Annotated in this window: 41 protein-coding genes, 1 rRNA gene and 1 pseudogene (2 of these 43 running past the window's edge); 19 read left to right on the top strand and 24 right to left on the bottom strand. The window is 54.3% G+C overall.

What is annotated here, in order from left to right; genetic code table 11:
* The 8 genes from J4864_RS05470 to J4864_RS05505 form a co-directional block, all read right to left on the bottom strand.
* Positions 1-123, bottom strand: partial view of an OmpH family outer membrane protein gene (locus tag J4864_RS05470; protein WP_211814628.1) — the 5' portion only. Its footprint begins 393 nt before the window's first position; the window shows 123 of its 516 coding nt (coding positions 1-123); the start codon lies at positions 121-123; its stop codon lies beyond the left edge, outside the window.
* Between the two features lie 215 nt (positions 124-338).
* The gene (locus tag J4864_RS05475; RefSeq protein WP_004353940.1) at positions 339-842 is read right to left on the bottom strand and encodes an OmpH/Skp family outer membrane protein; all 504 of its coding nucleotides are present in this window, start codon (positions 840-842) and stop codon (positions 339-341) included.
* 124 nt (positions 843-966) lie between these two features.
* The gene (locus J4864_RS05480; protein WP_211814010.1) at positions 967-1515 is read right to left on the bottom strand and encodes an OmpH/Skp family outer membrane protein; all 549 of its coding nucleotides are present in this window, start codon (positions 1513-1515) and stop codon (positions 967-969) included.
* A 100-nt stretch (positions 1516-1615) separates the two neighbouring features.
* Positions 1616-4231 carry a BamA/OMP85 family outer membrane protein gene (locus J4864_RS05485; protein WP_007367782.1) on the bottom strand — a complete coding sequence of 872 codons (2616 nt, stop codon included), beginning with the start codon at positions 4229-4231 and terminating at the stop codon, positions 1616-1618.
* 12 nt (positions 4232-4243) lie between these two features.
* Positions 4244-4996 carry an isoprenyl transferase gene (locus J4864_RS05490; protein ID WP_004354129.1) on the bottom strand — a complete coding sequence of 251 codons (753 nt, stop codon included), beginning with the start codon at positions 4994-4996 and terminating at the stop codon, positions 4244-4246.
* A 1-nt stretch (position 4997) separates the two neighbouring features.
* Complete coding sequence (gene porG, locus J4864_RS05495; RefSeq protein ID WP_211814629.1) at positions 4998-5690, bottom strand: type IX secretion system protein PorG; 693 nt, start codon at positions 5688-5690, stop codon at positions 4998-5000.
* An 11-nt stretch (positions 5691-5701) separates the two neighbouring features.
* A complete protein-coding gene (locus tag J4864_RS05500) occupies positions 5702-7063 on the bottom strand; it encodes a DUF6242 domain-containing protein (RefSeq protein WP_211814011.1) in 1362 nt (453 codons plus the stop codon).
* Positions 7064-7371: 308 nt separating this feature from the next.
* The gene (locus tag J4864_RS05505) at positions 7372-9081 is read right to left on the bottom strand and encodes a Na/Pi cotransporter family protein (RefSeq protein ID WP_211814012.1); all 1710 of its coding nucleotides are present in this window, start codon (positions 9079-9081) and stop codon (positions 7372-7374) included.
* Between the two features lie 112 nt (positions 9082-9193).
* Here J4864_RS05505 and J4864_RS05510 point away from each other — a divergent pair.
* The 4 genes and pseudogenes from J4864_RS05510 (at position 9194) to J4864_RS05525 (ending at position 15667) form a co-directional block, all read left to right on the top strand.
* A pseudogene (locus tag J4864_RS05510) lies at positions 9194-10860 on the top strand (nucleoside kinase).
* 266 nt (positions 10861-11126) lie between these two features.
* Positions 11127-13598, top strand: a complete 2472-nt coding sequence (locus J4864_RS05515) for a glycoside hydrolase family 2 TIM barrel-domain containing protein (protein ID WP_211814014.1) — start codon at positions 11127-11129, stop codon at positions 13596-13598.
* A gap of 127 nt (positions 13599-13725) precedes the next feature.
* Positions 13726-14541 carry a hypothetical protein gene (locus tag J4864_RS05520; RefSeq protein WP_211814015.1) on the top strand — a complete coding sequence of 272 codons (816 nt, stop codon included), beginning with the start codon at positions 13726-13728 and terminating at the stop codon, positions 14539-14541.
* Positions 14542-14659: 118 nt separating this feature from the next.
* Positions 14660-15667, top strand: coding sequence for a C1 family peptidase (locus J4864_RS05525; RefSeq protein ID WP_211814016.1), 1008 nt, complete (start codon positions 14660-14662; stop codon positions 15665-15667).
* Between the two features lie 268 nt (positions 15668-15935).
* On the opposite strand, the gene J4864_RS05530 is transcribed toward J4864_RS05525, so the two are convergent.
* From J4864_RS05530 to J4864_RS05540, 3 genes are all read right to left on the bottom strand, one after another.
* Complete coding sequence (locus J4864_RS05530) at positions 15936-16511, bottom strand: RNA methyltransferase (RefSeq protein WP_007367795.1); 576 nt, start codon at positions 16509-16511, stop codon at positions 15936-15938.
* A gap of 146 nt (positions 16512-16657) precedes the next feature.
* Positions 16658-17074, bottom strand: coding sequence for a SufE family protein (locus J4864_RS05535; RefSeq protein ID WP_007367796.1), 417 nt, complete (start codon positions 17072-17074; stop codon positions 16658-16660).
* 123 nt (positions 17075-17197) lie between these two features.
* Positions 17198-18442 (bottom strand): peptidase U32 family protein, encoded by a 1245-nt coding sequence (locus J4864_RS05540; protein WP_211814017.1) that lies wholly within the window; start codon positions 18440-18442, stop codon positions 17198-17200.
* Between the two features lie 327 nt (positions 18443-18769).
* Between J4864_RS05540 and miaB the strand changes: the two genes are divergently transcribed.
* The 4 genes from miaB (at position 18770) to J4864_RS05560 (ending at position 25036) form a co-directional block, all read left to right on the top strand.
* Positions 18770-20098 carry a tRNA (N6-isopentenyl adenosine(37)-C2)-methylthiotransferase MiaB gene (gene miaB, locus J4864_RS05545; RefSeq protein WP_007367798.1) on the top strand — a complete coding sequence of 443 codons (1329 nt, stop codon included), beginning with the start codon at positions 18770-18772 and terminating at the stop codon, positions 20096-20098.
* Positions 20099-20187: 89 nt separating this feature from the next.
* Positions 20188-22047 carry an ABC transporter ATP-binding protein gene (locus J4864_RS05550; protein ID WP_211814018.1) on the top strand — a complete coding sequence of 620 codons (1860 nt, stop codon included), beginning with the start codon at positions 20188-20190 and terminating at the stop codon, positions 22045-22047.
* Positions 22048-22070: 23 nt separating this feature from the next.
* Entirely contained in the window at positions 22071-24080 is a 2010-nt protein-coding gene (locus J4864_RS05555) for an LTA synthase family protein (RefSeq protein WP_211814019.1), read from the top strand.
* Positions 24080-25036, top strand: a complete 957-nt coding sequence (locus tag J4864_RS05560; protein ID WP_211814020.1) for a lysophospholipid acyltransferase family protein — start codon at positions 24080-24082, stop codon at positions 25034-25036. The genes J4864_RS05555 and J4864_RS05560 overlap by 1 nt, the downstream gene beginning before the upstream one ends.
* A gap of 690 nt (positions 25037-25726) precedes the next feature.
* Here J4864_RS05560 and J4864_RS05565 read toward each other — a convergent pair.
* Genes J4864_RS05565 through J4864_RS05575 form a run of 3 tightly spaced genes read right to left on the bottom strand, consistent with a single transcriptional unit; the run spans position 25727 to position 29938 of the window.
* Complete coding sequence (locus J4864_RS05565) at positions 25727-27700, bottom strand: LTA synthase family protein (RefSeq protein ID WP_211814021.1); 1974 nt, start codon at positions 27698-27700, stop codon at positions 25727-25729.
* A gap of 13 nt (positions 27701-27713) precedes the next feature.
* Complete coding sequence (locus J4864_RS05570; RefSeq protein ID WP_211814022.1) at positions 27714-29063, bottom strand: glycosyltransferase; 1350 nt, start codon at positions 29061-29063, stop codon at positions 27714-27716.
* Positions 29064-29065: 2 nt separating this feature from the next.
* Positions 29066-29938, bottom strand: a complete 873-nt coding sequence (locus tag J4864_RS05575; RefSeq protein WP_211814023.1) for a glycosyltransferase family 2 protein — start codon at positions 29936-29938, stop codon at positions 29066-29068.
* 172 nt (positions 29939-30110) lie between these two features.
* Here J4864_RS05575 and J4864_RS05580 point away from each other — a divergent pair, with 172 nt between their 5' ends.
* From J4864_RS05580 to J4864_RS05590, 3 genes are all read left to right on the top strand, one after another.
* The gene (locus J4864_RS05580) at positions 30111-31271 is read left to right on the top strand and encodes a glycosyltransferase (protein WP_211814024.1); all 1161 of its coding nucleotides are present in this window, start codon (positions 30111-30113) and stop codon (positions 31269-31271) included.
* A gap of 117 nt (positions 31272-31388) precedes the next feature.
* Positions 31389-32588: a glycosyltransferase family 87 protein gene (locus J4864_RS05585; protein ID WP_040554938.1), complete on the top strand. Its 1200-nt coding sequence runs from the start codon at positions 31389-31391 to the stop codon at positions 32586-32588.
* Complete coding sequence (locus J4864_RS05590) at positions 32563-33705, top strand: glycosyltransferase family 4 protein (protein ID WP_211814025.1); 1143 nt, start codon at positions 32563-32565, stop codon at positions 33703-33705. Before J4864_RS05585 ends, J4864_RS05590 begins: the two co-directional genes overlap by 26 nt.
* Positions 33706-34043: 338 nt before the next feature.
* Here J4864_RS05590 and J4864_RS05595 read toward each other — a convergent pair whose 3' ends face one another.
* The 4 genes from J4864_RS05595 to J4864_RS05610 all read right to left on the bottom strand — a co-directional run bounded on the left by J4864_RS05595 (position 34044) and on the right by J4864_RS05610 (position 37778).
* A complete protein-coding gene (locus tag J4864_RS05595; RefSeq protein WP_007367811.1) occupies positions 34044-34451 on the bottom strand; it encodes a GtrA family protein in 408 nt (135 codons plus the stop codon).
* Between the two features lie 14 nt (positions 34452-34465).
* Positions 34466-35410 carry a glycosyltransferase family 2 protein gene (locus J4864_RS05600; RefSeq protein ID WP_211814026.1) on the bottom strand — a complete coding sequence of 315 codons (945 nt, stop codon included), beginning with the start codon at positions 35408-35410 and terminating at the stop codon, positions 34466-34468.
* Between the two features lie 16 nt (positions 35411-35426).
* Positions 35427-36266, bottom strand: coding sequence for a polysaccharide deacetylase family protein (locus tag J4864_RS05605; protein ID WP_211814027.1), 840 nt, complete (start codon positions 36264-36266; stop codon positions 35427-35429).
* A gap of 324 nt (positions 36267-36590) precedes the next feature.
* Positions 36591-37778 (bottom strand): transposase, encoded by a 1188-nt coding sequence (locus tag J4864_RS05610; protein WP_246479386.1) that lies wholly within the window; start codon positions 37776-37778, stop codon positions 36591-36593.
* Between the two features lie 844 nt (positions 37779-38622).
* Between J4864_RS05610 and J4864_RS05615 the strand changes: the two genes are divergently transcribed.
* Positions 38623-40797 (top strand): outer membrane beta-barrel family protein, encoded by a 2175-nt coding sequence (locus J4864_RS05615; RefSeq protein ID WP_211814630.1) that lies wholly within the window; start codon positions 38623-38625, stop codon positions 40795-40797.
* Positions 40798-41093: 296 nt separating this feature from the next.
* Here the strand turns inward: J4864_RS05615 and pckA are convergent, their stop codons facing one another.
* Positions 41094-42707, bottom strand: coding sequence for a phosphoenolpyruvate carboxykinase (ATP) (gene pckA / locus J4864_RS05620; RefSeq protein WP_211814029.1), 1614 nt, complete (start codon positions 42705-42707; stop codon positions 41094-41096).
* A 278-nt stretch (positions 42708-42985) separates the two neighbouring features.
* Between pckA and upp the strand changes: the two genes are divergently transcribed.
* A complete protein-coding gene (upp, locus tag J4864_RS05625) occupies positions 42986-43645 on the top strand; it encodes a uracil phosphoribosyltransferase (protein WP_211814030.1) in 660 nt (219 codons plus the stop codon).
* A gap of 140 nt (positions 43646-43785) precedes the next feature.
* Here upp and J4864_RS05630 read toward each other — a convergent pair whose 3' ends face one another.
* The 5 genes from J4864_RS05630 to J4864_RS05650 all read right to left on the bottom strand — a co-directional run bounded on the left by J4864_RS05630 (position 43786) and on the right by J4864_RS05650 (position 50393).
* On the bottom strand, positions 43786-44427 hold the full coding sequence (locus J4864_RS05630) for a hypothetical protein (protein ID WP_211814031.1): 642 nt from the start codon (positions 44425-44427) through the stop codon (positions 43786-43788).
* A 651-nt stretch (positions 44428-45078) separates the two neighbouring features.
* Positions 45079-45912 (bottom strand): LytTR family DNA-binding domain-containing protein, encoded by an 834-nt coding sequence (locus tag J4864_RS05635; RefSeq protein ID WP_211814032.1) that lies wholly within the window; start codon positions 45910-45912, stop codon positions 45079-45081.
* Between the two features lie 408 nt (positions 45913-46320).
* A complete protein-coding gene (locus J4864_RS05640) occupies positions 46321-47328 on the bottom strand; it encodes a 2-oxoacid:ferredoxin oxidoreductase subunit beta (protein ID WP_211814033.1) in 1008 nt (335 codons plus the stop codon).
* A gap of 128 nt (positions 47329-47456) precedes the next feature.
* A complete protein-coding gene (locus tag J4864_RS05645) occupies positions 47457-49355 on the bottom strand; it encodes a 2-oxoacid:acceptor oxidoreductase subunit alpha (RefSeq protein ID WP_007367815.1) in 1899 nt (632 codons plus the stop codon).
* A 48-nt stretch (positions 49356-49403) separates the two neighbouring features.
* A complete protein-coding gene (locus J4864_RS05650) occupies positions 49404-50393 on the bottom strand; it encodes a glycoside hydrolase family 16 protein (protein WP_211814034.1) in 990 nt (329 codons plus the stop codon).
* 1158 nt (positions 50394-51551) lie between these two features.
* On the opposite strand from J4864_RS05650, the gene J4864_RS05655 reads away from it, so the two are divergent.
* The 6 genes from J4864_RS05655 to J4864_RS05680 form a co-directional block, all read left to right on the top strand.
* The gene (locus tag J4864_RS05655; protein WP_246479386.1) at positions 51552-52739 is read left to right on the top strand and encodes a transposase; all 1188 of its coding nucleotides are present in this window, start codon (positions 51552-51554) and stop codon (positions 52737-52739) included.
* A 626-nt stretch (positions 52740-53365) separates the two neighbouring features.
* Positions 53366-53842, top strand: a complete 477-nt coding sequence (locus J4864_RS05660) for an arginine repressor (protein WP_004353991.1) — start codon at positions 53366-53368, stop codon at positions 53840-53842.
* A 51-nt stretch (positions 53843-53893) separates the two neighbouring features.
* Complete coding sequence (locus tag J4864_RS05665; RefSeq protein ID WP_007367823.1) at positions 53894-54094, top strand: PspC domain-containing protein; 201 nt, start codon at positions 53894-53896, stop codon at positions 54092-54094.
* Between the two features lie 275 nt (positions 54095-54369).
* Complete coding sequence (locus J4864_RS05670) at positions 54370-54924, top strand: helix-turn-helix domain-containing protein (RefSeq protein WP_007367824.1); 555 nt, start codon at positions 54370-54372, stop codon at positions 54922-54924.
* Between the two features lie 146 nt (positions 54925-55070).
* Positions 55071-56744 (top strand): AMP-binding protein, encoded by a 1674-nt coding sequence (locus J4864_RS05675; RefSeq protein WP_211814035.1) that lies wholly within the window; start codon positions 55071-55073, stop codon positions 56742-56744.
* Positions 56745-57297: 553 nt separating this feature from the next.
* A 16S ribosomal RNA gene (locus J4864_RS05680) occupies positions 57298-57671 on the top strand; it runs 1159 nt beyond the window's last position.

Consider the following 57671-nt stretch of genomic DNA (forward strand, 5'->3'; position numbering starts at 1 on the left):
GGCCATGGCATGGAGCACCTTTTCGTAGCTGAAGTAAGCGAACTTGAAGACGGGTGTGCTCTGCTGGGCAGCTGCCAGTAACGGCAGCAGCAGCATGGCGAGGGAGAAGAACAGCTTTTTCATCATGTGTGCGATTGTCTTTTCTGTTGTTTGAATACGGGGAATGAAGTCGTGGCACGAGCAGAACGGTTACTGTCTCTGCCATTCATAGAATATGTGAATACGAAAAATGAGGTCATCGCAAGAATGGAAATCCGTGCGGTGACCTCACCCTTTTCCTCGCAGGCAGTGCCTGTCTGCGAGGAGCGACAACGGGGCAAAGGCTCCCGTACCTGTTTTTACTTCATCTTGGCAAGCTGGGCCTTTACCTCTGCGGTAACGTCCTTGCTGAGTGCCTCGTTGATGTACAGAGGCTGGCCGGCAGCCTTCTCCATGATGTAGACATAGTTTCCGGCCTTGGCAACTGCTGCGATGGCATTGCGTACTTTCTCAAGAACCGGGCCGAGCTGCTTCTGCTGCTCCTCGTTGAAAGCCTTCTGGTTGTCCTGTGCTGTCTGCTGGATCTTGTTGTACATATCCTGCAGGTTCTTCTCTGTCTCAGCCTGTTTGGTGGCATTCATCGTGCTCTTTGTCTTGTCGTAAGCCTGTGCCTGACGCTGCAGTTCAGCCTGCATGTCTTCCAACTGCTTCTGGTATTCCTTGCCCTTGGCTTCCAGTTTGCTCTGGACGGCTGTAGCCTCCGGAAGCGACTGGAGGAGTGCCTGTGAGTCAAGGTGACCGAACTTCTGTGCGAACAATGTCATCGGCGCACAGAGCATCAACATCAAAAATAACTTTTTCATTTCTTCTTTATTGTTTAGTTGTTTGTTGTTCTTTTGCTTGGTTATCTGAAAGGGCTTGCCTTTCCGGCTTTCTAACCTTTATAGCTTTCCTAGTCTTTGCTGGCCTTGCTGTCTTCCCCACCCTTTACTGGTAGGAATAGCCCAGTTTCTGCAGCACCTCATTGCTGATATCTATTTTCGGCGAACCGTAGATGATTCCTGTGGCATTGCTCGAACGGTCGATGACAAGACTGTAGCCGCGCTGGTCGGATATGTCTTTGACGGCATTGTAAATCTCGTCCTGGATGGGAGTGATCAGGCTTGTACGCTTCTTGAAAAGCTCGCCTTCCGGACCGAAGTACTTGCGTTTGAGGTCGGATGCCTGCTTTTCCTTGGCCATGATGGCTTCCTGCCGTTTCTTCTTCTGGTCCTGGGATAGGAAGACAACCTCGTTCTGATAGTTCTTGTACATCGTGGATGCCTCTGTATTGAGTGCTTCAACTTCCGCCTGCCATTTCTTGCTGACCTGGTTCAGCTGTTCATTCGCACGCTCGTAAGCCGGTACATTCTTGAGGATATACTCCATGTCGATGAGTGCAAACTTCTGTGCAGAAGCGGTTAAAGGCAAAAGCGTGAAAAGGTAAAGAGGCAGAACAAACCTCAATACGGTCTTCAATATCTTCTTCTTGTTCATCTTTCTTTTTATGTTTACTTTAAAATCCAAAGTTCATAATTATTGTTATTCCTCATTCAAAGTCCAAACCTCAAATCTCAAACCTCAAACCTCAAACCAATCAGAATTCCTGTCCGAGGATAAAGTGGAACTGGCTGCCGCCCTTTGTTCCGAACACCTTGTCGAAGCCGTAAGCCCAGTCGATGCCCATCAGGCCCACCATCGGCAGGAAGATGCGGACACCCAGTCCGGCTGAACGTTTCATGTCGAACGGATTGAACTTGCTTGTCTCTGTCCACGCATTTCCGGCTTCGACAAACCCAAGCCCATAGATGGTGGTGTTGCCGAGAAGGAACGGATAGCGGAGTTCGAGTGAGAGGCGGTCGTAGGCATAGCCCTCGGCACCGTAGGGAGTGAGCGATCCGTTCTCGTAACCACGAAGACCGATGGTCTCTTCGGCATATCCTGTGGAGTAACCGCTCATGCCGTCTCCACCCATATAATAGGTTTCGAACGGACTCTTCTTGTTCTTGTTGTAACTGCCCAGCAGACCTAGCTCGACACGCGTCATGAGGACAAAGCACTTCTGTCCGCTGGTGAGCGCCGTGAAGGTACGTGCCTTGAACTTCCACTTGTGGTACTCCACCCAGCGGTATTTCTCCTGCTGTTCCTGTGAGTAGGTTGGAGAGTTGCGGTCGGTTGCCAGGTGAGCATAGTCCTTTCCGTCCCATTTCGACCAGGGCGGAGTGATGGTCAGCGACACCGTGAAGTCCGAACCGCGGCGCGGGAAGAGCTGGTTGTCGGTTGATGTACGGTTGAGCGAGATGTTGAGGTTCAAGTTGTTCGCCGAACCGTTCGACATGATGAAGTAACGCCAGTTGCGCAGCATATAACGCTGGTACTGTAGCTGGAGCGACAAGGTGAAGTAGTCGTCAGGCCAGTTCAGACGTTTTCCCCAGCCCACGTAGAATCCCAGGAGTTTCACATACTTGCCGGGGTCATAATAATTCTCGTAGCTGTTGTAATTATAGTTGCCGTAACCGTAACGGTAGTTGTTGTAGTTGTTCAGGTAACCACTGTTGTAATAGTTGCTCGACACATCCGTCTGCTTTGAGAAAGACACACCCACATTGAACTGGATAGGACGCTTGCCTCCGAGCCAGTTGGTGGAGTACTGTGCATTGTACGACTGATAGTAAGTACCATTCGTCTGTGCGCCCAGCGAGAGTGTCTCGCCGTCTCCGATAGGCATGATGCCCCGGTGTTCACGGTTCTTGCGGAAGAGGTTGGCCATCGAGAAGTTGGTCAGTTTCAGACCGACACGGCCGATGACACCTGTCTGACCCCAGCCCAGTGATAGCTCCACCTGGTCGTTTGACTTCTGCTTGAGGTTGTAGTTGATGTCCACCGTACCGTCCTCATAGTTCGGTTCCGGTACCGGATTGATGGCTTCCGGGTCGAAGTGCCCCATGGAAGCCAGCTCACGTGCCGAACGCTGGAGGGCCTCCTTTGAGAAGAGATCGCCCGGCTTTGTACGCAGCTCACGGCGGACGACATTCTCATAGAGACGGTCGTTGCCGTTGATTTTCACACGGTTGATGTGTGCCTGCTGCCCTTCATAGATGCGCATCTCAAGGTCGATGGAGTCGCCGACAATGTTGACCTCCGTCGGCTGGAGATTATAGAAGAGGTAACCGTTGTTCCAGTAGGCGTTGCCCACAGCGTCCTCATCCTGCGAAAGGCGTTTGTTCATGTAGGTCTGGTTGTACACGTCCCCTTTCTTCATGTCGAGCAGGCGGGACAGGTAATCGGTCGAATAGACCGTATTGCCCACCCAGGTGATGTTTCGGATGTAATACTTCTTGCCCTCATCCACTTTGATATAGATGTCGACGTGCTTCGGGTCAACGTTCCATACACTGTCCTTCAGGATGGTCGCATCACGGAAACCATATTCGTTGTACTTCGTGATGAGCTTCTTCTTGTCTTCCGCCCAGCGTTCGGGAGTGAACTTCTTCGACTTCAGGAAGCTGGACAGTTTGCCGGCTTCATGCGTCTTGCTGAATGCCCCCTTTGTGAACAGCGAACCCTTGATTTTCTTGTCGCCCAGCTGGTTGTCTCCGTCAATGGTTATCTTGCGAACCTTCAGTTTCTCCTTCTTGTCCACGTCAATATCCAGGATTACCTGGTTCTTGGCAGCGACATCGTCACGCTGACGGATATTGATTTCGGCATTCTTGTAGCCTTTCTCATCAAAGTACTTCTTGGCGAGAACCCTGGCCCGGTCGATCATGTTAGGCGTGATCTGTCCGCCCTTCAGCAGTCCGAGCTTCTTCTCCATGTCCTCTCGTTCCGTCTTCTTCAGTCCGTTGTAGTTGATGGTGGAGATACGCGGCCGTGGTGCAAGATGTATCTTCAGATAGATGTTGTCGCCCACGATGGAGTCTGCCGTGATGGAAACGTCGGAGAATAATCCATGCTTCCAGTAGCGTTTCACGGCATCCGTGACAGCCGTCCCCGGTACCTCCAGCTCCTGTCCGATGCTGAGCCCGGATATGCCTGTGAGGACATAATCCTCATAGCCCTCGATACCGGTAACGGCCAGTCCTGCGAGTTTGTAGGTCTTAGGCGTACCGGAATAAGTGATGTCTGGGTTTACGATTTTCTCCTGTGCGCCTGCCGCAAGTGTTATTCCGGAGAGGGCAAGGAGCAGCAACACCTTATTTATATTCGTCATCTGTCGCGTAACTTATTTGTTTTCGTTTTCTTCTACTTGTTTCTCTGTCTTTCCGAACCGTCGCTGCCTGCTCTGGAAGCTCGTGATGGCTTTCTGCAGGTCGTGTTCGCTGAAGTCGGGCCAGTAGGTATCACAGAAGTAAAGTTCTGAATAGGCTATCTGCCAGAGCAGGTAATTGGAGATACGCAGCTCTCCGCCTGTCCTGATCAGGAGGTCGGGATCGGGCATGAAGTTCGTCTGCATATGTCTGTCCAGCAGCTCTTCGGTTATCATTTCGGGACGAAGCGGGACGGCATTCTCCTGCTGATGTTCCGTGACAATCTCCTTCATCGCCTGTGTTATCTCCCATCGTGCGCTGTAGCTCAGGGCTACGACCATCGTCATGGCGGCGTTCTTCTCCGTGTGCTGTTCGGTCTCACGAAGTTTCTCCTGCACTTCTTCCGGCAGCCTTTCCCGGTCGCCGATGACACGGAAGCGTACGTTGTTCTTCATGAAGATCTCGTCTTCCAGGGAAGTCAGCACGAGGCCCATCAGTGCGGCGATTTCATCCGTCGGACGGTTCCAGTTCTCCGTGGAGAAGGTGTAGAGTGTGAGGTACTTCACACCCAGCCGCACGCATTCCGATGTGATGCGGCGCACGGTCTCCACTCCTGCCTGGTGTCCGTAGGAGCGCGGTTTGTTGCGTTCTGTTGCCCACCGGCCGTTGCCGTCCATGATGATGGCGATGTGCCGGGGTATTCGTGTCATGTCCAATTCTTCTACCATATTACTCGTCCTCGTTATGACAGGTCCTGCACTTTGCCATGAAGCTGTAGGAGAGCGTCAGCTGGAGCGTTGAATAGCAGTCGGTGTTCTTGAACAGTCCGCTGCTTTTGATTCCATAGGGGTCTTTCTGCCCGTCGAGTTCGTCACTGAGCGAGAAGTGCATGGCCCATTCCAGCCCGACATTCGTCCGGTCGCCTATCTTGTATTTCACGCCTATGCCTATGGGGAGGCTGGCGGATAAGGCAGACTTGCGGTCGCCGTTTTTTATGCTGACATAGGTGGCTCCCAGTCCTATCGTCGTATAGGGCGACAGCCGCTGTGCCCCCCGGTAGTCGCGGCCGGTACCGTAGGGCAGGAAATTATACTCGTATGCGATGCCTACATCGACCAGTGAATTGCTGAATGAATAAGGAGCAGAGGCAAAGCGGGGGTAATAGGTCTTTACGTCAGCCGACGACCCTTTCATCTTTCCGAATGAAACGTTCATCTTCAGTCCCATGTACGGACTGAGGTTGTATCGGGCAAGTACAGTCCCCATGGGCTGCAGATCATTTGTCAGCGAGCTGTTGAAATCGCCCAGATAGCCCATCATGCCCACACCGGCACCCGCCTCCATCCTGTATTCCGGATCCGACTGCGCCCACATGGACACAGCAGCGAGGAGAAAGAGCAGACCGGTGACAGTACGTTTCATCATATTCTTCTTTATTCTGTCATGCGGTCCAGGTTCAGCTTCCAGCCTACCCTGTTGAGTCTGCCGCGCCATACTTTCGTACTGCTGACAATCCAGATGTATCCGTCATTGTCGGCTGCGGCGGTAAAGGTCGCCGCCGGCTGAGCTTCCTTGGGATAGGAGAAGCTCTTGTCGCTTTTCCAGGTGATGCCGCCGTCGCGTGAGAGCAGCATCGGTCCGAAGCTCCCGCCGGCCTTTGTGCCCAGTGCGAGAGCGGCATCGTCGTAGCCTACGACGGTCAGGTTGCCGTAGAGCGGCAGCAGATACTTGTCTGCGCTGCTTTCTACATAGGACCATTTCGCCCCCTGCCGGTACGACAGTTTCGTCCAGGAAACGTTCTTCTTCCCGTCTGCGGTCGTGCCTACAAGCAGTACCCGGTTCACGCCGTTGGAAGCGTCCGATACCGTATAGCTGACGTTGCCGGCCGGGAGGAGCGATGCGTCGCTGTCCAGTGTCTCGTCCGTCCATGTTACCCCTTTGTCCTTTGAGGCCATGAGGCTGCCCGCCACGTTCAGTGCGAACAGCTCTGCCGGCGATGCTGCCACCAGCTGCTTCAGGCTGCTGTTCGTCGCGACGGCCGTCCATGTGTTGCCGTCGGCCGAGCTGTACACCGTCCCGTTGTCGATGACGAAGAGGCTGCCGTCCTGTACGGCGATGCTCTTGTACGCATCCGCCGTGAAGGAACGTCCCAGTCCTGTCCAGCTGTTTCCGTCAGCTTTCGACGTGACGTAGCCCGTGGTCTGCGTGCCGTCCGTACCGAACACGAATATCCTGTCGCCGGTGCTGACGGCCTTCATAGCCGTGAAGGAGGCGAAGCCGCTGTTGTCCTGCATTGTCTTCCAGCTGAAGACGTTGCCCCTCTGCTTATGTACATTGACTGAGATCTTGTATTCACGGTACGCATAGCCGCCGTTCGCATAGACACGGAAGGTACGCGGCTGTGTGAAATCGATGGAGTCGTTGCTTCTGTAATAAGAGAGCGATGCGTCCTTGACAGACTGGATGGCAACCGTTCCGGCGTTCTTCGCCGTGATCTTCGCCAGCACGTGAGCGGCATCCGTCCCGTAGGGCAGCGAGTCGGGGTTGTAGATCAGTCCCTGCATCTGGTCGATGTAGAACTTCACCTTTCCCGCATCGTATTTCGCCTTGTACGTACTGTCTTTCCCGGCTTTCGTCACCGTGTCGCGCACCTGCTTCAGCTGTCCGAGGGAGAAGCCGGTAATGGCGGTGTCCTTGTAACTTGCACGCTCGTTCCCGTCGTTGTCATTCAGGCAGGAAGTCATTGCGAACGTAGCCGTAAGCAGGGCTGCGAGGGTATATATCTTATTACGCATCAGATACTAACAATTGAATTTAGCTGCAAATTTAATCAGAAATCTTCAGAATCAGCGTCTTTTAAGAGGTTAATTATGTAAAATATGGAAATTATCCGTGTTTTTTAGGTTTGTTTACCAATGAGGGCAAGGCTGTCCCCCGTCCGTTCCCTGCGTGTCTGATTCCATGTGGATTGTGTTTCTGACCTGAAGGACCCATCATGTCATCCGTTCCGTCCGTGAACATACGGAAAGCCCCCGTCCTCCTGAAGGAAGACGAGGGCTTCTGTTTTGCATGATGTGTCATTAGATGAATCGCAGTCGCCTGCTCATGCTTCCTGCTGGCGTACTCCCATACGGGCCTCGACGACGTTGACGACGTAGTCGCCCAGCTTCTCACACTCCTGGATGATGTCCATGTACATCGTGCCGATGGCGTATGTGTATTTGTGGTCGTTGACATCGTTGATGTTCTGCGAGCGCAGCTGGTTGCGGTAGTTGTTGATTTCGTTCTCGATGTTGAACGATCGGTTCACGTCGTTGTCCTGCCGGTGACCGACAAGGATCCGGTTCATCTGCGTCAGGGCATCGTCCGTCAGTTCGAACATCTGGTGCATGTGGTCATACTGCTCCTCGGTGAAGTCTTCCTTGCCGCGGATGCGCCGGCTCTCGGTCCGGGCAATGTTGTAGCAGGCGTCGCCGATGCTCTCCAGCTCGGAGATCTCACGGAGCATGGAGCGTACCTTGTCCTTCGTTTCGTCGCTCAGATGGGCATTGGAGACCTGGTCGAGGTACTTCGCGATCTCAATCTCCATGTTGTCCGAGATGCCCTCGTATTTCTCTATGCGGGTGAAGATCTTGTTGAACTTGTCCGTGTCGGCCTCACCGAGCAGCTCACGCACCATGCCGAACATACGCTGGATGCGTTCTGCGAAGGACTTGATCTCCTTGGAAGCCTCCAGCACAGACAGCTCCGGAGTCTTCATGATGCCCGCCTGTATGAAGTGCAGACGGAATTCGTCCTCGTCTTTGTTGGCCTTCGGCTTGATGATCTTGCAGACGAGCTTCTCCAGGTACTTGATCGGCCCGACGAGGACGAGCGTGTTCGTGACATTGAACGTCGTATGGAAGGCAGCCAGCACGAAGCTCAGCTTGGCGGCGTTGGCGGCAAAGCCGGCGGCGGTCTTCGGCATATCGACATCGTAGCCTACCCAGCTGCAGACCATGTTGATGAAAGGATGGAAGACGCACAGCACCCAGATGACGCCGAAGACGTTGAACACCATGTGCGCCATTGCCGCCCGCCGCGCCTGCGTGTTGGCGGTCAGTGCGGCGAGGTTCGACGTGACGGTCGTACCGATGTTCTCGCCCAGCACCAGTGCGATGCCCTGGTAAATCGGCAGTACGCCGGTGGAACAGAGGATCATCGTGATGGCCATGATGGCGGCGGAACTCTGCACGCACATCGTCAGTACGCTGCCGATGAGCAGGAACACGATGGTCGTGAAGAAGCTCCTGGGGTCGAACTGGCTGAAGAAGTCGAGCACGGCCTGGTTGTGGGCCAGGTCCATGTCGATGCCTGCCTGGCGCAGTGTTCCCAGTCCGAGGAACATGAACGACACGCCGAAGAGGAAGTCGCCGATGAGCTTGCGCTTCTTGGAGTAGATCAGGACAATGCCGATGAAGAAGGCCGGCCACACGAAGTCGGTGATGTTGAACGAGAAGCCGGCCGACATGATCCATGCCGTGAGTGTCGTGCCGATGTTGGCACCCATGATGACCGAGATGGCCTGCACCAGTGTCAGCAGGCCGGCATTCACGAAGCTGACGGTCATCACCGTCGTCGCCGTCGACGACTGCACGGCGGCCGTGATGAACGTTCCCGTAAGGATTCCTGTAAAGCGGTTAGTAGTCATTGCACCAAGGACGTGGCGCAGCTGTGGACCTGCCATTTTCTGCAGGCTCTCGCTCATTGCCTTCATACCGAACATCAGCAGTGCCAATGCGCCAATGAGCTTAAAAAAAATCCAAATCGACATATAATTTTTTAATTTGTGACGTCTATTCTTTGGAAATCTGCAAAACTTTGGCTAATTTTACCCTCCGTTTACAAAACGGACCTTTTGTCCACCGACAACCGTTCAATCAATCATGATGATGAAACAAGTACTGCAAATCCGCTGCAAAAATAACAAAAAAGTCTGAAAGTCCCAATCGGAAGTACACTTTCTGACATTTACAAGGAAAATAATCTCCAGATGACTTACGGTCCCGTGAGCGCCAAGGTAAATAACAAGGTGGAGGGACTGCACTACCGTGTCTACCACAACAAGGATGTGGAATACCTCGACCTGCACGCGCCCTCGGGCATCCGCACTTACACCCGTTCGCTGTTTCTCGTGCTGTGCAAGGCCGTCCACGATCTCTATCCGGGCAGCAGCGTAGTCATCGACATCCCCGTCTCGAACGGCTACTACTGCAATCTGAAGCTCGGACACGCCGTTGCGCCCGACGACGTGCGCCGCATCCGCACCCGTATGCAGGAAATCATCGCCGCCCGCCTGCCCATACAGCGTTTTGAGACCACGACGGAAGAAGCCGTCGAAATGTTCAACCGTCTCGGCGACGGGCAGAAGGCAAAGCTCCTGCGCAGCAGCGGCACGCTCTATTCGGTCTATTACGTGCTCGACGATTACAAGGACTATTACTACGGTTCGATGCTCACTGACACCGGACAGATCCACCTCTTCGGGCTGGAACCCTACTTCGACGGTGTCCTCCTGCGCATCCCTTCCGCACAGGATCCCTCCCGGCTGGGCGAACTGATACGCCAGGACAAGATGTTCGAGGTGTTCAAGGAACATCACCGCTGGCAGGGCATCCTCGGCATCAAGACCGTAGGCGACTTCAACGAAGCCGTGAAGAACGGATTTTCCACCGACCTCATCAACGTCAGCGAGGCGTTGCAGGAGAAGAAAATATCGCAGATCGCCGACACGATTGCCTCCAGGAAAGAGATCAGGGTCGTCCTCATCGCAGGACCTTCCTCCAGCGGCAAGACGACCTTCTGCAAGCGGCTCTCCGTGCAGCTGCTCGCCAGCGGCGTGAAGCCCGTGCAGATTTCGCTGGACGACTACTTCGTACACCGGGAAGACACACCGAAGGACGAGAACGGAGAACTCGACTACGAGAGCATCCATGCACTGAACATCCCGCTCATCAACGAGCAGTTCAACGCCCTCTTCCGGGGCGAGGAGGTGGAACTGCCGAAGTATAACTTCCAGACAGGAATGAGCGAGAAGAGCGGGAAGAAGCTGCATCTGGACGAGAACAACGTGCTCGTCGTGGAGGGCATCCACGGCCTGAACCCCCTGCTGACAGCACAGATTCCCGACGAAAAGAAGTTCAAAATCTATGCTTCAGCCCTCACCACCATCCTCCTGGACGACCATAATTATATCCCGACAACCGACAACCGCCTCCTGCGGCGCATCGTACGCGACTACAAATACCGTGGCTGTTCGGCGCAGGAGACCATCCACCGGTGGCCCAGCGTGCGTGCCGGAGAGGGCAGATGGATATTCCCTTATCAGGAACAGGCCGATGTAATGTTCAATACCGCCATGCTCTTCGAGCTGGCCGTCATCAAGCCGCAGGCCGAGGAGGTGCTGGAACAGGTGCCCGAGAACTGCGAGGAGTATGCCGAAGCCTACCGGCTGCGCAAGTTCCTCCGGTATTTCTCTCCCCTTCCCTTCCGTGCCCTTCCGCCTACCTCGCTGCTGAGGGAGTTCCTCGGAGGCAGCTCGTTCAAGTATTAGAGACACGTTTTCTGCCGCCGCTCATATTTGAAAACAAGACGGAAGGCAGCCGTCCCCCGGCATGGACCGTCCGGTCCGGAACATGAAACCGTACGGGAACACGGTTCCCGGCCGTCGGGAACAGGATTCCCAAGCGTCGGGAATACGATTCCCAACCGGTTGGGAACAGGATTCCCACCGGCCGGGGAGAGAATGTCCGGCGGCTGGGAGTACCGGGACAGACGGCCGGTAAAAAAGAAAACAGCAAATCATCACATTATCTTACAATGAAAACAAGAATACTCTTTACCTTATCTTTCATCGTCTTCCATGTCGTATCCGGTCTCGCACAGGTGCGCGTCATCAATCTGAAGACCTGGAACTTCTCACGTGACAGCCTCCACTGGCAGACCGTGGACATACCCCACGACTGGGCCATCAGCGGTCCTTTCGACAAGAAGTGGGACCTGCAGCGTGTCGCCATAACCCAGAACGGCGAGAAGCAGGCGACGGAGAAGTCGGGACGCAGCGGTGCGCTGCCCTGGATCGGCGAGGGGTGGTACAGCTTCCGGCTGCCGCTCGCCGACCGGAGGAGCTTTTCCCACGCCTATCTCTGCTTCGACGGCGCCATGTCGGAGCCTGTCGTCTATGTCAACGGAAAGGAGGCCGGCCGCTGGGCGTACGGCTACAACGCCTTCCGCATCGATGCCACACGCTATCTGAAGGAGGGGGAGAACACCATCGTCGTCCACCTCAACAACCGCGAGGAAAGTTCGCGCTGGTATCCCGGGGCAGGCCTCTACCGTCCGGTGAAACTCGTCCTTGCCTCGGAGCTGCGCATTGACCCGTGGAATGTCTATCTGCGTACGACCCGCCTCGATGCCGGCGGCGCTGCGCTTTCCGTTGACGCGAAGGTCGACGGATGGGACGGGAGGAAAAAGCTGGTGGCGGTCGCCGGCGGCGGCACCTCCGCCCGTCTGGAGAAGATACCCCTTTCCGTCGACCCGCAGACGGGCATGGCGCATGGCGAGCTGAACTGGAAGAAAGGGAAGTACACCGCATGGACACCGGAGCATCCTGTCCTCATTCCGTTCACGATCTATGCTGTTGACGGCGATGTGCTGACGGCTCTTTACACGACGAAGACGGCCGTCCGCACGGTTTCCGTCTCTCGGGAAAAGGGCTTCCAGCTGAACGGCGTGACGCGGAAGATCAAGGGGGTCTGCCTCCACCACGACCTCGGACCGCTCGGTGTGGCGGAGAACAGGACGGCCCTGATACGCCGGATCAGGCGCATGAAGGACATGGGGGCGGATGCCATCCGCACGTCGCACAATATGCCTTCGGAGCTCCTGATGCAGCTCTGCGACTCGCTGGGGATGATGGTCATGGCGGAGAGCTTCGACATGTGGATCTATCCCAAGTGCAGGAACGGCTATGCACGGTTCTTCAACGAATGGGCCGACAAGGACATGGAGTCCCTTGTGAGGCATCATCGCAACCACCCAAGCATCATCATGTGGAGCATCGGCAATGAGATTCCGGAGCAGTGGAGCGAGGAGGGACGGCAGATCGCTGGACGGCTGCAGGCTGTCTGCCACCGGCTGGACCCGTCGCGCCCTGTCACCCAGGGGATGGACAGGGCAGAGGATGCCCTGAAGTCGGGTTTTGCACAGGTGATGGACGTGCCGGGCTTTAACTACCGTGTCTACAAATACAACCGGAACGTGGCACAGCTGCCCGGGGGATTCCTCCTGGGTTCGGAGACGGCCTCGACGGTATCGAGCCGCGGGGTGTACAAGCTGCCGGTCCGATGGGGAGTGGCCGAGGCCGACAGCGACGGGCAGGTGTCAAGCTACGACACGCAATGGTGTCCGTGGAGCAACCTGCCGGAGGAGGACTTCATCGCCATGGAGGACCTGCCCTATACCATCGGGCAGTTCGTATGGACGGGAGAGGACTATCTCGGCGAACCGACGCCGTATGATGAGTACTGGCCCAGCCGCAGCAGTTACTTCGGCACCTGCGACCTGGCCGGTCTGCCCAAGGACCGTTATTACCTCTACCGGTCGGTATGGAACACGAAGGAACCGACGCTGCACCTCCTGCCGCACTGGACGTGGAACGGACGTGAGGGGCAGACGGTGCCTGTCTTCTGCTATACCAGCTACCCTGAAGCCGAGCTGTTCGTCAACGGCAGGTCGCAGGGACGCCGCCGCAAGGCGGGGAAGGCTGTGCAGGGTGCCGCCGCTGCCGGACACGCCACCACACCGGACAAGGCCCGGCAGCGTGCCGGCCGCTACCGGCTGATGTGGGACGACGTGGTCTATGAGCCGGGCGAACTGAAGGTCGTGGCATACGACGGACAGGGTCACAAGGTCGGTTCGACGGCGGTCTATACCGCCGGGAAGGCGGAGCAGCTGCTCCTCACCTGTGACAATGCGGCGGAGGGCTTTCCCGGAGGCGACCTCGCCTACATCACGGTGACGATGCTCGACGGGAAGGGAATCCCCGTACCGGATGCTGATGACGAGCTCTTCTTCACCGTGTCCGGCGCCGGCCGGTTCAAGGCTGCCTGCAATGGCGACCCGACCTCGCTGGAACCGTTCACGGAACCGCACATGAGACTCTTTCACGGGAAGCTCGTTGTCATCGTGGAAAGGACGGCCGGGACAGGCGGCATCACACTGACCGTGCAGAACGGAGCCCGTACGGTCAGCAGGCAGATAACCGTCGGCGATGCCGGTGACCGGCCGTAGGGAAAAGAATGGATCCGCCTCTGACGGTGGAATGCCGGAGACGGATCTACGGGGCGGCACGCTTCCGTGCCGGCCATCATGATGCCGGACGGAGCGGGGCGCTTGCCCGGAGAAATCAGGAGGTATTATGCGACAAACAAGACTTTTTTCATTGCTTCTGTCGGCTGTTCTTGTCCTTCCGCTGCATGCACAGGAACGGCGTTATACCCGGCTGAAAGGCTATTACCGGGTATATCAGGCTACGAACTCCCTGCTCAGCTACTTTGTGGACGGGATGATGGAGTTCTATGTCCCTGTACCCGACTCTACGGCGGAGGATGCGGGCGAGAAGAGAGGGGCGGTCTTCGTGGACAGGAAGATCCTTGGTGAACGGCGGCGGAAAGATCCGGAGGCGAACGGTGACGATACCTTCATCCGGATCTCGCTGCCAGGTCTGGAACGGCAGACCCTCCTCGAAAGCATCAGCGGTGAGGAGTACTCCACCCGCAACAACGGGGATGTGTACCGGTGGGCGGACAAGTGCGGGAAGATAACCCGCGGGAAACGGAAACTGAACGGGAAGACCGAGACCGTGACGACCGTCGAGATAGACAACCTTACAGGGCAGCCCGGGCACGAAATCGACATGGGACAGCTGCGGATGTATGGTATCGTGGCACGTATGACACAGGCCTGTGAGAGCGAGAGCTATGTTTCCGGCAACGTGCTCCTTTCCGCTCTGAAACGGCAGACGTTCTTCGCCCACTACCGGGGCGAGGACGATGACGACCGCATCGACGTGTGGAGTGAGTTCTATGTGTCTGACAGCATGACGATAACCGAGACAGAACTCAAGCGCATCAGGAAGGAGAAGAACCGCATATGGACCTTCTCCGTCCCGGCTTCTGTACCGCCGCTGGACAAGGAGGTGGCTGCGGGATGGGCGAAGATGGTGGAGTATTGAGGGTGCTGCCGGGAGGTGTGCCGGATGCGCCGGAAGGTGCGGTCAGGAGTCGAGGGGGCATCGTGAGTGAAGTTGAACAGGGACATGGAACAGAGAAATGTCCGAACGAGATGTATAGATGAAGAAAGACATTGTATTATTCTTGTTTCTTCTGCTGTTGGCAGGCTGCGGAAGACGGCATGGGCAAGGGGACGTCCCGGAAGAGAGATTCACCGTTGACCTTCGCCTTCCCGTAACGCCTGTGAAGGACCAGGGGACAAGTCCGCTCTGCTGGGTCTATGCCATGCTTGCGACAATAGAGACCGAACATATCATGCAGGGCGATTCCGTGAACCTCAGCCCCGACTATGTCGCCCGGATGTATCTGCGCGAACAGGCGGAACGCCGGCGGCTGCTGCCCGGGAGGATGGTGCGGAACGAGCCGCCTGTCAGCCTGTGCGGCATGAGTACGATGCTCATCGACCTTATCCAGACCTACGGCCTGCAGCATTACGATGCCTATCACCGTAGGCCGGACGTGGACTATGATGTCCTCTGCCGGAAGATCGTCCGGGGCGGAGATGCTGACAGGCTGCTGGATGAGAGCATAGGGACATTGCCCCGGCAGGTCTTCTGGCTGGGTGCGGTCTACACCCCGCTGGAGTTTGCCCACAGTGTCTGCACCGACGACGAGTACACGGCACTGACCAGCTTCACGCATCATCCATACGGCCGGCGGTTCCCCTTGGAAGTCCCCGACAACCATTTCCATGACACTTTCCTCAATGTTCCGCTCGACACGCTGATGCACTGTATCGTGCGAAGCCTCCGTTCCGGCCATCCTGTCTGCTGGGAAGGAGACGTGTCGGAGCTGGGGTTCCGGTCTGAACAGGGGTTCGCCGTGTTGCAGGACGAAGACAGGAAGGTGACGGCGACGCGCCGGCAGGCTGACTTCGAGGCACACCGGACGACGGATGACCACTGCATGGAGATCGTCGGGCTGGCGCACGACCGGCATGGACGGCGTTTCTTCCTCTGCAAGAACAGCTGGGGAACCGGCGGCCGTTACCGGGGATTCATGTTCCTGAGCGAACCTTACGTGCGGATGAAGACCATTGCCGTAGTGCTGAAAAACGGCAGTTTCTGAAGACCGCCCTTTGTCCTTTCAGTAAACAGGCCGTACGGAAAGCATCCCGGTATTTGCCGTCTTTCACATTGAAAAATAGCCCTTATATGCCTGTCAGCATATAAGGGCTATCTGTTGTTTTGAAGTTTGAAGGCAGCACTTTTGTCGGTTCCTCCTCCGTCATGTCCGGCAATGGCTTTGAAAGGATTTCTCTCAGCCGGCTGTGCGGCCGTATGCAGAAGGACCGGCAAGACAGCCGGCAAGCGGAGCCGGTCGGACCGGCAGATGCTCACCTCAGCAGCAGCCGGCGTGCGAACTCCCAGATGACGATGCCTGCCGTGACACTGACATTGAGCGAATGTTTAGTGCCGAACTGCGGTATCTCCAGACAGCCGTCGCTCATGTCCACGACGGTCTGCTTCACTCCTTTCACCTCGTTGCCCAGGATGAGCGCATAGTGACGGTCGCCGGCGGGGCTGTTCTCTCCCTCTTCTCGAGAGACAGCCGGGAGGCGGGGGGTGAGGTCCTGTAGCTTCGTAGAACCTTCCACCTGTTCTACGCTATAGACAAACACCCCCCGGCGGTGCAGCTCTTCGACGGCCTCCTCCGTATGTGCGAAATACCGCCAGGCGACGGAATCCTCGCCGCCGAGTGCCGTCTTGTGTATCTCGGCATTGGGCGGCGTGGCGGTGATGCCGCACAGATAGATCGCCTCTACACGGAAAGCATCCGCCGACCGGAAGACGCTTCCCACGTTATACAATGACCGCACATCGTCGAGGACGACGGTGAGTGGCAGCTTGTCGGCTTCCTTGAATTCCTCAATGGAGAGCCTGTTCATCTCAATGGTACGTAGTTTCCGCATAAAAGAAGTTGCCTCCGGCACCCCGGGAAAGGAGAGGAAACAGGAGGGATGAGTTGAAAAGGGTAGTATCTGACAAGTGCAGACCCGCCTTCCTCTCCCGTGCAGGAGAGGGACAGGGTGCGGCGGAAGACAGGGACTGTCTCTGCTTACTTCATGTTGAAGACCAGTGCATATGCCTTGATTCTCTTCACCATGGAAAGCAGGCCGTTGCTGCGTGTCGGTGATAGATGCTGGCGCAGTCCGATCCTGTCGATGAAATACAGGTCGGTATCGAGAATCTCCTGCGGTGTGTGATGGTTCAGGACACGGATCAGCAGGGCGATGATGCCCTTGGTGATCAGTGCGTCGGAGTCGGCTGTAAAGGCGAGCTTTCCGTCTATGTTGTCGCATTGCAGCCATACACGGCTCTGACATCCGTCAATGAGGTTCTGCTCGTTCTTGTACTTTTCGTCCAGCGGTTGCAGTTCGTTTCCCAAGTCGATGAGCATCTGGTATTTGTCCATCCAGTCGGTGAAGTCTTCAAACTCTTCGATTACCGCGTCTTGTGCTTCGTTTATTGTCATTGTTCTTCTATTTTATAAGGAGCCGGGGGGAGGAGGGAGAAGCCAGAACCCATGGCGGGATACCTGAATGGTTCCCAGGGATGCGTTTGTCTTCACTCCGTTTCCCTCGGGTCTCTTCCCATCTCAGTTTCTGACCAGCTTGAACAGTTTGTCGTTCGGCCGCACCTTGTCAGGTACGGGAATCGACACCCGCCATCCCTGTTCGGCCCTCTCGACCGGCTTGAGATCGTAACGGATTTCGTCGGCATGGAGGAACATGGCCCCCGTGGTGTTGCCGGTGACGAGGAGCTTGTCGCCCTTGGCGAAGGTGTTGGCCTCTACGGCGATCTCGGCAACGCCCAGACGGGAGAAATACTTCATCACTTTACCGATGAGCACCTTCTTCTCCGTGGCTTTGTTGCCGTATTCCCGGGTCCATTCGCCCATCTTCTTTCCTTGATAGTATCCGTCCCAGAAACCGCGGTTGAAGACGGTGGAGAGCCGTTCGTCCCACAGGTCTTTCTTCGCTTCTGTGAACGTTCCGTCGAGCACGCTCTCGATGGCTTCACGGTAGCAGGTGACGACGGTATGGACGTATTCCGGTCCGCGGGCCCGTCCTTCGATCTTGAATACCCGTACGCCGGCATCCATCATCCGGTCGATGAACCGGACGGTCTTCAGGTCTTTCGGGCTCATGATGTACTTGTTGTCAATCTCCAGCTGGTTGCCGGTCTCGTTGTCGGTCACGGTGTAGCTGCGGCGGCAGATCTGCACGCATTCGCCCCGGTTGGCAGAGCGGTTGGCATCGTGCAGGCTCATGTAACACTTGCCCGATATGGCCATGCAGAGTGCGCCGTGGCAGAACATCTCGATGCGGACGGGCTGCCCCATCGGCCCGCAGATGTTCCGTGCCAGGATCTGTCCGTGTATCTCCTTTACCTGCTCCATGTTCAGTTCGCGCGCCAGGACGGCGACGTCTGCAAACTGTGCATAGAACTTCAGGGCATCGATGTTCGAGATGTTCAGCTGCGTGGAGAGGTGTACCTCTACGCCCGCCTGCCGGCAATACATCATCACCGCCACGTCGCTGGCGATGACGGCGGTGATGCCGGCGGCCTTGGCGGCATCGATGATGCCGTGCATCGTCTCGATATCTTCGCCGTAGATGACGGTATTCACCGTCAGATAGGTCTTGATGCCCTGTGCCTTGCACGTCCCGGCAATCTCCTTGAGGTCGTCGACGGTGAAGTGGTTGGCAGAGTGGGAACGCATATTCAGCTTCCCGATGCCGAAGTACACGGAGTCGGCTCCGGCATGGATGGCGGCTGCCAGCGACTCGCGGGAGCCGACAGGTGCCATTATCTCGAATTCGTTTCTGTTCTTGTTCATTGTCTTGTTATAAGGCTGCAAAGTTACTTAAAATATCCGACAAAGCACACAGGCAGTGGGGATGAATGTCCTGCCCGGCGGCTTCTTTTTGATCGGGCGGCTGTCGGGAAGAGGGCTGCATACAAGTCCTCCAAGGGGCTCTTGAAGTAGGGATGATGGCGGCAGGGCGTGTCCCTGTCCTGCCGCCTCCGCCGGTGTGCCGGTGCCCATGCAGATCCCTCCGGCGTGTGCGGTCCTCGTGCCAACGGTCGAATAGTCAGGCGGTTCTTCGGCGGTCTGCAATATTTTCCGTACCTTTGCGCCGGTCATTTGCAAGATAACACAAGAATGAAGAAACTATATATTGAGACCTACGGCTGCCAGATGAACGTGGCAGACTCCGAGGTCGTGGCCTCCGTCATGAAGATGGCCGGCTACGACGTATGCGAAAATGAGGAGGAGGCTGATGCCATCTTCCTCAACACCTGTTCTGTACGCGAGAATGCGGAGAACAAGATCTACCACCGGCTGGAAGCCCTGCATGCCGAGCAGAAGAAAGGGCGCGGGCTGATCCTGGGCGTGCTGGGGTGCATGGCAGAGCGTGTGCGGGACGACCTTATCCAGAACCACCATGCCAACCTGGTATGCGGCCCTGACTCCTACCTCAACCTGCCCGACATGATCGCACAGTGCGAGAACGGCATGAATGCGATGGACATCGAGCTGTCGACCACCGAGACCTACCGTGATGTCGTACCGCAGCGCATCGGCGGCAACAGGGTGTCCGGCTTCGTGAGCATCATGCGCGGCTGCAACAACTTCTGCCATTATTGCATTGTGCCCTTCACCCGTGGCCGTGAACGTTCGCGCGATGTGGAAAGCATCCTGAAGGAGGTACACGACCTGCACGACAAGGGCTTCAAGGAGGTTACGCTGCTGGGACAGAACGTCAACTCCTACGGTCTGCTGCCGAACGGCAGACGGCCGGAGAACGGGACGTCGTTCGCCGAACTGCTCCGCAAGGTGGCGCAGAGCGTGCCCGATATGCGTGTGCGGTTCACCACATCGAATCCGGAAGACATGACGGAGGACATCGTCGAGGCCGTCGCTGCCGAGCCGAACCTCTGCCACCATATCCATTTCCCGGCGCAGAGCGGCAGCAACAACGTTCTGAAGCTGATGAACCGCAAGTACACCCGCGAAGATTATCTGGCGAAGGTGGCCGCCATCCGCCGCCTTGTCCCGGACTGTGGCCTGACGACCGACATCTTCATCGGCTATCACAACGAGACGGAAGAAGACTTCCAGCAGACACTCTCGCTGATGCGTGAGGTGGGATTCGACTCTGCCTTCATGTTCAAATACTCCGAGCGGCCGGGGACTTACGCAGCCAGGCACCTGCCCGACAATGTGCCCGAGGAAGAGAAGATACGCCGTCTGAACGAGTTGATACGTCTCCAGACGGAGATCTCGGCCGAGCAGAACAGGAAGGACGAGGGCAGGGAGTTTGACATTCTCATCGAACGCTTCGGCAAACGGAGCCGTGAACAGCTCATGGGACGTACGCCGCAGAACAAGGCGGTGGTCATTGCCCGCGGCAGCCATCACATCGGCGAGACGGTCCGGGTACGCATCACAGGGTCTACCAGTGCCACGCTTTTTGGTGAAGAAGTGTAAACATTGCTTATATATAAGGATAAAAGCACGGAACTATTTTGCGGTTTTACTTTTAATAACTACTTTTGCACAGGCTAATTCAAGTACCTATGAGGGAATTTTTACACGTATTGCGTAGGTTCGTACCGCCTTACAAGAAGTACCTTGCACTGTCAATCGTCTTCAATATATTGTCGGCATTGCTCAACATCTTCTCCTTTGCAACGCTCATACCTCTGCTGCAGATACTCTTCAAGGTGGATGCCGGAACCGGTGCGACACGCATCATGGCATGGAGCGAGGGTTCCTTCAAAGAGGTGCTGTCGAACAATGCCGACTATTACACGCAGATATACATTACAAGCTGGGGGCCGACAACGGTGCTGCTGGGCATCGGACTGCTGCTTGCCTTCATGACATTCCTGAAGACAGGAGCCTACTTCCTGTCATCGGCCTCCATCATCCCCATCCGGACCGGCGTGGTACGAGACATCCGCAACCAGCTCTACGAGAAGATCACGTCCCTTTCACTGGGATTCTTCAGCGAGGAGAGAAAGGGAGACATCATCGCCCGCATGAGCGGTGACGTACAGGAGATCGACGGTTCCATCATGTCTTCCATCGACATGCTCTTCAAGAACCCCGTCCTCATCGTCATTTACTTCACCACCCTGCTGATCATCTCCTGGCAGCTGACGCTCTTCACCCTCATCTTCGTACCCGTCTTCGGCTGGTTCATGGGATTCGTCGGCAGGAAGCTGAAGCAGAACAGCATCACGGCGCAGACACTGTGGAGCGACACGATGAGCCAGGTGGAAGAGACCCTGGGAGGACTGAGGGTCATCAAGGCGTTCTGTGCGGAAGAACTGATGAACGAACGTTTTGACAAGGTCAACTCGCAGTACCGCAACGACATCATGCGGGTGAACATCCGCCAGCAGCTGGCACATCCGATGAGCGAGTTCCTCGGAACGGTGATGATCGTCGTCGTGCTCTGGTTCGGCGGTACGCTCGTCCTGGGAGAGTATCCGATCATCAGCGGGCCGACCTTCATCTACTATCTTGTCATCCTGTACAGCATCCTCAATCCGCTCAAGGAGTTCTCCCGTGCGGGCTACAACATCCCCAAGGGACTCGCTTCCATGGAGCGTGTGGACAAGATACTCAAGGCGGAAGTGGCGATACAGGATCCCGAAAGCCCCATACACATCAAGTCGTTCCAGCATGAGATCGAGTTCCGCCACGTCAGCTTCGCCTATGCCGACGGAAAGGACGGTGACGGCAATCCGGTGCTTCAATGGGTACTGAAGGACATCAACCTCGTCATTCCAAAGGGAAAGACGGTCGCACTGGTCGGGCAGAGCGGCAGCGGGAAGTCGACGCTGGTCGACCTTATCCCGCGTTACTATGATGTGCAGAAAGGCGAAATACTCATCGACGGCATCAACATCAAGGACCTGGGTGTACACGACCTGCGGCAGCTCATCGGCAACGTGAACCAGGAGGCCATCCTCTTCAACGACAGCTTCAAGAACAACATCTCCTTCGGTGTCAATGCCACGGACGAGGCCATCGTCGAAGCGGCGAAGATTGCCAACGCCCACGAATTTATCCTTCACAGCGAGAAAGGATACGACACCAACATCGGCGACCGTGGCGGACGCCTCTCCGGCGGACAGCGCCAGCGTGTCAGCATCGCCCGTGCCATTCTCAAGAACCCGCCTATTCTCATCCTGGACGAAGCCACGTCGGCCCTCGATACCGAGAGCGAACGGCTTGTGCAGGATGCGCTCTACAAGCTCATGAAGACCCGGACCACCATCGCCGTGGCTCACCGCCTGTCCACCATCAAGAATGCAGACGAGATATGCGTGATGCAGGAAGGCAAGATCGTGGAGCGCGGGACACACGACGAACTGATGGCGCTGGACGGCTATTACAAGAAACTGCACGATATGCAGGAAATATAATACAAGGAACAGGAAGATTGCAAATGAAACGTTTACTGAAGTCTACATACGGTTCGCCGATAGCGTTGGTGCTTAACCTGCTGCTGGCCTACTGTATTTTTTTTGTGGCGCGGCTGGTTTATTTCGTTGTCAACTACGGTTACTTCGTTGAAGGTCTGTCGGCTTCTTCGCTCTGGACGTGGGTGCGTGGAAGCCTTCTTTTCGATACGACAGCCATCTTCTACACCCATATCCTCTACATTGTCCTGATGCTTTTCCCGCTTTGGAGAAAGGAAACCCCGGTCTACCACAGGATCTGCAAATGGGTGTTCATGGTTGTCAATGGCCTGTCGCTCGCCATCAACCTTGCCGATTCGGTGTATTTCCCTTTCACCCTGCGCCGCACCACGACCAGCGTGTTCCGTGAGTTCGACAACGAAAACAACATCGCCGGCATCCTGTTCCACAATGCTGTCACCCACTGGTACCTCATCCTGATTTTCATCTTCGTTCTATGGCTTGCCAGTAAGTTATATGTCATGCCGCATACTGACCACAGCAGCTATAAAAGCCTGCGCCAGCGGTCGGCCTATGCGGCGCAATTGTTTGTGTGCCTTGCCGTTGCCGCTGTCGCCACCGTAGCCGGTTGCCGGGGCGGCCTGCAGTCGGGAGTACGCCCGATCACCATCAGCAACGCCAACCAGTACGTGGAACGGCCGACAGACTGCGCCCTGGTGCTCAACACCCCCTTTGCCCTTATCCGCACGATAGGCAAGTCGGACTTTGCCGTTCCCGACTACTTCCCCTCCCTGGCGGCCGCACGTGAAATCTACAATCCTGTCCACTGGATGCAGTACAAGGCTCCGAACCCTGCTTCCGGAGTACGCCTTCCGAACAAGAAGAACATCGTCATCCTGATTGTCGAGAGCTTCGGACGAGAATACATCGGCGGCTTCAACCGTGACTTCTTCGGCGGCAAATACAAGGGATACACACCGAACGTAGACCGGCTCATCGACAAAAGCCTCGTCTATCGCTTCTCGTACTGCAACGGACGGAAGAGCATTGACGGCATGCCGTCCATCCTCTGCAGCATACCGCGCTTCGGCGAGCCCTTCATCCTCACGCCGGCTTCGATGAACGACTATACCGGTCTGCCCGGTCTGCTCAGCAAGTGGGGCTACGAGACAGCCTTCTTCCATGGTGCCAACCGCGGTTCGATGGGGTTCCTTGCCTTTGCCAACAAGATCGGCTTCCAGAAGTATTACGGCCGGCAGGACTATGACGAGGATCCCCGCTTCGGCGGCGACAAGGACTTCGACGGCAACTGGGGCATCTGGGACGAGCCGTTCCTGCAATATTACTGTACGAAAATGGGCGAGATGAAGCAGCCGTTCATGACCGCTCTCTTCACCGTCTCCAGCCACGACCCCTTTGTCGTACCGGAGAAATACAAAGATGTCTTCAAGGAGGAGCACCTCCCTATCCAGAAGTGCATCCGCTATACGGACATGGCGATCGGCAGGTTCTTTGCCTCTGCCAGCAGGCAGCCTTGGTTCAAGAACACCATCTTCGTACTCACGAGCGACCACACCAACCAGAGCGACCATGAGCAGTACATGACCGACATCGGCGGTTTCTGCTCACCTATTATCATATACGACCCGTCCGGAGAGATATGCCCGGGACGGGTGGACGGCGTGGCACAGCAGATCGACATCATGCCGACACTGCTGAACCACATCGGTTATAATGCCGGTCCTTACCTGTCCTTCGGCATCGATCTGCTGCACACGCCGGCGGAGAAGACATGGGCGGTGAACTATCTGAACGGCATCTACCAGTACGTCAGATACGGCTACGTGCTTCAGTGGGACGGCCGGCAGACGAAGGCCATCTACCGTGTCACCGACCCGCTGATGCGCCGCAACCTCCTCGGACACGTGCCCGAACAGGCCAGGATGGAACAGGAACTGAAAGCCGTCATCTATCAGTATATGTACCGGATGGTACACGACCGGCTTCATCCCACGGTCAACAACCCGCAATTCTAATGAAGAAAGCCTTTTACAAGACCCTTTATCTCCTTGCCTACGGCTTCTGGTATCTGCTGGCACTCCTGCCCTTCCCGGTGCTGTACCTGTTCTCTGATGTCTTCTATCTGATTATGGCGCATATCGTGAAATACCGCCACAAGGTGATAGGAAAGAACCTCCGGAACAGCTTTCCCGAGAAGACCGATGCGGAACTGCGCCGCATAGAGCAAGGTTTCTACCACTGGTTCTGCGATTACGTCGTAGAGACGTTCAAGCTCATGACCATGAGCCGGGAACAGCTGATGGAGCGGATGACCTTCACGGGTACGGAAGAACTGAACAGACTCCTGTCCGAGGGCCGGTCCGTCGCCATCTATCTGGGACATCTCGGCAACTGGGAATGGATTACCTCACTGCCCTACTGGGTAGAAGACTCCGTCTGCTGCCAGATCTACCACCCTCTGGAAAACGAATACTTCGACCGCCTTTTCAAGTTCGTACGCGAGCGGCACGGCGCACGCTGCATCCCCATGCAGGAGTCTCTGCGCAAGATCATCCAGTTCGGACGTGCCGGCAAGCCGGTTGTCGTGGGCTATATCTCTGACCAGACACCCTTCTGGTGGAACATACACCACTGGATAAAGTTCCTGAACCAGGAGACACCGGTGCTCACCGGGGCGGAACGGATCGTGAAGCACACCCGGCAGGTCTTCGTCTATGGTGACGTGACACGCATCCGCCGAGGCCATTACAACTGTGCGTTCCGCATCATCCGTGAGGACACAAAGTCCTTGCCGGAGTACGAGATTACCGATCTCTACTTCCGGGAACTTGAGAAGTCGATCCGCCGTCAGCCCGAGATTTATCTCTGGAGTCACAACCGGTGGAAGCGGACACGTGCCCGGTTCGACGAGTATTTTGAGGAAGTGAACGGGAAAGTACACCTACGGGAAGGAAAGGAAATGATTTTCTGACGGCGGTCCGCAGAAGGCTCTTCCGTCATGCTCTGTCAATATCTGCGGAGGAAAGCGTCAAAGTACCGGAAGCGGAGAATACGCTTTCTTTGTAACCTTACAGGCAGGTGCAAGGGGCTTTTTCATATTGTTTTCTGAACGGCTTTGGATGATTTCCTGTCTGCGGCTCATCCGTCTGTCTGCCTGCAAGCGTACTCCCTGATGAGTCGAATGGTATCGGGGAAATGAAGCAAGGCGGTTCCGTCTTCTGTTTCCATCCTGTCCGGAAGAGGCTGCCCGGTCTTTGTGATATGAATGTGAAATAACTTTACAACAAAGACAGGACAACCGCCTGTTCTCCATCGTCCAGATGTCCCTTTGAAAGGTGGGAATCACCCCCTGTCCGGTAACTGACCCCTGCCTGTCTTCCAACTAACGCCTGATAGCATCCCAAGTGGTGCTTACTTGCCTTGCAACTGATAGCCTTTTGCAATGCAAGTAAGCACCTTTTTGTTTCCGGTATGTAACCTGTCTGTGAATGAGCGGGTTACAATCGGTTCAACACCTCTCCCCGTCTTGTGCCTTGTTCGTCTTTCCCCGTCTGCAGAGGGAACTGTTCTTCCGGGAGCTTCGTCTGTGAAGAGAGGGTAAATTTTCAGGACAGGAAATGCTTCCTGTCATCGGGTGGTGAAAGGGCAGATGCCCGTACGGTTACCGGAGCACCTTTCCGAAGTATACCAGCCGCAGGAGGTTGCGGGCATCCGTGCGCCGTTCTGCCTGACGGCGGTAGGCGGGTGCCGCCTCCATCTGTTCGACGTTGGAACTGAAATAAATGCCGTCGGGTGCGGAGGTGTCCAGCAGGTTCCGTCCCATCTTGAAATACCTCGTATGGCGGAAAGCAAAGGGAGCCAGCGTAGGCACGATGTCGTCATGGCTGCCCCAGCGGCAGGTGAGCTGTCGGTAGGCGGGTCTGCGCAGGTAAGGCGGCAGGTAGATGTAGAGCGGTACGGAGTGTTCGTACCGCTTGTCTACCGTGTCGTAGTCGAGGATGGAACGCACGTTGTGGTCGCCCGTAATGACGAGGATGGTGTTCTTCGCAGCAGCCGAAGCCTTGAAACGGTCGAGGAACTCGCCCAGCACCTTATTATAATAGCGGAAGCCGGTGAGGTATTTGTCCAGCACCTTGCGGTTGTGCTCGGCAAAGCACTTGCTGTGGTAGATGGATTCCGGCAGCGGCGGGAGCTTCAGATTCCTCGGGAACTCGAAAGGAGGGTGGTTCGTCGTCGTCATCACGGCGATCATCCTGCGTTTCGCCGACGGTTTCTCCAGCTGTCCCAGCAGTGCCTGGAAGAGGTATTCATCGTAGACGCCGATGCTGTTGTATGCGGCGCGGGGGTAGTCCTTGAGGATATGGAACTTGTCGTACATGGCATCGAACTGCTGGTGGAGCAGTGCCTCGGCGCAGTTCTCCCACGCTGCATCCATGCCCGACATGAACATCGTGGTGTAACGGCTGGCCTTGAAAGGCAGCGCGATGGACGTGGGAAGCAGCCGGAAGCGGTAGGCCGAAGCGAAGAAACGCGGATAAGGCGTGGAGACGTAGAGGTTCTCGAGCGAAGCTACCGTACCGTTCTGCACCGACTGGAAGTTGCGGAAGAGCAGGTCGTCATGGAAGTGACGGCGCAGATGGAAGTACATCTCGGCATCCTTCCGCTGCAGATGGAACAGATAGTTGCTCCAGCTCTCGCTGTAGATGATGACCACGTTGGGCTGCGGCAGCCGCATCGTGTCGTCCGCCTCGGCGAAGAGTGCGTGCTGCAGGGCGGCGAGTGTGTCTTTTCCCTCCATCTTCACCTTGCCGCCGGTGTAGACATCCAGGGCCTCCTGCAGGCTCTTGAAGCGGAACTGTTGCAGCAGGTCGGCCGTGTTTTCCATCCGGAAGGCATCCTTCTTCTCCTTGTAAGCCTTCTTGAGCATATAGACGGCATTCGGCACAAGGTCGTTCAACGTCTTCTGGTCGGACACGAAGGTATCTTCTATCTGCAGCGGGAAACGCCATACGGAACCACGCAGTCCGATGACAAGAAAGGCGATGTAAAGCAGGAGAACAGCCGACAGACAGACGCGGCGACGGACAGACGGGCCGGCTGATGGTGCTGGGGAAGCGGCCGGGACGGATGGCGCACTGCCTCTTTCGATTCTGCGGATGCACCACAGCACCGGCAGCAGGACGATGAGGAAGGCGATCGCCTCGTACACACAATGGTATTCTTCCCAGATGGTCTGGAGCAGACCCAGCGGTCCTTCGTTGAAGAAATCGAAGAAGGTGAGGTTGATATGGCTGTTGAAATTGGCGTAGAAGCCGAGGTCTATGCCGCTTATCATCAGAATGAGCATACTGGTGATGGAGAAGTAGATGCGGCGGAAACGGCTCAGCACGCGGTCGGTCCACGGTCTCCTGAGGGCGGCGAAGACGAATGTCAGCACCGTGGGGAGCAGCAGCACGTAACAGACTACCTGCACGTCGAAGCGCAGGACATTGAAAAGCAGATGCGGGAATACTGACAGGTGGCTGCTGACGACATCCAGGGGAACGAACGCAACGGCAAAGCAGATGCGTGCGAAGAACAGGATGGCAAGCGTCAGGGCGGCCTGCCTGAACAGGTATTTTAAGTTATGGAACATCGTTTTTTATCTATTATCGGTCATTGCAGACGGTCTGCCCATCAAGGTTGCGGGACATCGCTCCTGACGGTTGCCGCAACTGCGGATGGTCTGTCTTCAGATTGCGGAACAGGGTCTTCAGCTGTCCGCCGGGACTGCTTTCGCCTGCAGAAGGGTCGATGCCCATGAGCTTCCGCAGCCTGTTGTCGACGGCCTGAAAGGTGAAATCGGCCGAGCGGCTGCGTACCCCCTGCAGAACAGCTGCCTGCAGCTGCGTGTCGCGGAGCAGCCGGTCTGTCTCTTGGGCGAACGCCGCCGCATCGCCTACCGGGACAAGCAGTCCGGCTTTCCCGTCGTCGAGAATCTCCCGGGGACCCGTCGGACAGTCGGTAGCCACCATGAGCTTGTCGAGCAGAAGCCCTTCGATGAGGACTGTCGGCAGTCCCTCGAACTTCGCACTGTGTACCAGCAGCCTGCTGCGGAGCATCCACGGATAAGGATTGGCGCAGAAACCCAGGAAGACGGTGCGGTCGGCTATGCCCAGTGCCCTGGCCTTCCGTTTCAGTTCCTCTTCCGAACTTCCCTTTCCGATGATGTACAGCCATTCCTCCCGATGGTACGTGCTGCGCAGCAGGGCGTATGCTTCAAGGAGTGTCGTGAGGTCTTTCTGCGACTCTTCCAGCCTTTCCACCGCCAGGAGATAAGGGCGGCCGATGCGTTCGTCATCCGGTATGACAGATGCTTTCTGACGGATGATTTCCGGGTTCTTGGCGTTGTAGATGACGGTCATCTTGTCCTTCAGGGAGGGGAACAGGCGGCATCCCTCCTTCATCATGGTCTTCGAGATGGTGACAATATGGTCGTAATATTTCAGGTCCCTGCCGATGCGTTTCATGCGATGTCGGTTCTGCCGCATCGCCTGTGTGAAGCTGAAGTGGAAGTAGGCGATCTTCTTTGTGCGGACAGAACGCAGGAAAGAGTAAGCACAGCAGTCGAAGTCTATGAAGAGGTCGGTGGTCTTTGCCAGCCGGGCGATGCCCCGCTGTGCCCGATACCGCCTGATGGGGTTGTTGACCATCTCGTCATAGACTTTGGCGAGGTGTGATGTCATCTTGAGTACACGTCCTTGCTGGATATGCGTCAGGCGGCGCGACTGTGAGAAATAGACGATCTTCACGTTCGCCGGCACCTCACGCCTGAACACTTCGAGGCTGTCCATCGCCGTTGCAATGGCCAGGGTGATCTCCACATCCTCGCTCTCCGAGAGATGCTTGAGATATTCTATCAGTACCGTGTCGATGCCCCCGTCGAGGAAACGCGACATGAGGAAGACGATGCGGAGAGGGGTATCGGGGGTTGATGGTTGGGGATTGATGGTTGCCATGATCAGATGTCGGGGACTGATGTCCGGGTGTTTACAGACATAGGGTCGCACTGCCTTTCTTCTCTTAATTTTGCCACAATATAAAACTGATAGCCGGCATCCAGCACGGCATGAATCAGTCCCGGCACACCGTCCAGACAGCCCCGTTTGAGGAAATAAGACTTGAAAAAGCGGAAAACAGGACGATAGACGAGTGCCATGCAGCAATACTTCTTCTGCCTTCGGCGCGGCACTTCGTAATCGGAATAGATGTTGTTCTTGCGGATGATGTCGGCAACGCTGTCATTGGCAAGGTGCTCAAAAGCCAGATCCGTGCGTGATGCCGGAATCTTCCGTATGTTCCCGTCCACCTTGGGGGCGGCATGGATGACCGGAGGCCAGCTGCACTTGCTGCGCCGGAGGAAACGGACAATGTAGTCGGGATAGCTGCTGTGCATCATCCTGCCCATGAAGTAGTTCTTCCGCGGGATGGCAATCGCATCGGGACAGTCGGCCTTCCGGATGGCATCATAGAGGTACTTGCGCAATGCCGGCGTGACGATTTCATCTGCATCGACCACCAGCACCCAAGGCGAACCGGCCTTGTCAATGGCGAACTGGCGTGCCGGCTCCACGATGCGCAGGTCGCCTTTCGGAAAGGTGACGACCTTGCAACCGTAAGAGCGTGCTATGTCGAGTGTCCGGTCTGTACTCTCCATGTCGCAGACGACAATCTCATCGAAGTCTTTTACCGCCTCGATGACTGCCTCCAGATGCCGTTCGGCATTGTAGGTGTTGATGATGACCGAAATACGTTGTGCATCGTTCATAGCTGCAAATATAATAAAATATTCATTATCTCCACAGAATAGCCGTATAAAAAACGCATGGAACATCTTTTTCAGGATATTATTGCTATCTTTTTTTATTCCAACTGGCTTATAATTCGGGATTTTTATCTAAATTTGTAAAACCGTCTGCGCTGTATGCCTGCATTTCCCACAGCAGATAAGGACAAGGTGGAGGACAGGCAGCCGCGGCATGACCTAACCAATAAAATTATACGCTTTGGAAAAGAGAAACATTGCATTCCTGTTCGGATTCTTCCTGGACGGGGGAACAGAGACCGTTCTCATCGAATATCTACGTAACCTTTCGAATACGGGAAAATATAACATTACGCTGGTGATATGTTATGATATGGGCGACCTGGAGGTGTTCCATTCCCGCATACCGAAGGATGTCAAAGTCGTGCATCTCATCAAGAACCGACTGTTGATGCGGCGTTGGATGCACAGGCTGAAACAGCCTTACAAACTGATGGACGAGCTGTTTCTGAATCCGATCCGGCTTTACATCATCCAGCATGCCTTGCTGAAACTGTCGTATGAGAATGATGCCGTCATCGATTTCGTCAATTATTTCGGCTCTTTCATGAAGCCGTTGAAGTGCCGGAAAATCGTGTTCTATCATTGTTCTCTGCGGGCCAATGAAGCCTTGTTCCCACGTGCTGTCCGCCGGTTACAGAAGCGGTCGGGAGACTATGACCATCTTGTGACCATCTCCCAGGCCATGTTCGACGAGGCACAGGAATACTTCCCCAACGAGAAGGGCCGTCTGTGCCTGATCTACAACAGCATCAACACAGAGGCTCTGACAGCTGCTGCCAGCCAGCCCGTGACGGACAGACGCATTGAAAAGCCGTTCATCCTGAGCATTGGTCGACTGGAGGAGACACAGAAAGACGTAACGACACTGATCAAAGCCTATGCCCTGCTGCGCAGGGAATACGGGCATACGGAGGAGCTGTATGTCATCGGCAAAGGCGATTCGTTAGGACAGCTGCAGCAGACAGCACGTGAAAACGGAGTGGAGGAACACGTTGTTTTCCTGGGTTTCATGTCCAATCCACTGCCTTGGACAAAGCGTTGCAGCCTGTTTGTGCAGAGTTCCCACTTTGAGGGGCTGCCCACGACAATGCTTGAGGCACTGCTTCTGGACAAGATGATCGTGGCTTCCGACTGCCCGACAGGTCCGAAGGAAATCCTCAACCACGGCAAGGCAGGCATTCTGGTACCTATGTGCGATGCAGGAGCACTGGCCAAGGCAATGCACGAAGCTCTCACCGACAGACCATTGCAGGAACGCATTGCCGAAGGGAGAGCCGAACACAGCAGACTGTTCACCTTTGAAGTGACAGGTAAGAAGTTCATGGAGTTATTGGATTAATGGTCTGGTCTTGATGTACCGGAGACTTCAAGATGCCTTGTAGCTCTTTTTGATATTTGTTGAAAAGTTTTCCTTTTGAAAAGTTATATGGAATATAATGAAATGATGCGAATGAGTATGCATGATAAAATCAAACGAATCCTGCGCCATCCCCTGCTCACCGACCGCCGTGTGCTGCTGGGACTGTGGACGGTGCTGTCGCTGGCGGGAATGCTGAAACTGCACCGCAGCCACAACAACTTTCTCATCTTCAAGGGCGTGTTCTGGCACACCGTCAACGGAACGTCGCTCTATGCCGCCTACCCGGCAGAGTATGATGACGTGAACCATTACGGCCCTCTTTTCTCCCTGATCATCGCTCCTTTCGCCGTTCTCCCGGAGTGGGCGGGCATGCTGCTGTGGCTCCTGTTCCTGTCGGGCTGGCTGTTTGCGGCGGTCTACTGGTCGGGGCTGCGGAAGAGCCAGCAGGTGTACATCTACTGGTTCTGCGGCTTTACGCTGCTGACGGCACTGTTCATGCAGCAGTTCAACATCGCCATTGCCGCCATCATCCTGTCGTCGTTCTTTCTCATCGAGAAGGAGCATGAAGGATGGGCGGCTTTCTTCATCGTGCTGGGGACGCTGGTGAAAATCTACGGTATCGTCGGACTGGCGTTCTTCCTCTTCTCACGCCACAAGGTGCGGCTGGCCGCCTGGCTGGCGGTCTGGACGGTCGTCCTCTTCCTTGCACCGATGGCTATCAGCTCACCCGGCTACATCGTCGGGCAGTATCACGAATGGTTCAGCTGCCTCGTAGGAAAGAACACGGAGAACATCCATTCCTTTGCACAGAACATCTCCCTGTTGGGTCTGGTACGGCGCACGACAGGCAGTATGGACTATTCCGACCTGTGGCTCATCCTCCCGGGCATGGTGCTCTTCGCCCTGCCTTACCTCCGCCGCCGGCAGTACCGGTACCTTGCCTTCCGAGAGACCCTCCTTGCCTCGGTGCTGCTCTTCGTGATACTCTTCAGTACGGGCAGCGAGGCAAGCGGCTATATCATCGCCCTCACAGGTGCCTGTATATGGTACACGGCCGCACCCTGGAAGCGCGGGAAGTGGGCGGCGGCACTGATGGCATTTGTTTTCATACTGTCGGGAATGGGCAACTGCGACCTCTTCCCGAAGCACATACGTCACGACTACATCCAGGCTTACGCCCTCCGTGCCCTGCCGGTCAGCATCCTCTGGTTCTGGCTCTGCTGTGAATTGGGCTTCAAGGACTATGCCCCAAACGAAAAGATGACCGACCATGAACAAGAAGACAATAGGCTATGATGCCAAGCGAATCGTAAGAAACGGAACAGGTCTGGGCAGCTACGGACGTACGCTGGTCAACGACCTGGCACCGCTCATGCCTGATACCACCTTGCGGCTCTACGCTCCTGATGCCGGGCGCGACGACCTCCGCTGCCAGGTGCAGCCGAGGGAGAACGTCCGGTTCTGCTATCCCAGCCACCTTCGCTTCCGTCTGCAGCGCGACTGGTGGCGCATGAAAGGTGTGGTGAAGGAGCTCTGTCGGGATGGGGTGGAACTGTACCACGGCCTGTCGGGAGAGCTGCCGGAAGGGCTGTCGGCGGCCGGCATTCCCGGTGTCGTCACCGTCCACGACCTTATCTTCCTGCGTCATCCGGAGTTCTACCCGGCCCTTGATGCCTTCTTCTATAAGCTGAAGTTCCGCAAGATGCTGCGGGAGGCGACGCGCATCATCGCCATCAGTGCGTGTACGAAGCGTGACATATTGTATTACGGCGACTTCCCCGAGGACAGGATCGACCTGGTCTATCAGAGCTGCAGCGCCCGCTTCAGCCGGCCCGTCAGCCCCGACCTGCTGGAAGAGGCACGGCGGAAGTACCGGCTTCCGCAGCGTTATGTGCTGAATGTCGGTACCGTGGAGGTACGGAAGAACATCCTCCTGGGCATCCGGGCGATGGCAAAGCTGCCAGCCGACCTGCATCTCGTCATCGTAGGCCGGCAGACGAGATACCAGAAACAGCTTGATGCGGAAATCAGAAGACTGGCTCTTGGCAATCGAATACACTTCCTGCAGGGTGTTCCCAACACCCTGCTCCCGGCTGTCTACCGGCAGGCCGAGGTCTTCATCTATCCCTCCCGGTACGAAGGCTTCGGCGTACCTGTCATCGAGGCCATACAGAGCGGCCTGCCGGTAGTGGCCGCCACGGGCAGCTGTCTGGAGGAGGCGGGAGGCCCCGACTGCCTGTATGTAGACCCCGACGATGTCGAAGGGGCGGCTGCCTCCGTGCTGACGGCAATGGAAAACCGTACGGAGATGGTCGGCAGAAGCCGGCATTACGTCAGACGGTTCGAGAATCAGAATGTCGCCGCACAGGTCCTGGACGTCTATGAGAAGACCCTTTTAATGGTGAAAAAGTAAAAGTGTAAAAAAAGCAAAAGGCATCTCCTTTGAAAGGGAAAAAGTAAATGTCTGCTTTTGCCTGATTGGAATCTGTCAACCGCCTTTCTCCTTGCAATCGGCCTTTACGCGGTATGAATCTTATAATGGAGAGGGGGATAATCAACTTCCGACTCCGCAACATGCTGTGCAGGAGGGTGGGGAAGAGCCAGACGGGCAGCCTGTCGGCTTTTATCGGCAGCTGAAAAGGCAGAGAACGGAAAAGACCATTTCATCGCTCGTCATGAGCGTTATGAAATGGTCTTTTCCGTATCAGTCTGTTGCCCGATATGCCGGCACGGACATTCCGGAAGGGTCTTCTATGCTTTCCTGATGAAGACAAGCCGGAGCAGAAGGAAGTTGATGGGGACGGCGATCACCATCACGAGGACCGGCGACAGCCACTTGCTGACGCCCGTCCACAGGAAAAGATGGAGCAGGCCGATTTCCAACAGGTAATTGACAATATGGCTGCCGGCAAAGCCCGCTGCATTGCATTTCGAGGGCCGTCCTCGGAAAGTGAAGTAGGTGGTCAGCCCATAATTGCAGACGAGCCCCACGCCGTAACCCGCCGTATAGGCAAGGGTCGTATTGGTGAAGAGCAGGCAGAGACAGTAGATGCCGTAATGGATGAGCGAACAGAGCGTACCCGTTATGCCGAAACGGAACACACGCCAGAAGTCCTTCTGCCACCGTTGCCACAATTCCTTGATGTGTTGTACTGCCATGGATAGAGCGGGCGTTAGTCGAGTATCTGGCTGATGTTGTAGAGCGGCCGGTGCTTCACCTCCTCATAGATCTTGGCGATGTAAAGCCCCACTGTGCCGATGGAGATCATCAGCATGGCGCCGACAAGCCAGATGCTGAGGATGAGCGAGGCCCAGCCTGCCACCTCCGTGTGACTGATGAAAGCGTGGATGACGTAGAGGCCGATGCCGAGACTGATGAGCAGGAAGAAGAAGCCCAGATAGATGACGTAGTAGATGGGCTTGACGGAGAACGACGTGATGCCGTCCAGTGCCAGCCCGAGCATCTTGTGCAGGGTGTATTTCGACCGGCCTGCCTCACGCTCGCTGATGTGGTCGTCGACAGTGGCGGACTTGAGGCCGAGCAGCGGGATCAGACCGCGCAGATAGAGGTTGCGCTCCTTGTAGCCGGCCAGCATCTCCAGTGCCCGGCGGCTCATCAGGCGGAAGTCGGCATGGTTGAAGATGCTGTTCACGCCCATCTTCTCCTGCAGACGGTAGAAGGCCTGCGCCGACATGCGCTTCAGCAGCGGGTCGGCTTTGCGCGACACCTTCACGCCATAGACGATGTCGTTGCCGGACAGGAAGTCGTCGACCATCTGCGGAATGCACGTCCTGTAATCGTCCTGCAGGTCGGCATCGAGGGTGATGACGGCATCCGCCCAGTCCTTCGCGGTCATCATTCCGGCCATGATGGCGTTCTGGTGCCCCACGTTGTTTGCGAGGTTGATGCCCCGTATGCGGGGATTCCGGCTGTGAAGGCGGGTGATGATTTCCCATGTACGGTCGCGGCTGCCGTCATTGACGAACACGATCACCGAGTCGTCCGAGATCTTCTTCTCCCGGACAAGCTCGTCGAAGAGTTCCGTCAGGCGGGCTGCCGACCGTTCCAGAATCTCTTCCTCGTTGTAGCAGGGAGAGACGGTTGCAAGTCTTGTCATATCTTCTGTTCTGTCTTTAAGGATGTCCGTGGCGGATGCTGTCTCCGCCCTCTGCCGCTGATAGTAAAGAGAGGACTTGGTGCTTCTGCCGTTTGACAAACTCGGTGAAGGTGACGAACTCCTGTCCGTCCGCCTTCATGGCCTTGATGAACCGGTCGAGCCGCTGTTCCAGCTCGTGCCCGCAGTGGTTCTTGATGATGAAAGGCATCTTGAACTCCGGATGGGCCTTGAGGCCGTAGAACTCCCAGGGATGGAAATAAGTCACGAAGTAGCCGTCGTGGCGCAGCACCTGGCGCACGAGGCGGTGATAGAACCACTCGGGGAAATTGTGCAGTGCCAGCCAGAAGAGCGGGATGCGCAGATGGGGACTGACGCTGGCAGGTATCTCCATGACCGGTCCCCGCATGAACCACGTGCGCGGTGTGGTAAGGTGCATGTAGCGGCCGGGGATGAAAGCGGGGTTGAGCGACGAGTTGTAAAGGAAGCCCGCCTGCTCAATGTCCGCATCGGAGACGGGGAACATACGGGGCTGGCGGTAGCCTGTGACCTTCACACCGGCGATGCGTTCGACGATTTCCTTGGACCGGAAGACATCATCCGGCTGTGGCCGCCAGTGGTCGACGCCGTGGCATCCCACTTCGTGTCCCTCCTTCCTGATGCGTTCTATCACTTCCGGTGCCTGCTCCGCAAAGTTGCCGGTGCAGAAGAAGGTGGCCCGTACGCCATTCGCCTTCAGGATGTCGAGGATGCGGTTCGTACCCGCCACGGACACCTTCATGCCCTCTTCGAGCGGGAAGTCTACACCATGCTCGCGGGGAACATCGAACTCTTCCGTATCAAAACTGAGTAAAATCATATTCTGTTCTCCTTATTATAAGTGCAAAGTTACATCTTTTATCTCAGATAGAAGAGAAGTTGAGGCAGGGAGTTGACTGTTAGGGAGAGTTAATTAGGTTCTTCCGTTCAACGCGTGGATGCTTTTCGCATAGCTTTAACGGAAGAACCGAAGTGATTCATTCAACAGAGACATGACTAAGACGGTCAACTTGTCTATCCTGTCATCCTCCTCCGATACCCCCCCTTCATTCTAATACGTTGAAAAGACAGATAAGGTTTTGAAAAAGCATTACATAAATTCAAACAGATCATCTGCAAATATAAATCAATACTCCGTTAATTTTTATGCTGCGTCAGCATCGAAACTAAATATCTCATTAATACTTTCTTTATTTAAAGGCGTGTTCGGGTTTTTCTCGAACACGTCAATAATTCGTTGCGCATAGTAGGCATTGACCATCTGCGCTTTAAGTCGACCGATGGACGTGCCAAGTTCCCTGCACATGATCTTGGCCACATTGAGTGCCGTGAATGAAGAGTTGAAGGCAAAGTCAAGTTTTCTCTTGTCACGTGCCTGACAATCTGTAAGGCCGAGGAACTGCCTTGCGTCACGAAAGCAAAACTCCTCCTGGAAACGTGTGGTGTAGTACTCCACCACATTGGGTCCGTCCATGCTCTCATCCGTACAGAAATACAAGCGCCGACTGCCGTTGGGCAGCTCGTGGATGACAAGCGACACGACCCTGTGCAGGGACTTGCACCCTGCCTTGAGCGCATAAGCCTTGCCGGAGGTCTCCTCCAGCTCAGGCATTTCGGCTTCAGACATATCGATGTTCCCCACGTCAATCTTGTCACCTTTGACACGGGGACGGCCGGGCCTTCCCGTGGGTTCCCCGTCCCATGTGTAGAACAAGGCTGCGTCATGACGCAGGCGGCTCACAACATGGAATCTCATCTTCATTACCTTGTCGATGAAGGGTCTTTTGGAGAAGGCTGAGTCGGCGACAAGCACCTTGCAGATACGCTGTAAGGTTACCTTGTCGTCCTGCAACACCTTGGCATACCAGTCGTATAGGCTCATCTCTTTTTCCTCCTCGCCTTTTTCCAATGTGGTCTGCACAGCCTTCAGCATCATGCACTCATGCAGGTCCACGTCTATCACACCGATGCCGAGGATCTCAAGACCGTGCTTTACCGCACCTGCACAGCCCGACCAGAACGTACCCACGTATGGGGTATGATTCCCAGCCTTCCTGATGAAGCTCGGGTCTATGACGATGGCATTGCGACCCTTGCCTTTTTTGAAGGCGAAAGCACTCAGCCACATGTTCATCTCAAGCCAGTCCACGCTGCGCTCTGCCGTCTGCCGACAGCACTGCTCGCCACGATTGCCATAGCGTCCCATCTGCGTGAAATTGCATCTCCTTGGGATGACCATCAAAAGAAAAAGCATTTCCATGACGTTTGTCTGGATACTTTTGCTTAACTTTGCCCCATCTTCGGCACTGAATGCTGCTTTGCAGAGCTTCATATATCGGCTTATCAAATTGGTTATCAGCATAAACTTTATTGTCTTTTTACATTTGTAAAGTTGCTGAAATTCAATGAGATAGCCGATTTTATTATGTTACATTTTGTTATTTGATCTACTCTTTTTCAGAGACTTATCATGTTTTCTTTCTGCCACAATTTCTGTTGCCTTAGGGACGAAAGCTTCGCAAACCGCGAAAATTTAACGGACTATTGCTTGCATAGTATGACTATCCCAAAACGGATGGTCTTGCAAAGGAGGGTAAACTACAGGATAAAAGGCAGAAAAGACAAATGGATACGATGCCTGTCCGTCAGCCTGTCTTTCCGTCTTTTACACACAATTTATTTCCATATCATCGGTGTTTGTAAACATTTTTATGCAGCTCAAAGCTGACACATGCCCTTCTGGCTTCTGAAAGATGCCTGATTGACCTGCAACAGGTGCTCTCTTAGCGTGTTACCAACGCCCTTTTGAAGTCCAATCAGGCACCTTTTACAAACGACTTAACAACCGATTGACTGACTGCTGGTTACAAACCCGCTTTTTGCACGTGTTCTTTACATTTACAGATGATTTGTTTGAAATCATGTAATGGTTTTTCAAAATCTTATCTGTCTTTTCAACGTATTAAAATGAAAAAGTCTTTGACTCGGAGGCTGATGACAGGATAGACAGTTGACGGTCTCGGCCATGTTTTTGTTTCATCAATTACTTCGGTTCTTCCGTTAAAGCTATATGAAAAGCATCTACGCATTTAACGGAAGAACCGAAAAAGTTGCTTTTCATGGAGAAAAAAGCTAACTTTGCAGCCTATACTACTAATGATAAAGTACGATTCACCATGCGAAAGAAACTGTTGATCCTTGCTGCCTGCCTTTCAGCGACAGATCTGACGGCACAGAACACGAACAGCACAGACTCCGTCAGGACACAGAAAATGGACGAAGTAGTCGTGACCCGCCGCCGGCAACTGGTCAGGAACGATATCGACAGGCTGACCTACGATGTCCAGCATGACGAGACAGCGAAGACAAAATCCACTCTGGAGATACTCAAACATATTCCGTTCGTGTCTGTTGACGGACAGGAGAACATCAAGGTACAGGGTTCTTCCAGCTTCAAGGTGTACAAGAACGGACATCCCGACCCTGGTTTCTCGGGGCAGAACCTCAAGGAGATTCTAAAGGCAATCCCTGCCTCCACCATCAAGAAGATCGAGGTCATCACCGATCCCGGTGCCAGATATGATGCCGAAGGGACGACAGCTATCCTCAACATCGTCATGACAAACGACACAAGACTGCAAGGGGTGTCGGGCAACGTGAACCTTTCTGCCAATACATGGGGGTCAATGGGTGCGGGGGCTTACCTGACCACGAAAACAGGGAAGCTCACGACTACCGTCAGCTACAATGAATACTATCAGAGCGCAAAGCAGAGCGAGGGCGGATCGGAGGCGGCCTATCACTACATAGAGAGCGGCGAACGGTCGTTGGCCAGCCAGAACAGCTCGACAAAATACAATATACACATCGGCGACATCAGTGCCAGTTACGAAATTGACTCGCTCAACCTCCTGAGCGCGTCTGCATCCGGATTCGGATATGCGATGGACAACAATGCCCATGGGACACACGAACGCCGGGACAAAGACGGCAGTCTTATCTATCAATACGACCGCAGATCTTATACGCCAGAATACGCTTACCTGAATTTCGGCGGACGCCTCGACTATCAGCACAAGACACATCTTGACGGAGAAGTTCTGACCTTGTCCTATATGCTGGCTGCCACACGACGGCATAACACCAGCCGGGAGGAATACAGCAATGCTGTGAATATGCCCGTTTCCTATACCGGGTACGATCTCAACAGCCGTGAACACTTCAGCGAGCACACATTCCAGGTTGACTATGTACGTCCATTCGGGAAACACCACAAGCTGGAAAGCGGCCTGAAATACATCCTCCGTCACAACAACAGCCTTACCTTCATAGATTACACCGGTACGGCAACCGACGTTGGCACCCACTTCAAACACGGTACACAGGTGGCCGCAGCCTATCTTTCCTACCTTGTCACAGCGGGTAAATGGTCGGCACGCACCGGTCTGAGATACGAATACAGCTACATGAAAGGGGAATATCCCGATGGAAGCAACGACAGTTTCCATGCCCGTCTCAACGACTGGGTGCCTTCGATGAGTCTGCAATACAAGATGACAGATACCCAGTCGATGAAAATCAGCTACAGCACCAGCATCAACCGTCCAGGCATCACTTACCTCAATCCCGCCGTCATCAGTTCGCCGAACACCCGTCAGTATGGAAATGCCAGCCTGGGAAGCAGCCGCAACCAGAAGCTGCAGATCAGCTACATGCTGAATGCCCGGAAGCTGACAATGAACCTGACTCCGTATTACGACTTCACCAACAACGGTATTACAGACATCCGTTACGTCGAAGGGCGGACAATCGTGTCGACCTACGGAAATGTGCAGAAGCGGAGGGAAGCCGGTCTTTTGACATACACCCGGTGGCAGCCTTTCAGAGGGACAACGCTGAGTCTGAACGCTTCCGCAAAGTATGCAAGGATTGCAGTGCCTGCCCCCGAAGTGGAGAACAAGGGGTGGTCAGGCTCCGTCTTTCTGGACTATGGACAGAAACTCCCCTGGAAACTGCACTTCGACACCAGCCTTGCCCTGCAATGCGGTCGCCCCATCCGTGACCCTTACGCCTATGAAGCAAGATGGCATAACTACAGATGCACGATCAACCGCAGCTTCCTCAACGACCGCCTGTCAGTGGCAGTCTACGCCAACATGCCCTTCACCACCCGTGAAAAATACAGGTATCGCACCGTACATGGAGACTACACCGGCTATAACCTCTCCTGGGACAAGACGAGATTTTTCGGTATCCGCGCTTCATGGAGCTTCGGTAAACTGAAGGCAAGCGTGAAAAAGACGGAACGAAGTATTCAGAATGACGATCTGGTGGGTGGCGTGAAGACATGAAAAACAGTTCGCAGAACAACCGAAACCTCTGCAGAACTCCATTAAAATGTCGAGATCATAACATAGACCATCGGTTATCAACAGTGGTTTTCGGATGTAAAAAGACTTTTGCGGAGGTCTCAGACCTGCAATAGAAATGATGTCAAATATCCGAAAGCAAGACCCTGTACCTGTTTCCCGACAGCCGGGAACCTTGATCTGAAACAGGGCATCCTTATAAACATAAAGTCCTGCCCACACCGTGTGGACAGGACTTTGTACTTTATATCTGATTACAGAAAATGCAACCGGAAGACTTAGAGCTGCGGACCAGCTGCAACGAGAGCCTTTCCGGCTTCGTTGTTCTCGTACTTCGCAAAGTTCTTGATGAAGCGGGCAGCAAGATCCTTGGCCTTCTCATCCCACTGGGCTGCATCCTTGTAAGTGTCGCGCGGATCGAGAATCTCGGTAGCGACACCTTCGAGCTTCGTAGGAACCGTGAAGTTGAAGTAAGGGATCTGCTTTGTAGGAGCAGCATCGATGGAGTGGTTCAGGATAGCGTCGATGATACCACGTGTATCGCGGATAGAGATACGCTTGCCGGTACCGTTCCAGCCGGTGTTGACCAAGTAAGCCTTGGCACCGCTCTTCTGCATCTTCTTGACCAGCTCCTCAGCATACTTTGTCGGGTGCAGCTCCAGGAAAGCCTGACCGAAGCAAGCGGAGAATGTCGGTGTAGGCTCGGTAATGCCGCGCTCTGTACCGGCCAGCTTGGCTGTGAAGCCGGAGAGGAAGTAATACTTGGTCTGCTCTGCGCTCAGGATAGATACCGGAGGCAGTACGCCGAATGCGTCAGCTGACAGGAAGATAACCTGCTTTGCAGCCGGTCCCTGAGACTCCGGACGCTGGATGTTCTTGATATGGTAGATCGGGTAAGAAACACGGGTGTTCTCGGTTACGCTCTTGTCAGCGAAGTCGATCTTGCCGTTCTCGTCAACCGTTACGTTCTCGAGCAGTGCGTCACGTGTAATGGCACCGTAGATGTCAGGCTCAGACTCCTTGTCGAGGTTGATGACCTTTGCATAGCAGCCGCCCTCGAAGTTGAAGACACCCTTGTCGTCCCATCCGTGCTCGTCGTCACCGATGAGCTTACGCTTCGGATCGGTAGACAGAGTCGTCTTGCCTGTACCGGAAAGACCGAAGAAGATAGCTGTGTTCTCACCCTTCATATCGGTGTTGGCAGAGCAGTGCATAGCAGCGATGCCCTTCAACGGCAGGAAGTAGTTCATCATAGAGAACATACCCTTCTTCATCTCGCCGCCGTACCAGGTGTTGATGATGACCTGCTCCTTGGAAGTAACGTTGAAGACAACAGCAGTCTCAGAGTGCAGACCGAGTTCCTTCCAGTTCTCAACCTTTGCCTTTGAAGCGTTGTAGACAATGAAGTCAGGCTCCTGGTCGAAGTCAGCCTCGCTCTTCGGACGGATGAACATGTTTGTAACGAAGTGAGCCTGCCATGCAACCTCCACGATGAAGCGGATCTTCATACGTGTATCCTTGTGCGTACCGCAGAAACCGTCAACTACGAAAAGACGCTTGTTTGAAAGTTCCTTCTTCGCAATATCCTTTACAGCTGCCCATGCCTCCTTGGTTGCACGGTGGTTGTCGTTGTGGTATTCTTCGGAATCCCACCATACTGTGTCGTGAGAAGTCTCGTCATCAACGATGAACTTATCTTTAGGAGAACGGCCAGTATAGATACCGGTCTTAACGTTGATTGCACCGAGTTCTGTTTCCTGACCTACCTCGAAGCCCTCAAGGCCCTCTTTTGTCTCCTCGTTGAACAACACCTCGTAAGAAGGATTGTAAAGTACTTCTGTAGTACCTGTAATTCCGTACTTCTCAAGTACGCTCTTGTCAAACTTTGCCATTTCTTATAAATGTATTTAGTTGAAACTTGATTCTGCACTGTCAACAGATCCCGTAAAAGGACACCGCAAAGGTAATATAAATATTAAATTCGCCAAAAAAAATAGCTGATAAAAAGCAGCAAAGTGTTGCCTGATAAGGTTAAAGATATTAAAATAATTGCTGGTGCTGGTATATTTGTAAATCAGACTTTGCAAAACTTCAGATTATTTCTTAAATTTGCCGAAATTTTGCACAGAGGGTTTCTTAACCCGCACATCTATAACACCTAAGATAAAGAATGGAAATCATTAATTTTTCGGACCAGAACTCTATCATCAACCAGTATTTAGCAGAAATCCGAGACAAGGACTATCAGAAGAACCGGCTGCTCTTCCGCAACAACGTGATGCGCATCGGCGAGTTCGAGGCATTTGAAATCTCCAAGACACTGAACTACGAGTCCAAGCAGGTCACCACACCGCTGGGCACCGCACAGGTCAACGTGCCGACCGACAAAATCGTCCTGGCCACCATCTTCCGCGCCGGACTTCCTTTCCACAATGGCTTCCTCAATATCTTCGACCACGCTGGCAATGCTTTTGTCAGCGCTTATCGTGAATATAAGGATGCTGCCCACCACGTGGTGGGCATCCACGTGGAGTACCTCGCCACACCCGACATCAACGGCAAGACCCTCATCATTGCCGACCCGATGCTGGCCACCGGCGGTTCCATGGAACTGGGCTACAAAGCCATCCTCTCGAAGGGAACGCCCCGCCACGTACACGTAGCCTGCCTGCTGGCCACGCCGGAAGGCATCGCACACATCCGCAAGACATTCCCCGAGGATTCCACGACCATCTGGTGCGCAGCCATTGACGAAGGCCTGAACGAGCATCAGTACATCGTCCCGGGATTCGGCGATGCAGGCGACCTGTGCTACGGCGAAAAGATTTAGTGAAAGGCCTTCCCCAACACGAAAGAGGGAAAGGCCTCCCCCAACACGAAAGAGGGGGAGTGCCTACGGAAGCCGGTCAGGATAATCGCCCATCACCGCCTGCCACATAGGCCGAAAAGAACCCTTGGGCAGGCTCTCCTCTACCTCAGCCCATAACAGTCGATCAGATTAATGCCCCATGCAGGACGCAGCCCCATCGGCTTTTCCTTTGCAAAAAGCTGCCTGATGGTCGCCAGCTCCTCCGGGCCGTTCATACTGGGCTTTCCGGTGGCCTTGCTCATCTGATCGAAGAAGATGTAAAGGAGCAGTCGGGCGCGGGGATTATCCGGGTTGACACCTATTGCCGACTTGTAGGCAATGATGGCATCCACACAATACCGCTTCCCATTGACGGAAGGATTCCGCACGATGAGAGCCGTATAATAAAGCCCTTTGAGCGTCAACACCTCCGAACGGTCGACACCCTCCTTCGACTGCAGGGCTTCGACATCATCCTTCACTGCATCCAGGAACAACGTGGAATAACTGTCCTGCGGGAAACGGACGGCATACTGGAGGGCAAAGAGCGTCCGGTAATAGACAGGCAGCCACGCATCAGGATCCTGCTTCTCTATCCGTTTCAGTTCATCCATCCCTTTCACGACAGACACTGCCTCATCGGCATTCACCTTGCTTAATGCCGTCTCCAGCTGTCTGTCAGACGGACGGGCATCCTGGGCATTCATACTGGTTGCACACATAAGAGCAACGATAACGACGAGTTTAGAAACTAAAGTTTTCATACGCTTTGAATTTAACAAGTGAAACATAAATCTTCGCTGCAAAAGTATGAAACCTTCCGGCTGCCTCCAAATATCAGGGACAGACAACGAGAATACGGGTTGTACAGCTATCCGGACCGCTGAGATGCTATGTTCCGGGACGAATGACTAAGAACCCCTGCCACCCCCGAGAGGGTGTGTCAAAAGTTGATATGGCAGCTGAACTGTAGGATCAGACCAGCATGGATTTTCCAGAACATGCTTTTCATACATCCTCATTGATTACCATTAAAAAGATGGAAAAGAGATTATTACAGTCCGGTAAACATTCTCCCGAATACACATTGCCCCCTTTACCATCTATATGATGGTGACAAGGAGCAGACTGATGGTGACAAGGAGCAGACATAGCCACCTTCTGCCGATGTGTTGATGCCCGATACACATTGTGCTGGCCGTCAACACCAGACGTGTCGAGGGTCAGCACCCTTGCAATAGGCCGTCGGGAGGGAAGCGGATTGCGGCAGGCTGCGGTGACAATGCCCCTCATCACATCTGCTCCCGGTCTGTCCCGCCAAGGGCGACGACCGGACCGTCTGCCGAAACATAAAGGCTTCCTCCCCGCAACGGGCAGACCGTCCCTGCCCTTTCCATCACACCATGGGCAACCCGTCAACCGACGAATCGGCGGAGTCCGGGGACAAAGGTGCGGGAGACCGGGACGGTGTCATCGCAGCCGGAGAGACGCAGCTGGTAACCGTTGGAATTGCCTTTGGCAGAGCTGATGTTGTTGATGTTCACAAGAAACGAACGGTGGCACTGGAAGATGTTGTCGTAGGGAAGAGCCGCTTTCAGCGCCGTCAGCGTCGAACGGAGTTCGGTTTTCACCGTTTTGCCTTCATTCCGGTAACACACACAGACGTTGTTCTTCCTCGCTTCGATGTACAGCAGGTCGTTGACAGGCAGGGTGAGGTCGGCCCCCCGCAGGTTCTGGTCGTGCAGCGTGATGACGATGCCCGCCTGCTCGTCGGTGGTCTTCCGTATCAGCTCTTCCAGTCTGCCGTTCAGCATCCGGTTGTAGTTGATCAGTGTAAAAATGCCCGTGACGATCACCCAGACAAGGAAAGTCCAGTAAAAGAAGACCCAGAACAGCCTTCCCGTCAACGGGATATGGAAAAAGAAAGCGGCATAGACCGTCATGGAGACTGCCATGGCCAGTTCAATGCCGATACTGTACAGAATCTGATGTCCGTTGGTCACCGGGATTTTCCTGTACGACAGCGTCTTGAAGAAAAGGACTGAACCCAGCCACAGGACACAGGCGGTCAGCATGCCGAAGCCCAGGCACATCAGGAAAATACTGCCCCGGTACTGGCTGATCCCGAACGGCTGCAGAAGATAGAGAAACAGGAAAATGCCGCCTCCTGACGCAACACTCGTGCGCCAGGAGGCGGCATTTCCCTGCAATGTACACCTGCTGCGGAGGAAGGATGACAGTCTGCTCATGATTTTACTTAAAGGGTTGTTGTCTGCCTGCAAAGTTACGCTTTTTCCCCCTTTCCTGCAAGTCTTATGTCCGGACGCACCTGCATCCGGAAAAAACGGCGTTCCCTGTCCTTTCATGCCTGACACCCTCCGGAACGTCCGAGGTCAACGCCTCTCGTAACGACAAGGACTATATCCTCGCCATCAACTGGAAGAAGGCCGCGGAACATGCAGCCGAGGACAACTTCGACTGGAAGGCAATGAGGGATTGCCCGGCAGAGAGGAGATTACGCATGGGGAAACACGACATGAAGGTTTTACCGGACGGTTATGCAATACAAAAAGGAGACAGACACCAGTCACCGGCATCCATCTCCCATCGGATTTCAGGTCACGGTACACCGGGCATACCGCAACCTGCATGGCAGGCTATTGCACTTCCCAGATGTCGTTTGTCTCCAGCATCTCCATGAAGGTATGGTAAGGCTTCCTGGCCTTTACCTCTTCAATCTGCCGGTTGACGGCGGCATCGTAGGTAGGAGCTTCTACATCACGGATGACACCGAGGGCAATCGGAAAACCGTTCTCGTTGCTCATCATGGCAAGTTTCAGCTGCAGGGTATTGTCCTGACAGTGCGCATCATGGACGAGGATGTCGTCCCGGGTGATGCCGTTCTCACCGATCTTCACCACTTTCAGGCCGAATCCTTCCTGCATGAGACCGTACTCCTTGTCCGGGCCGAATACGAGCGGTTCGCCATGTTTGACATAGATGGCATTCTCTTTCCTTCCCGCAGAGGTGTAAACGGAATTGTGGCAGCCGTCATTGAAGATGACACAGTTCTGCAGAATCTCGCACACGGCAGCTCCCTTGTGCAGGTAGGCCGCCTTGAGAATGGCGATTGTCTCCGTGTTGTCGCTTGCCACACTGCGTGCAAAGAAGTTGCCGCGTGCGCCGAAGCAAAGCTCGGCGGGGCGGAAAGGATCCTCGGTCGTACCGTAGGGACTCGACTTGGAGACGAAACCGCGCGGACTGGTCGGCGAGTACTGGCCCTTCGTCAGACCGTAGATGCGGTTGTTCAGGAGGATCATGTTCAGATCGATGTTGCGGCGCATGGCGTGTATGAAGTGGTTTCCGCCGATGGCGAGGGCATCGCCGTCGCCCGACACCTGCCAGATGGTCAGGTTCGGATTGGTCACCTTGGCGCCTGTCGAGATGGCCGCTGCACGGCCGTGGATGGTCTGCATGGCGTATGTGTTCGCATAATAAGGCAATCGGCTTGAACATCCGATACCACTGATAACGGCTGTCTCGTAAGGTGGAACACCTAACTCCGCCATCGCCTTCTGCAGGCTTGCAAGGAAGAAATGGTCGCCACAGCCCGGACACCAACGAGGCTGTCCCTTCTTGAAATCTTGTGCTGTATATTGGTTCATGTCTGTTTAAATTATAGGGGTTGTCAAGCGGTAATGGGCGGTGATAGGCAATGATGGGATTATCAGCTCTTGATTCTTATCCCCCTGACCGTCAATTGCCAACTACCACTTTTATCTTTTTTACTCGTTTACTGTAATATCTTCGTATAGAAGGTACCGGTCTCTTCTTTCGGCAGCGGAGCCTTGAGCAGCTTCTCAAAGGTTGCGACAAGATCGCTGACGACGAAAGGCTGTCCTTTGACCTGGTTGTACTGGTAAGGAGCGAAGTTGTTGATGCGGATACGCAGGAGAGCCGCCAGCTGCCCGAGGTTCTGCTCGGCAACGACCACCTTTTTGTACCGTGCGAGGACTTCCGGCGTATTCTTCGGCAGCGGGTTCACATACTTGAACTGTGCCAGGGCCACCTTGTGTCCTTTCCGGCGCAGTTCCTCCATGGCTGAATAAAGATGGCCGTAGGTACTTCCGAAACCGACAATGAGCAGGTCGGCATCCGCTTCATCACCCAGAACTTTCAGGTCGGGAACGGGGATGCGCGCCACCTTGTCCCAGCGCAGGTGGTCCATCAGGTCATGGTTCTCGGGGTCGGTGGAGATGCTGCCGGTCTCGCCGTCCTTCTCCAGTCCGCCGAGGATATGCGCATATCCCTCTGTGCCCGGAATCGCCCAGTAGCGTGCCAGCGTCTCCGGATCACGCTTGTAAGGACTGTACTTGTACTTCTGGTCTTCCGTTGCGAAATGAGGGTGGATCTCCGGAAGCTCGTCAATGTTCGGCAGCTTCCATGCCGAGGAGCCGTTGGCGATGAACGCATCGGTAAGGAGCACGACCGGTGTCATGTGTTCCAAGGCGATCTTGCAGGCATGGTAGGCAGCATCGAAACAGTCGGTAGGACTGGTGGCTGCAATGACGGGCATCGGACTCTCCCCGTTGCGGCCATATAACACCTGGAGGAGGTCGGTCTGCTCGCTCTTCGTCGGCATACCTGTCGACGGACCGCCGCGCTGTACGTCGATGATGACCAGCGGCAGCTCGTCGATGACGGCAAGGTTCATCGCCTCGCTCTTCAGGCAGATACCCGGTCCGGAGGTGGAAGTGGCAGCCAGTGCGCCTGCAAACGCGGCGCCGATGGCCGATGCGCAGCCTGCGATCTCGTCCTCACACTGTACGGTCGTCACGCCCATCGACTTGTGTTTTGCCAGTTCGTGGAGGATGTCGGTTGCCGGCGTGATGGGATAGGAACCCAGGAACAGGCGCAGTCCGGCGCGCTCTGCCGCTGCCATCAGACCATAGGCAGTAGCCTTGTTGCCCGTAATATCCATATAACGTCCCGGTTCCTTCACCTTCGACTCGATGCGATAGGTGTTGGGAACGGAGGCATGGACGTTGTGGCCGTAGTTGTAACCGGCTTCGACGACCCGTATGTTCGCCTCGGCAATGGCCGGTTTCTTCTTGAACTTCTTCTCGAGGAAGCTGTTGACCAAGGTGAGGTCACGGTTGAACAGCCAGCAGACAATACCGAGTGCAAACATATTGCGGCACTTCAGCATGGACTTGTTGTCCATCCCCGAATCCGCCAGACACTCCTTCACCATCTTCGTGATCGGGCAGGCTACGACGCGGTCGGGGTCGATACCCATCTCGCCCAGATAGTCATCACTGCGGAACTCGGCCTTCTGAAGGTCGCGAGGGCCGAAGGAGTCGGTGTCAATGATGATTGTCCCGCTGGGTTTGCAATGCTTGTACTGCATCTTCAGAGCCGCCGCATTCATCGCCACCAGCACGTCGCAGCGGTCGCCCGGCGTATAGACCTTGCCTGCCCCAATGTGCACCTGGAAACCGCTCACACCCGTCAGTGAACCTTGCGGAGCACGGATGTCGGCCGGATAGTCCGGGAATGTAGACACGCCATTGCCCACCGTCGCCGAGACCGTAGTGAAGATATTGCCAGCAAGCTGCATACCATCACCGGAGTCGCCAGAGAAATGTACGACAACATTGTCGAGTTCTTTCACTTCGATTTGTTCTTCCATAGATTATTTCGTTGTTTATGTTAGTAAAATCGTTTCTGTATTATCTGTTTACGGGAAAGCCCGCCGGCCGCCGGACTTCCGTCCTCTTCCAGCACGGGCTTCTCCCCTTTCATCCGTTTCTTTCTCCCCCTTTCCTGCGGTTCTCAAGGCACAGAAGCCCTTACCGCCAGTATCCTTTTCCGTGGGAACCGCATTCCTACCAGTCCCCGTCTTCTCCTTCTGATAGACCCGTATCCAGTCGACCCGCATCTCGTAGGTATGTGCGGCATCGGGCTTGTCCGCCCATGAACCGTCGCCCACCGACTGGTTGAGAATCAGGTAGAAATCCGACTTGTCGAACGGCCACTGCTCCTGACTGTCATTCTGCTTTTCGTACTGATACAGCTCTCTGCCGTCCGCATAAAAGGTCAGCGCATCCTCCTCCCACTCCACCGCATAGACATGGTAACGGTCCATCGGCAGGCTGATGTTGCCCGAGTGCGGTTCGTCAGGATGGCTCTTCGTCCATGCGGAGTGTACCGTACTGTACGCCTTCTGCTCGCCGTTGATCTGTTCGAAGATGTCGATTTCCCCACCCTGCGGCCATTTCAGGTCCGTTCTGGGCATCATCCATATCGCCGGGAAATTCCCGATGAAGGGGTTGACAAGCGCCCGGCACTCCACTCTCCCGAAACGGAAAGCGAAACTCCGGCTGCTCTCTATGCCGCCTGTGCGCATCGTACCTTCGCCTGCTGCTCCGTCAGAAGCGGGGACAGCACGCAGAACGAGGCTGCCATCCTTCATGAAAGCAACATCAGGAGAATCGCTCAGGAATCTTGCCCACGTCACCTGAGGGCGGCGCCTGCAGCACTTCCACACCTTAGGGTCAGGCAGCGTACCGTCCGCCCCGTTGAACTCGTCGCAGAAGACAAGCCGGTAGCCGGGACGGCAGCCGCCGCAGCATGCAGCCGTCTGCACGGTCTGTGCAAACACGGCCACCGTATGCCATGCCATCAAGAGCATGGCGGGCAGGCACCTGTATTTCTTCTTTTCCAACATGGTCTGATGAGGACTTCTCTTTGCGGCACGTCCCGGCGAATGCAGGACAGACATACACGGCATACACGTTCTTCAGGTTTCTGATATACCCCCAGACCTGCCCGTTCCGTCACAGTGTGCCCGATTTGTCCTTCCCATAGATTATCTTTTGTTTATGTCAGTGTAACTGGGGACAAAAGTGCAAAATAATATTGAGAAAACAAAATGTTTTGAGGAGAAAAATAATATTTTTATAGGTTGCCGGTGAAAAAGCCCGATAAAACCATCAGAAACTTCCAACCGATGTCCGACACCGGTCGTGCCGATGGCATACACGCCTGCAATCTGTTGCCCGGACGGAAACGATCTGAAGCAAAAGCCAGAGGCGAACGTACCTTATCCGATGCAGGAAGCTGCTGTTACAAAGACAATGGGAAATCGCCGGTTGAAAGGAAACCAGCCATGGAACTCCCGGCCTTGAAGTCTTGCCGGACAGTCATCATCCCGAAGGACATACAGGGGCATCCCGCCGCCGGCTCAACTCCTCTAACGCCTAATTAACGGTTCTTCCGTTAAATGCGTAGATTGAAAATAGAATAAAGGCTTATGCACTTGCAGAGTATGACTGTCCGAAATCAAATGGTCTTACAAAGGAAGATAAACTACAGGATAAAATGCAGGAAAGGCAAATGGATACGATGCCTGTCCATCAGCCTGTCTTTCCGTCTTCCACAGACAACTTATTCCCATATCACCGGTGTTTGTAAACTGTTTTCATGCACTCCAAGCTGACACATGGTCTTCCGGCTTCTAAAAGATGCCTAATTGACCTGCAACCGGTGCTCTCTTAGCGTGTTACCAACGCCCTTTTGAAATCCAATCAAGCACCTTTTACGAACGGTTTGATAACCAACTGATTGACTGCTGGTTGCAAACCTGTTTTTTTTTTGCACATGTTATTTATCAATAGTCCGTTAAATTTTCGCGGTTTGCGAATCTTTCGTCCCTAAGGCAACAGAAATTGTGGCAGAAAGAAAACATGATAAGTCTCTGAAAAAGAGTAGATCAAATAACAAAATGTAACATAATAAAATCGGCTATCTCATTGAATTTCAGCAACTTTACAAATGTAAAAAGACAATAAAGTTTATGCTGATAACCAATTTGATAAGCCGATATATGAAGCTCTGCAAAGCAGCATTCAGTGCCGAAGATGGGGCAAAGTTAAGCAAAAGTATCCAGACAAACGTCATGGAAATGCTTTTTCTTTTGATGGTCATCCCAAGGAGATGCAATTTCACGCAGATGGGACGCTATGGCAATCGTGGCGAGCAGTGCTGTCGGCAGACGGCAGAGCGCAGCGTGGACTGGCTTGAGATGAACATGTGGCTGAGTGCTTTCGCCTTCAAAAAAGGCAAGGGTCGCAATGCCATCGTCATAGACCCGAGCTTCATCAGGAAGGCTGGGAATCATACCCCATACGTGGGTACGTTCTGGTCGGGCTGTGCAGGTGCGGTAAAGCACGGTCTTGAGATCCTCGGCATCGGTGTGATAGACGTGGACCTGCATGAGTGCATGATGCTGAAGGCTGTGCAGACCACATTGGAAAAAGGCGAGGAGGAAAAAGAGATGAGCCTATACGACTGGTATGCCAAGGTGTTGCAGGACGACAAGGTAACCTTACAGCGTATCTGCAAGGTGCTTGTCGCCGACTCAGCCTTCTCCAAAAGACCCTTCATCGACAAGGTAATGAAGATGAGATTCCATGTTGTGAGCCGCCTGCGTCATGACGCAGCCTTGTTCTACACATGGGACGGGGAACCCACGGGAAGGCCCGGCCGTCCCCGTGTCAAAGGTGACAAGATTGACGTGGGGAACATCGATATGTCTGAAGCCGAAATGCCTGAGCTGGAGGAGACCTCCGGCAAGGCTTATGCGCTCAAGGCAGGGTGCAAGTCCCTGCACAGGGTCGTGTCGCTTGTCATCCACGAGTTGCCCAACGGCAGTCGGCGCTTGTATTTCTGTACGGATGAGAGCATGGACGGACCCAATGTGGTGGAGTACTACACCACACGTTTCCAGGAGGAGTTTTGCTTTCGCGACGCAAGGCAGTTCCTCGGCCTTACAGATTGTCAGGCACGTGACAAGAGAAAACTTGACTTTGCCTTCAACTCTTCATTCACGGCACTCAATGTGGCCAAGATCATGTGCAGGGAACTTGGCACGTCCATCGGTCGACTTAAAGCGCAGATGGTCAATGCCTACTATGCGCAACGAATTATTGACGTGTTCGAGAAAAACCCGAACACGCCTTTAAATAAAGAAAGTATTAATGAGATATTTAGTTTCGATGCTGACGCAGCATAAAAATTAACGGAGTATTGATGCAAGTACACAAGCCCTTTATTCTATTCCCATCTATCCATTTAACGGAAGAACCACTTTTCTGCAATAAATCTCCATAGGTCTGTATGAAAATGGAAGAATGGGAGTGTCCCCCCCCACTGTTCTCTGGAAAAGCCCCCTTTCATCAAGAAGGTTACGTTAGTTTCCGGCAGTACAACTCTTCTTCCACTGCAGCTTGCTCCCATCCCGGCAGCATATTGTAAGCGTGCGAGCCCTCAGTGCGCCTGGTATCCACTGACAACACAAGATGTGATGACCCTCAGCACATCGGCAGGAGGTGGAAAAATCGGTTCATTCCTGTTACTATCTTATATACAGTAAGAGGCTGATGACTGACTTATGTGGGAAATGTTTACCGGACAGCAATGTCTGTCTTTATACAGAGGAAGGCAGCCGGAATGGTTGCCCTTCCGTAAGAGGGGGGATAGATTTATACGTATTTCTGGTAGTGCTTTACAGGAGAAAGGTTTCGGAATGGCTGTCTTGAAACCGAAAAATGTAGTTTCTGATGTATTATGGATGCTTATTGTTTGTGTTTTTGAGCTTTATTGTATAATTTTGCATTCAGGCAGGAATAAGTATACGGAATGAAGGTAAAGAACAGTAGACTTGAAGCATTGAAAATGCTCATATCAAGTATGGAACTCGGTTCCCAGGAAGAATTGTTGCGTGCGCTTGAGCAGGAAGGGTTCAGGCTGACGCAGGCGACGCTGAGCCGTGACCTCAAGCAGTTGAAGGTGGCGAAGGCTGCCTCGATGAATGGAAAGTATGTCTATGTCCTGCCGAATGAAACGATGTACCGGCGTGTCACCACGCCCCGGAAGGCTACGGAGATGCTGCAGCGCAGTGGTTACGTCTCCGTGAACATATCGGGACAGCTGGCGATCGTCAAGACACGGCCGGGCTATGCCAGTGCGATAGCCTATGACATTGACTGCTGTGACTCGCCTTATATATTAGGGTCGATTGCCGGTGACGATACCATCTTTGTGGCAATCCGTGAGGGGGCGACACGCGGGCAGGTACTGGAAGCCCTGTCGTACGTGATTCCCGAGATAGGATAGCACCGGATGTCGTTTGCAGAATGTGTAATATTCACCAACAGGTTTTGAAGTATGTATAACAAACGCTTAGTACGTGTCACTGACAATGTCTGGATAGCAGGTGTCTGTGCCGGGCTTGCCGATTTTTTTGGTTTCGACAGGGATGCTGCCCGCATTGTCTGGCTGCTGCTCACGCTTTTTACCGCAGGTTTCCCCGGGCTGATTCTCTATATTGCCTTGTGGCTGCTGATGCCGGTGTCAGATGGCCGGTGAAGGAGGTATGGTCCTGCATCTCGTCAATTCAGTGATGTCCGGTTCTGCCCTTTTCCCATTGTATCCAGGTGTTGACTGTGGGGCGTGTTCTCTCTCTTGAGGAAGGAAAAACGACAGGATTGAGTTGGGACGGGCCGTTTTTTTATGCACACATGATCATCGTGTGTGTATTTTTCTGTTTATTTTGTCGGTTTAATAGTGAAAATACAACACTTTTTATCTCCATTATTATTTTATTTGTTATTTTTGTGGCGAAAAAAGCATTGTGTTGATTTATGGATGAAGCGCTGAAGCAAATAGGGGAAAGATTGAAAGGTTTACGCGAGTCGTTGGAGGTCTCCGTGCAGGAGATGGCGGAAACGTGTGGCGTAACGGAAGAAAAATACCTGAAAATGGAGGGCGGTGAAAGCGACCTGGCGGTCAGCAGGCTGTATAAGCTCTCACGGAAATACGGTATTTCGCTTGATGTGCTGATGTTCGGCGAGGAACCCCGGATGGGGGCTTATTTCCTTACTCGTAACGGAAAGGGAATGAGTGTCGAGCGCAGGGAAGCCTATAAGTATCAGAGTCTGGCAAGTGGTTTCCGCGGCAGGAAGGCTGATCCTTTCCTGGTGACGGTAGAACCGAAGTCGGATGACGAGCCTGTAGACATGGATACGCATTCCGGGCAGGAATTTGATATGGTGTGGCAGGGACGTATGGCTCTTACCTTGGGTGGAAAACATTTTGTTCTTGAACCGGGTGATACCATTTATTTCGATGCCAGTCAGCCACATTGTATGCGGGCGTTGGACAACAGGACACTGAAGTTCCTGGCAATTATCTTTTAGATTTCCCGGATTCTGCTTCTGAATCCGGCATTGTGTGTAAGATTGTAAGCGCAGGTGTCTCTGGTATCGGCGGTCAGACGGGAATATCGGATCTGCCAGCGGGCCGCCTGCTTCCATTTCTAAAAACGAATATTCAGAATAACAAGATGATAGAAAGATATTTAACCCAGACTCAATTCTCTTCAGAGGAAGATTTCCGAGAGCATCTGCATTTCATAGTCCCTGATACTTTCAACTTCGCTTATGATGTCATGGATGAATGGGCAAAGGAAGCACCGGACAAACTTGCGCTTCTCTGGACCAGTGAGCGTGGTGAAGAGGTAAAGACCACCTTTGCCGGTTTCAAGGAGCAGACCGACCGTACAGCGGCTTACTTCCTCAGTCTTGGCATCAGCCGTGGCGACAAGGTGATGCTCATTCTCAAACGGCATTACCAGTGGTGGCTTGCGATGATGGCGTTGTGCAAAATCGGTGCGGTGGCCATCCCTGCTACCCATATGCTTACGAAGAAGGACATTGTCTACCGCAACCGGCGTGCTTCCGTGAAGGCAATTATATGTGTGAACGACGAATATGTCACAACGCAGGTCAGGCAGTCTGTCCCGGAGAGCCCGACGGTTGAAGTGCTCGTAGCCGTCAATTCCATGGTGCAGAGGGACAGTCCTGTGCCAGAGGGATTTCACGACTGGCATAAGGAATGGCCGGAGGCACCGGCATTCGTCCGTCCTGAAGAGGTGAATACGAACGGGGATACGATGCTGATGTATTTCACCAGCGGTACCAGTGGCGAACCGAAGATGGTGGCGCATGATTATCTCTATGCGCTGGGGCATCTCGTCACAGGTGTCTTCTGGCACAATCTGGACGGGAACGGCATCCATCTTACCGTGGCAGATACGGGATGGGGAAAGGCTGTCTGGGGAAAGCTGTACGGACAGTGGTTTGCCGGTGCGACGGTCTTCGTTTATGATCACGAGAAGTTCACGGCAGGAAAGATCATGAGAGTAATGGAGAAATACCGTGTCACGTCTTTCTGTGCTCCCCCCACCATCTACCGTTTCATGATACAGGAGGATTTCGCAAAGTACGACCTCTCTGCGCTGGAATACTGTACCACGGCCGGCGAGGCACTTGAGCCTGCCGTTTACCAGAAATTCTTCAACCTTACGGGAGTCCAGATGATGGAAGGTTTCGGACAGACCGAAACTACCATGACCCTTGGCACATTCCCCTGGATCAAACCGAAGCCGGGAAGCATGGGGAAGCCGAACCCGCAGTATGACATCAGACTGCTGAAGCCGGACGGGTCTGTCTGTGAGGATGGCGAGAAGGGCGAAATCTGCATCGATACCAGTGCAGGAAAGCCAATCGGGCTTTTTAAAGGATATTACCGTGATCCGGAACTGACAGCGAGGGCATGGCATGATGGTCTTTATTATACCGGCGACATTGCCTGGCGAGACGAGGACGGATATTATTGGTTTGTGGGCCGTGCCGATGATGTCATTAAAAGTTCAGGTTATCGCATTGGGCCGTTTGAGGTGGAAAGTGCGTTGATGACGCATCCGGCTGTTGTCGAGTGTGCTGTGACCGGCGTGCCCGATGTGGTGCGCGGTATGGTCGTCAAGGCAACCATTGTTCTCGCTGACGAATGGAGAAGCAAGGCAGGTGATGCTCTCGTAAAAGAACTGCAGAATCACGTCAAGCATGAAACGGCACCTTACAAGTACCCTCGTATCATCGAGTTTGTCGATGCCCTTCCGAAGACTATCTCCGGCAAGATTCGCCGGGTGGAGATCCGAGAACACGATAATCGGTAGCCTGCCCTTTCTGTTGGCTTTACATTTGGGGGTAAGCCTTTGGAGTAAGTTCTGTCTTGTGGCTTGATGAAAGAACTGTACAGATTTATTATATTAAGGTATAAATAGTTTTTCAGGGCTGACATTTGTAATAAAATATGAAAAAGCGTACTTTCGTGAAAGTTTTTCCCCGAAACATTTGGTGCGTATGTTTTTTCTTTATACCTTTGCACTCGCTTTACGAAACGAGCCGCACGGCTTGTTCCGTCGGCACAGAAAGAAAGAGTTCTTTGAAAGGATTTACATAGACAGAGAAGTAGTACAAGAAGCGTCTGCGCGGCATGCGTGCCGTGCGGACGGGTAAAAGAAACGAACCGATCAATTCGGCATCAGGGCAGGCTTTCTGGCTTCCGCCATTTCGCCGTTCCGCCCTTTTGCTTTTTGAACGAGGTGCTCTTTGAGCTTGATATTTCGGTAAAGGCGTTCCGGGACAGAGATTATCCGAGGCCTGGATGACGGGACGGGGCTTTCGCTCCTGTCCGCTATCCGTCGTCCGGTCTTGTCGTCACATTTTACAGTGGAGAGTTTGATCCTGGCTCAGGATGAACGCTGGCTACAGGCTTAACACATGCAAGTCGAGGGGAAACGGCGTTGAGTGCTCGCACTCTTCGGACGTCGACCGGCGCACGGGTGAGTAACGCGTATCCAACCTTCCCGTCACTGCGGGATAACCTGCCGAAAGGCAGACTAATACCGCATGGCCTTCACTGACGGCATCCGAGGTGAAGTAAAGCTTTTTTGCGGTGACGGACGGGGATGCGTCTGATTAGCTGGTTGGCGGGGCGACGGCCCACCAAGGCGACGATCAGTAGGGGTTCTGAGAGGAAGGTCCCCCACATTGGAACTGAGACACGGTCCAAACTCCTACGGGAGGCAGCAGTGAGGAAT

This window comes from Prevotella multiformis (assembly GCF_018127985.1).
Lineage (GTDB): Bacteria > Bacteroidota > Bacteroidia > Bacteroidales > Bacteroidaceae > Prevotella > Prevotella multiformis.

Excerpts from the sequence above, each read along its gene's own strand:
- J4864_RS05575 (WP_211814023.1), bottom strand. The coding sequence starts at position 29,938 with ATGTTCCATGCGTTTTTTATACGGCTATTCTGTGGAGATAATGAATAT.
- J4864_RS05570 (WP_211814022.1), bottom strand. The coding sequence starts at position 29,063 with ATGGCAACCATCAATCCCCAACCATCAACCCCCGATACCCCTCTCCGC.
- J4864_RS05490 (WP_004354129.1), bottom strand. The coding sequence starts at position 4,996 with ATGGTAGAAGAATTGGACATGACACGAATACCCCGGCACATCGCCATC.
- J4864_RS05600 (WP_211814026.1), bottom strand. The coding sequence starts at position 35,410 with ATGACAAGACTTGCAACCGTCTCTCCCTGCTACAACGAGGAAGAGATT.
- miaB (WP_007367798.1), top strand. The coding sequence starts at position 18,770 with ATGAAGAAACTATATATTGAGACCTACGGCTGCCAGATGAACGTGGCA.
- J4864_RS05630 (WP_211814031.1), bottom strand. The coding sequence starts at position 44,427 with ATGAAAACTTTAGTTTCTAAACTCGTCGTTATCGTTGCTCTTATGTGT.
- J4864_RS05585 (WP_040554938.1), top strand. The coding sequence starts at position 31,389 with ATGCATGATAAAATCAAACGAATCCTGCGCCATCCCCTGCTCACCGAC.
- upp (WP_211814030.1), top strand. The coding sequence starts at position 42,986 with ATGGAAATCATTAATTTTTCGGACCAGAACTCTATCATCAACCAGTAT.
- J4864_RS05555 (WP_211814019.1), top strand. The coding sequence starts at position 22,071 with ATGAAACGTTTACTGAAGTCTACATACGGTTCGCCGATAGCGTTGGTG.
- J4864_RS05480 (WP_211814010.1), bottom strand. The coding sequence starts at position 1,515 with ATGAACAAGAAGAAGATATTGAAGACCGTATTGAGGTTTGTTCTGCCT.
- J4864_RS05505 (WP_211814012.1), bottom strand. The coding sequence starts at position 9,081 with ATGTCGATTTGGATTTTTTTTAAGCTCATTGGCGCATTGGCACTGCTG.
- J4864_RS05475 (WP_004353940.1), bottom strand. The coding sequence starts at position 842 with ATGAAAAAGTTATTTTTGATGTTGATGCTCTGTGCGCCGATGACATTG.
- J4864_RS05605 (WP_211814027.1), bottom strand. The coding sequence starts at position 36,266 with ATGATTTTACTCAGTTTTGATACGGAAGAGTTCGATGTTCCCCGCGAG.
- J4864_RS05610 (WP_246479386.1), bottom strand. The coding sequence starts at position 37,778 with ATGAAGCTCTGCAAAGCAGCATTCAGTGCCGAAGATGGGGCAAAGTTA.
- J4864_RS05595 (WP_007367811.1), bottom strand. The coding sequence starts at position 34,451 with ATGGCAGTACAACACATCAAGGAATTGTGGCAACGGTGGCAGAAGGAC.
- J4864_RS05675 (WP_211814035.1), top strand. The coding sequence starts at position 55,071 with ATGATAGAAAGATATTTAACCCAGACTCAATTCTCTTCAGAGGAAGAT.
- J4864_RS05500 (WP_211814011.1), bottom strand. The coding sequence starts at position 7,063 with ATGCGTAATAAGATATATACCCTCGCAGCCCTGCTTACGGCTACGTTC.
- J4864_RS05485 (WP_007367782.1), bottom strand. The coding sequence starts at position 4,231 with ATGACGAATATAAATAAGGTGTTGCTGCTCCTTGCCCTCTCCGGAATA.
- J4864_RS05590 (WP_211814025.1), top strand. The coding sequence starts at position 32,563 with ATGAACAAGAAGACAATAGGCTATGATGCCAAGCGAATCGTAAGAAAC.
- J4864_RS05525 (WP_211814016.1), top strand. The coding sequence starts at position 14,660 with ATGAAGAAAGACATTGTATTATTCTTGTTTCTTCTGCTGTTGGCAGGC.
- J4864_RS05640 (WP_211814033.1), bottom strand. The coding sequence starts at position 47,328 with ATGAACCAATATACAGCACAAGATTTCAAGAAGGGACAGCCTCGTTGG.
- J4864_RS05515 (WP_211814014.1), top strand. The coding sequence starts at position 11,127 with ATGAAAACAAGAATACTCTTTACCTTATCTTTCATCGTCTTCCATGTC.
- J4864_RS05655 (WP_246479386.1), top strand. The coding sequence starts at position 51,552 with ATGAAGCTCTGCAAAGCAGCATTCAGTGCCGAAGATGGGGCAAAGTTA.
- J4864_RS05660 (WP_004353991.1), top strand. The coding sequence starts at position 53,366 with ATGAAGGTAAAGAACAGTAGACTTGAAGCATTGAAAATGCTCATATCA.
- pckA (WP_211814029.1), bottom strand. The coding sequence starts at position 42,707 with ATGGCAAAGTTTGACAAGAGCGTACTTGAGAAGTACGGAATTACAGGT.
- J4864_RS05550 (WP_211814018.1), top strand. The coding sequence starts at position 20,188 with ATGAGGGAATTTTTACACGTATTGCGTAGGTTCGTACCGCCTTACAAG.
- J4864_RS05540 (WP_211814017.1), bottom strand. The coding sequence starts at position 18,442 with ATGAACAAGAACAGAAACGAATTCGAGATAATGGCACCTGTCGGCTCC.
- J4864_RS05665 (WP_007367823.1), top strand. The coding sequence starts at position 53,894 with ATGTATAACAAACGCTTAGTACGTGTCACTGACAATGTCTGGATAGCA.
- porG (WP_211814629.1), bottom strand. The coding sequence starts at position 5,690 with ATGAAACGTACTGTCACCGGTCTGCTCTTTCTCCTCGCTGCTGTGTCC.
- J4864_RS05650 (WP_211814034.1), bottom strand. The coding sequence starts at position 50,393 with ATGTTGGAAAAGAAGAAATACAGGTGCCTGCCCGCCATGCTCTTGATG.
- J4864_RS05560 (WP_211814020.1), top strand. The coding sequence starts at position 24,080 with ATGAAGAAAGCCTTTTACAAGACCCTTTATCTCCTTGCCTACGGCTTC.
- J4864_RS05645 (WP_007367815.1), bottom strand. The coding sequence starts at position 49,355 with ATGGAAGAACAAATCGAAGTGAAAGAACTCGACAATGTTGTCGTACAT.
- J4864_RS05520 (WP_211814015.1), top strand. The coding sequence starts at position 13,726 with ATGCGACAAACAAGACTTTTTTCATTGCTTCTGTCGGCTGTTCTTGTC.
- J4864_RS05670 (WP_007367824.1), top strand. The coding sequence starts at position 54,370 with ATGGATGAAGCGCTGAAGCAAATAGGGGAAAGATTGAAAGGTTTACGC.
- J4864_RS05535 (WP_007367796.1), bottom strand. The coding sequence starts at position 17,074 with ATGACAATAAACGAAGCACAAGACGCGGTAATCGAAGAGTTTGAAGAC.
- J4864_RS05530 (WP_007367795.1), bottom strand. The coding sequence starts at position 16,511 with ATGCGGAAACTACGTACCATTGAGATGAACAGGCTCTCCATTGAGGAA.
- J4864_RS05565 (WP_211814021.1), bottom strand. The coding sequence starts at position 27,700 with ATGTTCCATAACTTAAAATACCTGTTCAGGCAGGCCGCCCTGACGCTT.
- J4864_RS05635 (WP_211814032.1), bottom strand. The coding sequence starts at position 45,912 with ATGAGCAGACTGTCATCCTTCCTCCGCAGCAGGTGTACATTGCAGGGA.
- J4864_RS05615 (WP_211814630.1), top strand. The coding sequence starts at position 38,623 with ATGCGAAAGAAACTGTTGATCCTTGCTGCCTGCCTTTCAGCGACAGAT.